This is a genomic window from Micromonospora matsumotoense, from assembly GCF_900091525.1.
GTDB classification, from domain to species: domain Bacteria; phylum Actinomycetota; class Actinomycetes; order Mycobacteriales; family Micromonosporaceae; genus Micromonospora; species Micromonospora matsumotoensis.
On record NZ_FMCU01000012.1, the window covers coordinates 115,343 to 171,502 of the forward strand.

52 protein-coding genes (1 of these 52 running past the window's edge) are annotated in these 56,160 nt (G+C 73.5%); 24 read left to right on the forward strand and 28 right to left on the reverse strand.

What is annotated here, in order from left to right:
• Together GA0070216_RS22410 and GA0070216_RS22415 are read left to right on the forward strand one after the other, a co-directional pair.
• On the forward strand, nt 1–295 hold the 3' portion of the coding sequence (locus tag GA0070216_RS22410) for a sensor histidine kinase (protein WP_091249663.1). Its footprint begins 908 nt before the window's first position; the window shows 295 of its 1,203 coding nt (coding positions 909–1,203); its start codon lies off the left edge, out of view; its stop codon occupies nt 293–295.
• 162 nt (nt 296–457) lie between these two features.
• Nucleotides 458–844 (forward strand): VOC family protein, encoded by a 387-nt coding sequence (locus tag GA0070216_RS22415; RefSeq protein WP_091249667.1) that lies wholly within the window; start codon nt 458–460, stop codon nt 842–844.
• A gap of 80 nt (nt 845–924) precedes the next feature.
• On the opposite strand, the gene GA0070216_RS22420 is transcribed toward GA0070216_RS22415, so the two are convergent.
• The 6 genes from GA0070216_RS22420 to GA0070216_RS22450 all read right to left on the reverse strand — a co-directional run bounded on the left by GA0070216_RS22420 (nt 925) and on the right by GA0070216_RS22450 (nt 8,953).
• Nucleotides 925–1,638: a hypothetical protein gene (locus tag GA0070216_RS22420; protein ID WP_091249671.1), complete on the reverse strand. Its 714-nt coding sequence runs from the start codon at nt 1,636–1,638 to the stop codon at nt 925–927.
• Nucleotides 1,639–1,879: 241 nt separating this feature from the next.
• Nucleotides 1,880–3,142, reverse strand: a complete 1,263-nt coding sequence (locus tag GA0070216_RS34655; RefSeq protein ID WP_176739085.1) for a hypothetical protein — start codon at nt 3,140–3,142, stop codon at nt 1,880–1,882.
• Between the two features lie 166 nt (nt 3,143–3,308).
• Nucleotides 3,309–5,378 carry a 3-hydroxyacyl-CoA dehydrogenase NAD-binding domain-containing protein gene (locus GA0070216_RS22435; RefSeq protein WP_091249677.1) on the reverse strand — a complete coding sequence of 690 codons (2,070 nt, stop codon included), beginning with the start codon at nt 5,376–5,378 and terminating at the stop codon, nt 3,309–3,311.
• Between the two features lie 114 nt (nt 5,379–5,492).
• Entirely contained in the window at nt 5,493–6,686 is a 1,194-nt protein-coding gene (locus tag GA0070216_RS22440; protein WP_091249681.1) for a thiolase family protein, read from the reverse strand.
• A 165-nt stretch (nt 6,687–6,851) separates the two neighbouring features.
• A complete protein-coding gene (locus tag GA0070216_RS22445) occupies nt 6,852–8,168 on the reverse strand; it encodes a ribonuclease D (RefSeq protein ID WP_091249684.1) in 1,317 nt (438 codons plus the stop codon).
• A 212-nt stretch (nt 8,169–8,380) separates the two neighbouring features.
• Nucleotides 8,381–8,953 (reverse strand): DUF3000 domain-containing protein, encoded by a 573-nt coding sequence (locus GA0070216_RS22450; RefSeq protein ID WP_091249687.1) that lies wholly within the window; start codon nt 8,951–8,953, stop codon nt 8,381–8,383.
• Between the two features lie 182 nt (nt 8,954–9,135).
• Between GA0070216_RS22450 and hemE the strand changes: the two genes are divergently transcribed.
• From hemE to hemQ, 3 genes are read left to right on the forward strand one after another with little or no spacing between them, the layout of a single operon-like run.
• Nucleotides 9,136–10,233, forward strand: coding sequence for a uroporphyrinogen decarboxylase (gene hemE / locus GA0070216_RS22455; protein WP_176739086.1), 1,098 nt, complete (start codon nt 9,136–9,138; stop codon nt 10,231–10,233).
• Nucleotides 10,234–10,236: 3 nt separating this feature from the next.
• Nucleotides 10,237–11,649, forward strand: a complete 1,413-nt coding sequence (gene hemG, locus GA0070216_RS22460; protein WP_091249690.1) for a protoporphyrinogen oxidase — start codon at nt 10,237–10,239, stop codon at nt 11,647–11,649.
• Nucleotides 11,646–12,359, forward strand: coding sequence for a hydrogen peroxide-dependent heme synthase (gene hemQ / locus GA0070216_RS22465; protein WP_091249693.1), 714 nt, complete (start codon nt 11,646–11,648; stop codon nt 12,357–12,359). Before hemG ends, hemQ begins: the two co-directional genes overlap by 4 nt.
• 160 nt (nt 12,360–12,519) lie before the next feature.
• Here the strand turns inward: hemQ and GA0070216_RS22470 are convergent, their stop codons facing one another.
• The 4 genes from GA0070216_RS22470 to msrB form a co-directional block, all read right to left on the reverse strand.
• Nucleotides 12,520–13,638 (reverse strand): lytic polysaccharide monooxygenase auxiliary activity family 9 protein, encoded by a 1,119-nt coding sequence (locus GA0070216_RS22470; RefSeq protein ID WP_091249696.1) that lies wholly within the window; start codon nt 13,636–13,638, stop codon nt 12,520–12,522.
• A gap of 227 nt (nt 13,639–13,865) precedes the next feature.
• A complete protein-coding gene (locus GA0070216_RS22475; protein ID WP_091249699.1) occupies nt 13,866–14,366 on the reverse strand; it encodes a GNAT family N-acetyltransferase in 501 nt (166 codons plus the stop codon).
• Nucleotides 14,367–14,582: 216 nt separating this feature from the next.
• Nucleotides 14,583–14,840 carry a Prokaryotic metallothionein gene (locus GA0070216_RS22480; RefSeq protein ID WP_088645482.1) on the reverse strand — a complete coding sequence of 86 codons (258 nt, stop codon included), beginning with the start codon at nt 14,838–14,840 and terminating at the stop codon, nt 14,583–14,585.
• Nucleotides 14,841–14,956: 116 nt separating this feature from the next.
• Nucleotides 14,957–15,403, reverse strand: coding sequence for a peptide-methionine (R)-S-oxide reductase MsrB (gene msrB / locus GA0070216_RS22485; RefSeq protein WP_425413180.1), 447 nt, complete (start codon nt 15,401–15,403; stop codon nt 14,957–14,959).
• Nucleotides 15,404–15,414: 11 nt separating this feature from the next.
• Here msrB and ligD point away from each other — a divergent pair, with 11 nt between their 5' ends.
• Together ligD and GA0070216_RS34660 are read left to right on the forward strand one after the other, a co-directional pair.
• Nucleotides 15,415–16,455: a non-homologous end-joining DNA ligase gene (ligD, locus tag GA0070216_RS22490; RefSeq protein WP_091249704.1), complete on the forward strand. Its 1,041-nt coding sequence runs from the start codon at nt 15,415–15,417 to the stop codon at nt 16,453–16,455.
• Between the two features lie 287 nt (nt 16,456–16,742).
• A complete protein-coding gene (locus GA0070216_RS34660) occupies nt 16,743–16,898 on the forward strand; it encodes a hypothetical protein (protein WP_176739087.1) in 156 nt (51 codons plus the stop codon).
• Nucleotides 16,899–16,987: 89 nt separating this feature from the next.
• Here the strand turns inward: GA0070216_RS34660 and GA0070216_RS36465 are convergent, their stop codons facing one another.
• Nucleotides 16,988–17,278: a hypothetical protein gene (locus GA0070216_RS36465; protein WP_342670781.1), complete on the reverse strand. Its 291-nt coding sequence runs from the start codon at nt 17,276–17,278 to the stop codon at nt 16,988–16,990.
• 228 nt (nt 17,279–17,506) lie between these two features.
• Between GA0070216_RS36465 and GA0070216_RS22500 the strand changes: the two genes are divergently transcribed.
• Nucleotides 17,507–17,695 carry a helix-turn-helix transcriptional regulator gene (locus tag GA0070216_RS22500; RefSeq protein WP_091249708.1) on the forward strand — a complete coding sequence of 63 codons (189 nt, stop codon included), beginning with the start codon at nt 17,507–17,509 and terminating at the stop codon, nt 17,693–17,695.
• 131 nt (nt 17,696–17,826) lie between these two features.
• Here GA0070216_RS22500 and GA0070216_RS34665 read toward each other — a convergent pair whose 3' ends face one another.
• A complete protein-coding gene (locus GA0070216_RS34665; protein ID WP_176739088.1) occupies nt 17,827–17,970 on the reverse strand; it encodes a hypothetical protein in 144 nt (47 codons plus the stop codon).
• A gap of 30 nt (nt 17,971–18,000) precedes the next feature.
• Nucleotides 18,001–18,294 (reverse strand): hypothetical protein, encoded by a 294-nt coding sequence (locus GA0070216_RS22505; protein WP_091249710.1) that lies wholly within the window; start codon nt 18,292–18,294, stop codon nt 18,001–18,003.
• A 184-nt stretch (nt 18,295–18,478) separates the two neighbouring features.
• Here GA0070216_RS22505 and GA0070216_RS22510 point away from each other — a divergent pair, with 184 nt between their 5' ends.
• The 4 genes from GA0070216_RS22510 to GA0070216_RS22525 are packed head-to-tail and all read left to right on the forward strand — an operon-like array spanning nt 18,479 to nt 26,114.
• Nucleotides 18,479–21,664 carry an FtsX-like permease family protein gene (locus GA0070216_RS22510; RefSeq protein WP_091249713.1) on the forward strand — a complete coding sequence of 1,062 codons (3,186 nt, stop codon included), beginning with the start codon at nt 18,479–18,481 and terminating at the stop codon, nt 21,662–21,664.
• Between the two features lie 43 nt (nt 21,665–21,707).
• Entirely contained in the window at nt 21,708–24,398 is a 2,691-nt protein-coding gene (locus tag GA0070216_RS22515; RefSeq protein ID WP_091249716.1) for an FtsX-like permease family protein, read from the forward strand.
• 1 nt (nt 24,399) lies between these two features.
• Nucleotides 24,400–25,398: an ABC transporter ATP-binding protein gene (locus tag GA0070216_RS22520; RefSeq protein ID WP_091249719.1), complete on the forward strand. Its 999-nt coding sequence runs from the start codon at nt 24,400–24,402 to the stop codon at nt 25,396–25,398.
• Entirely contained in the window at nt 25,395–26,114 is a 720-nt protein-coding gene (locus GA0070216_RS22525; RefSeq protein ID WP_091249721.1) for an ABC transporter ATP-binding protein, read from the forward strand. The genes GA0070216_RS22520 and GA0070216_RS22525 overlap by 4 nt, the downstream gene beginning before the upstream one ends.
• A gap of 65 nt (nt 26,115–26,179) precedes the next feature.
• On the opposite strand, the gene GA0070216_RS22530 is transcribed toward GA0070216_RS22525, so the two are convergent.
• Nucleotides 26,180–26,632 carry a GNAT family N-acetyltransferase gene (locus GA0070216_RS22530; protein WP_091249724.1) on the reverse strand — a complete coding sequence of 151 codons (453 nt, stop codon included), beginning with the start codon at nt 26,630–26,632 and terminating at the stop codon, nt 26,180–26,182.
• A 74-nt stretch (nt 26,633–26,706) separates the two neighbouring features.
• Between GA0070216_RS22530 and GA0070216_RS22535 the strand changes: the two genes are divergently transcribed.
• Nucleotides 26,707–27,204 carry a potassium channel family protein gene (locus GA0070216_RS22535; protein ID WP_091249728.1) on the forward strand — a complete coding sequence of 166 codons (498 nt, stop codon included), beginning with the start codon at nt 26,707–26,709 and terminating at the stop codon, nt 27,202–27,204.
• A 93-nt stretch (nt 27,205–27,297) separates the two neighbouring features.
• Here GA0070216_RS22535 and GA0070216_RS22540 read toward each other — a convergent pair whose 3' ends face one another.
• Nucleotides 27,298–28,878 (reverse strand): alpha/beta hydrolase, encoded by a 1,581-nt coding sequence (locus GA0070216_RS22540; RefSeq protein ID WP_425413181.1) that lies wholly within the window; start codon nt 28,876–28,878, stop codon nt 27,298–27,300.
• Nucleotides 28,879–28,910: 32 nt separating this feature from the next.
• The gene (locus tag GA0070216_RS22545; protein ID WP_091249730.1) at nt 28,911–30,026 is read right to left on the reverse strand and encodes an ATP-dependent DNA ligase; all 1,116 of its coding nucleotides are present in this window, start codon (nt 30,024–30,026) and stop codon (nt 28,911–28,913) included.
• Nucleotides 30,027–30,160: 134 nt separating this feature from the next.
• On the opposite strand from GA0070216_RS22545, the gene GA0070216_RS22550 reads away from it, so the two are divergent.
• The 4 genes from GA0070216_RS22550 (at nt 30,161) to GA0070216_RS22565 (ending at nt 32,605) form a co-directional block, all read left to right on the forward strand.
• Nucleotides 30,161–30,370: a hypothetical protein gene (locus GA0070216_RS22550; protein WP_091249732.1), complete on the forward strand. Its 210-nt coding sequence runs from the start codon at nt 30,161–30,163 to the stop codon at nt 30,368–30,370.
• A gap of 133 nt (nt 30,371–30,503) precedes the next feature.
• Nucleotides 30,504–30,926, forward strand: a complete 423-nt coding sequence (locus GA0070216_RS22555; RefSeq protein ID WP_091249735.1) for an SRPBCC family protein — start codon at nt 30,504–30,506, stop codon at nt 30,924–30,926.
• 90 nt (nt 30,927–31,016) lie between these two features.
• Entirely contained in the window at nt 31,017–31,514 is a 498-nt protein-coding gene (locus tag GA0070216_RS22560; RefSeq protein WP_091249738.1) for a DUF1990 domain-containing protein, read from the forward strand.
• A gap of 143 nt (nt 31,515–31,657) precedes the next feature.
• Nucleotides 31,658–32,605 (forward strand): phosphotransferase, encoded by a 948-nt coding sequence (locus GA0070216_RS22565; protein WP_091249741.1) that lies wholly within the window; start codon nt 31,658–31,660, stop codon nt 32,603–32,605.
• Nucleotides 32,606–32,683: 78 nt separating this feature from the next.
• On the opposite strand, the gene GA0070216_RS22570 is transcribed toward GA0070216_RS22565, so the two are convergent.
• The 9 genes from GA0070216_RS22570 to GA0070216_RS22610 all read right to left on the reverse strand — a co-directional run bounded on the left by GA0070216_RS22570 (nt 32,684) and on the right by GA0070216_RS22610 (nt 43,901).
• Nucleotides 32,684–33,604 (reverse strand): DNA-3-methyladenine glycosylase family protein, encoded by a 921-nt coding sequence (locus GA0070216_RS22570; RefSeq protein WP_091249744.1) that lies wholly within the window; start codon nt 33,602–33,604, stop codon nt 32,684–32,686.
• 448 nt (nt 33,605–34,052) lie between these two features.
• Nucleotides 34,053–34,730, reverse strand: coding sequence for a COG4315 family predicted lipoprotein (locus GA0070216_RS22575; protein ID WP_091249747.1), 678 nt, complete (start codon nt 34,728–34,730; stop codon nt 34,053–34,055).
• Nucleotides 34,731–34,934: 204 nt separating this feature from the next.
• Entirely contained in the window at nt 34,935–35,717 is a 783-nt protein-coding gene (locus GA0070216_RS22580; protein ID WP_091249750.1) for an anti-sigma factor family protein, read from the reverse strand.
• On the reverse strand, nt 35,714–36,418 hold the full coding sequence (locus tag GA0070216_RS22585) for a sigma-70 family RNA polymerase sigma factor (protein ID WP_091249752.1): 705 nt from the start codon (nt 36,416–36,418) through the stop codon (nt 35,714–35,716). The genes GA0070216_RS22580 and GA0070216_RS22585 overlap by 4 nt, the downstream gene beginning before the upstream one ends.
• 82 nt (nt 36,419–36,500) lie before the next feature.
• Nucleotides 36,501–37,358: a spermidine synthase gene (locus GA0070216_RS22590; protein ID WP_091249754.1), complete on the reverse strand. Its 858-nt coding sequence runs from the start codon at nt 37,356–37,358 to the stop codon at nt 36,501–36,503.
• Between the two features lie 28 nt (nt 37,359–37,386).
• Complete coding sequence (locus tag GA0070216_RS22595; RefSeq protein ID WP_091249757.1) at nt 37,387–38,352, reverse strand: hypothetical protein; 966 nt, start codon at nt 38,350–38,352, stop codon at nt 37,387–37,389.
• A gap of 152 nt (nt 38,353–38,504) precedes the next feature.
• Nucleotides 38,505–40,979 carry an AAA family ATPase gene (locus tag GA0070216_RS22600; protein ID WP_091249760.1) on the reverse strand — a complete coding sequence of 825 codons (2,475 nt, stop codon included), beginning with the start codon at nt 40,977–40,979 and terminating at the stop codon, nt 38,505–38,507.
• Nucleotides 40,979–42,127, reverse strand: coding sequence for an exonuclease SbcCD subunit D (locus GA0070216_RS22605; protein WP_091249762.1), 1,149 nt, complete (start codon nt 42,125–42,127; stop codon nt 40,979–40,981). The genes GA0070216_RS22600 and GA0070216_RS22605 overlap by 1 nt, the downstream gene beginning before the upstream one ends.
• A gap of 13 nt (nt 42,128–42,140) precedes the next feature.
• On the reverse strand, nt 42,141–43,901 hold the full coding sequence (locus tag GA0070216_RS22610; RefSeq protein ID WP_091249766.1) for an ATP-binding protein: 1,761 nt from the start codon (nt 43,899–43,901) through the stop codon (nt 42,141–42,143).
• Between the two features lie 443 nt (nt 43,902–44,344).
• On the opposite strand from GA0070216_RS22610, the gene GA0070216_RS22615 reads away from it, so the two are divergent.
• Nucleotides 44,345–45,886, forward strand: coding sequence for a M4 family metallopeptidase (locus tag GA0070216_RS22615; RefSeq protein ID WP_091249770.1), 1,542 nt, complete (start codon nt 44,345–44,347; stop codon nt 45,884–45,886).
• A 134-nt stretch (nt 45,887–46,020) separates the two neighbouring features.
• Here GA0070216_RS22615 and GA0070216_RS22620 read toward each other — a convergent pair whose 3' ends face one another.
• A complete protein-coding gene (locus GA0070216_RS22620) occupies nt 46,021–46,806 on the reverse strand; it encodes a pyrimidine reductase family protein (protein ID WP_091249773.1) in 786 nt (261 codons plus the stop codon).
• 150 nt (nt 46,807–46,956) lie between these two features.
• Between GA0070216_RS22620 and GA0070216_RS22625 the strand changes: the two genes are divergently transcribed.
• From GA0070216_RS22625 to GA0070216_RS22650, 6 genes are all read left to right on the forward strand, one after another.
• On the forward strand, nt 46,957–47,502 hold the full coding sequence (locus tag GA0070216_RS22625) for a plasmid pRiA4b ORF-3 family protein (protein WP_091249776.1): 546 nt from the start codon (nt 46,957–46,959) through the stop codon (nt 47,500–47,502).
• A gap of 261 nt (nt 47,503–47,763) precedes the next feature.
• Nucleotides 47,764–49,056 carry an ABC transporter substrate-binding protein gene (locus GA0070216_RS22630; RefSeq protein ID WP_091249779.1) on the forward strand — a complete coding sequence of 431 codons (1,293 nt, stop codon included), beginning with the start codon at nt 47,764–47,766 and terminating at the stop codon, nt 49,054–49,056.
• Nucleotides 49,057–49,171: 115 nt separating this feature from the next.
• Nucleotides 49,172–50,140: a carbohydrate ABC transporter permease gene (locus GA0070216_RS22635; RefSeq protein ID WP_091249782.1), complete on the forward strand. Its 969-nt coding sequence runs from the start codon at nt 49,172–49,174 to the stop codon at nt 50,138–50,140.
• Nucleotides 50,141–50,150: 10 nt separating this feature from the next.
• Nucleotides 50,151–50,993 carry a carbohydrate ABC transporter permease gene (locus tag GA0070216_RS22640; RefSeq protein WP_091249786.1) on the forward strand — a complete coding sequence of 281 codons (843 nt, stop codon included), beginning with the start codon at nt 50,151–50,153 and terminating at the stop codon, nt 50,991–50,993.
• Nucleotides 50,990–52,423 carry a GH1 family beta-glucosidase gene (locus GA0070216_RS22645; protein ID WP_091249789.1) on the forward strand — a complete coding sequence of 478 codons (1,434 nt, stop codon included), beginning with the start codon at nt 50,990–50,992 and terminating at the stop codon, nt 52,421–52,423. Before GA0070216_RS22640 ends, GA0070216_RS22645 begins: the two co-directional genes overlap by 4 nt.
• Before the next feature lie 91 nt (nt 52,424–52,514).
• Complete coding sequence (locus GA0070216_RS22650) at nt 52,515–53,561, forward strand: LacI family DNA-binding transcriptional regulator (protein ID WP_091249793.1); 1,047 nt, start codon at nt 52,515–52,517, stop codon at nt 53,559–53,561.
• Between the two features lie 242 nt (nt 53,562–53,803).
• Here GA0070216_RS22650 and GA0070216_RS22655 read toward each other — a convergent pair whose 3' ends face one another.
• Together GA0070216_RS22655 and GA0070216_RS22660 are read right to left on the reverse strand one after the other, a co-directional pair.
• A complete protein-coding gene (locus tag GA0070216_RS22655) occupies nt 53,804–55,015 on the reverse strand; it encodes an acyl-CoA dehydrogenase family protein (RefSeq protein ID WP_091249796.1) in 1,212 nt (403 codons plus the stop codon).
• On the reverse strand, nt 55,015–56,112 hold the full coding sequence (locus GA0070216_RS22660; protein ID WP_091249800.1) for a phosphotransferase family protein: 1,098 nt from the start codon (nt 56,110–56,112) through the stop codon (nt 55,015–55,017). The genes GA0070216_RS22655 and GA0070216_RS22660 overlap by 1 nt, the downstream gene beginning before the upstream one ends.
• Nucleotides 56,113–56,160: the final 48 nt, after the last annotated feature.

Sequence of the window (56,160 nt, forward strand, 5' to 3'; positions counted from 1 at the left end):
CTCCTCGTGGCTGGTGGTGCGCAACACCGGTTTCGAGGTGGACCAGGCCGACGTGCCGGGGCTGTTCGAGCCGTTCCGCCGGGGTGGGCGGGAACGGACCGGGGCCCGGGGTTCCGGGCTGGGCCTGTCCATCGTCCGGGCGGTCTGCGACGCGCACGGTGGGACCGTGCAGGTCACCGCCCAGAAGGGTGGGGGACTGGAGGTGACCGTCACGCTGCCGTCGGCCGACCAGGTCCCGACCGGTTCCGGCCGGGCCGAGGTGCACCGGCAACACCCCGGTCCTGGTCGGATATAACGGCTTGCCGGCCGATCGGCTGGCTGAAAGGATCATCCGGTCGGCCCGAGTCCGGGAGAGGGGGTGCGGTTGATGTCCACCATGACCTGTCCCGCGCCCCGCACCGCCCACCGCTGACACCGCACGTCGCGGGGCGCGTCCCACTGCTTCGGAGGCAGACCCGTGAGCGTACGAATCCACAACCTGAGCATCGACTGTCGTGACACCTACGCCCTGTCCGGTTTCTGGGCGCAGGTCTTCGAGTGCCCCCGCCAGCCCGACGACCTCCCCGGCGACCCGGAGGCGATGCTCCTGCCCGAGGGTGGGCCGGAGGTGCTCTTCCTGGCCGTGCCGGAGGGCAAGTCGGTGAAGAACCGCCTGCACCTCGACCTGGAGCCGGTCGACCGGACCCGGGACGAGGAGGTCGAGCGGCTGCTGGCCGTGGGTGCCGTCCACGTCGACGACCAGCGGCGGCCGGACGGCACCGGCTGGGTGGTGCTGGCCGACCCGGAGGGCAACGAGTTCTGCGTCCTGCGCAGCGCCGCCGAGCGGGCCGCCACGACCGGCTGACGGGTCGCGTACCCCGCTGTTGACGGCACAGGCCCCGTCCACCCGAGGGTGGACGGGGCCTGTCGGGGCGACCGGTCAGGTCAGCCCTTCTTCTCGATCTGCCCGCGCATCGTGACGAACTCGGCCTTCAGGTCGGCGGCCGACTTGTAGTACTGCACGATCATCCCGACGCTGCCCCGGTCGGCCCAGATGCAGACGCCCAGCGGGACACCCTCGCTCTTGCCGTCGCCGCACTTGGCGTCACCACCGAGCGGACCGGCGTCGACGGCCGCCATGTTGGTGACGTTCAGCTGGGTGGCGATGCCGCTGACGGCGTCGTCCAGCTCCTTCTTCGGGTCGGCCATCACGCCGGACGCGGCGGCGATCATCAGCAGGTCCCGCTTGGCCGGGTCGCCGTAGAAGGCGCCGGCGGTGCTCGTCTCGTTCTGCACGGACTTCTTCATCTCGGTGACCAGCCCGTCGGCGACCGCCTTCAGCGCCGGATCGGTCACCTGCGGGCGTCCGGCCAGGGTGGCCGGGGCGGAGACCGTCGTGTTGACGGCGTCCACCGCCTCCTTGACGTCGTCCTTGAGGGCGAAGGCGGCGATGGCGGCGCCACCGAGGCAGAGCACCAGCAGCACGGCCAGCACGATCAGGACGATCTTGACAGGGGACCGCTTCTTGACCGGCGGCGCGGGCGGGCCGGCGTACGACGGCGCGCCGAAGGCGTCCGGCTGCTGCGGTGGCGGGTAGCCGCCCTGGGGCGTACCGCCGTCCTGCGGGGAAGCGTGCGGACCGGTCGGGGGCTGGGACATGAGGTCGACTCCAGAACTTCGTGGGTAAGGCCGGATGATCTTAGCCAGAGGGACCGACAACCATCGCCCCGCGCCGTCGCCCCGTCGCCCCGTTGCTCCGCCGCTCCGCGCCGACCGGGGGCCGTCGGCGGCAGGTCCGCCTCAAGTCGGGTCGATGCGGCCGACGGTGCGCGGTCGCGGGGTGGACACGGAGGCGGCGGTCACCGGGTCCACGTGGACCCGGTGACCGCCGCCCGACGGATCAGTCCCGCTTCTCGATCTGGCCCCGCAGGGAGGCGAACTCGGACCTCGCCTTGGCCGCCGAGGAGAAGTACATGACGATCATGCCGACGCTGCCGTGGTCGGCCCAGACGCAGACGCCGAGCGCGATGCCGGACGCCTTGCCGTCGCCGCACTTCGCCACCCCACCCAGCGGGCCGGGCTCGATGGTCGACATCTTGGTGACCGCCAGCGAGCTGGCCAGCCCCTTGACCGCGTCCTCCAGCTCCTGCTCGGGGAGGATGACCGGGCCGGACGCGCCGGCCATCATCACCATGTTGCGGCGGGCCGCGCTGCCGTAGAAGGCGCTCACCGCACCGGTCTCGTTGCGGACCTCGGACTTCATGTCGCGGACCATCTGGTCGGCGATCCGGCGCAGCTCCGGGTCGGTGCTCTTGGACCGGCCACCGAGGGTCGTCGGCGTCACCAGCCGGATCGGGCCGGGGTCGTCAACCTCATCGGAGGGGGTTGGGTCGGGGGTCGGGCTCTCCGTCTCGACGGGGGTGGGGCTGGGGGTGGGCGAGGTGGCGGCGGTGGGCGTCGGAGTCGGAGTCGGCGTTGTCGGATCGTCGTCGCTCAGGGCGACCCAGGTGAGACCGCCGCCGCCGAGGCAGAGCACCAGCAGGCCGGCGAGCCCGAGCGTGAGCAGCAGCGGCAGCTTCGACCGCTGCGGGGCGGGGCCGTGCGGCATCCCCGGCGGGGAGCTGTACGGCGCACCGCCGAAGCCGGCGTACTGCTGCGGGGCGGGCTCCGGGTAGCCACCGGGCCGGGGCGCGCCCGGGTAGCCCGGCTGCGGGCCGGGGAAACCGGGCTGCGGGGCTCCCTGGTAGCCGGACTGCGGCGCGCCGGGGTAACCGGCGGGCGGGCTGGACTGCGGCGCGCCGGGGTAGCCGGCGGGCGGGCTGGACTGCGGCATGCCGGGATAGCCGGACGGCGGGGTGCCGGGCGGGCCGGACTGCGGGGCGGCGGGGTAGCCACCCTGCGCCGGGTCGGGCTGCGACCAGCCGCCGTACTGCGGACCGGGATAGGGATCGGCCGGTGGACCGGACTGCGGGTCGGCCGGCCAACCGCCGTGCTGCGGGGTCGGTGCCGCCGGGTACGGCGTGGTGGGCCAGCTACCACCCGGTGGCGGGGTGTGCGGACCATCGGGCGGTGCGGACGGGCCGTCGGACGGAGGCGGGTAGTGACCGGTGGGCGAGCCGTGCTCCGGCTGCCCGGACCAGGGATCGACCGGCGGTGAGGTCATCAGATCAGCTCCAGGCGAGGGTGAGAACGCGTGATCGTAGCCAGACGGAGCCCGGCCGCGCAGCCCCCCGAGTCTGACGAGGGTACGCAAACGGCGATCGCGGTGGCCACGACGCCCCGGGGGAGGACGTCGCCGGCCACCGCGATCGCGGGGGAGCGGGGATGGCTCAGTCGCGCAGGCTGGCGACCCCACGCGGCAGGAAACGCTGCCCGGTGACCCGCTCGGCGGTGCCGGTCCGGTCCAGGTACGGCGTGACCCCGCCCAGGTGGAACGGCCAACCGGCCCCGAGGATCATGCACAGGTCGATGTCCTGCGCCTCGGCGACGACACCCTCGTCGAGCATCAGCCGGATCTCCTGCGCCAGCGCGTCGAGCGCGTTCTGCCGGACCTGCTCGCCGCTGAGCGGCTGGTCGCCGACGACGAGCAGCTTGGCCACCTCGTCGTTGATCCGGTCTTCGACGACGATCGGCTGACCCGATTCGGCGATCCGCCGGAGGTTCTCGCTGACGACGAACCGGTCCGGGTACGCCGCGTGCAGGGTGCCGCCCACGTGGTACGCCACGGCCGGCCCGACCAACTGGAGCAGGGCGAGCGGGCGCATCGGCAGCCCCAGCGGGTCCAGTGCGCTGTTCGCCACGTCCAGCGGGGTGCCCGCGTCGACGGCGGCGAACACGGTGCCCAGGAAGCGGGTGAGCAGCCGGTTGACCACGAACGCCGGGGCGTCGGAGACCAGCACCGACGACTTCTTCAACTGCTTGCCCACGGCGAAGGCGGTGGCCAGGGTGGCGTCGTCGGTCCGCTCGCCCCGGACGATCTCCAGCAGCGGCAGCACGGCGACCGGGTTGAAGAAGTGGAAGCCGACCACCCGCTCCGGGTGCTCCAACTCGGCGGCCATCGCGGTGATCGACAGTGACGAGGTGTTGGTGGCGAGTACCGCCTCCGGCGAGACGATCTTCTCCAGCTCGGCCCAGACCTGCTTCTTGACGTCCAGGTCCTCGAAGACCGCCTCGATGACGAAGTCGGCGTCGGCGAAGACGGACTTGTCGACCGAGCCGGAGACCAGGCCGTACAGCTTGGCGGCGGTGCCCTTGTCCATCCGGCCCTTGCTGACGGCCTTCTCGATCTGGGTGTGCACGTAGCCGACGCCCTTGTCGACCCGCGACTGGTCCAGGTCGGTCAGGACGACCGGCACCTGGAGGCGGCGGGCGAACAGCAGCGCGAGCTGGCTGGCCATCAGGCCGGCGCCGACGATGCCGACCTTGGTGACCGGCCGGGCCAGGCTCTTGTCCGGCGCGCCGGCCGGCCGCTTGGCCCGCCGCTGCACCAGGTCGAAGGCGTACAGGCCGCTGCGCAGCTCCTCGGAGAAGATCAGGTCGGCCAGCGCCTCGTCCTCCGCGGCGGTGCCGGTGGCGAAGTCCGCGTCCTTCGCCGTCTCCAGCAGGTCCAGCGCCCGGTACGCGGCCGGGACCGCGCCGTGCAACCGCTGGTCGAGGGTCTGCCGGGCGAAGTACAGCACGCCCGCCCACATGTCCTTGTCGACCTCGGGCCGGGTAACGGTGACCGCGCCCCGGACCACCCCGGCGGCCCACTCCAGGGACCGCTCCAGGAAGTCGGCCGGCTCCAGCAGCACGTCCGCGATGCCCAACTCGGCGGCCTGCTTCGGCTTGAGCATCTTGTTCTGCATCAGCGGGTTCTGGATGATCACCTGGGTGGCGGCGGGGATGCCGATCAGGTTCGGCAGCAGCTGGGAGCCGCCCCAGCCGGGGACCAGGCCGAGCGAGACCTCGGGCAGGGCCAGCGCCGCCGCGCCACCGGACAGCGTCCGGTAGTGGCAGTGCAGGGCCAGTTCCAGGCCGCCGCCCATCGCCGCGCCGTTGACGAAGGCGAAGGTCGGCACGGTGCTGTCCTTCAGCCGGGCGAAGACCCGGTGGCCGAGCCGGCCGATCTCCAGCGCCTGCGCCCGGTCCGCGAGGGTCGGCAGGCCGACGATGTCCGCGCCGACACAGAAGATGTACGGCTTGCCGGTGACCGCGATGAACGCCGGGTCCGCGGCCAGCGCGGCGCTGATCGCCTCGTCGAGGCTGGCCAGTCCGGCCGGGCCGAAGGTGTTCGGCTTGGTGTGGTCGAGACCGTTGTCCAGGGTGATCAGGGCGGCCGGCCGGTCCAGCCCCGGCACGCTCACCTGACGCAGCAGCGCCCGGGTGACGACCTCGTTCAGTGCGGCCAACGCGCTCACTTGACGCCCTCCGTTCGCGACTGCGGGACTCGCAGACCCGGCTCGTTCCTCGCGCTCACTGGGTCTTCTCCGTTCGCGACTGCGGGACTCGCAAACCCGGCTCGTTCCTCGCGCTCACTTGACGCCCTCCCAGTTCGGGTTCTCCCAGATGACCGTGCCGCCCATGCCGATGCCGATGCACATCGCGGTGACGCCGTAGCGGACCTCGGGGTGCTCGGCGAACTGCCGGGCGAGCTGGGTCATCAGCCGTACGCCGGAGGAGGCGAGCGGGTGACCGATGGCGATCGCGCCGCCCCACGGGTTGACCCGGGGGTCGTCGTCGGCGATCCCGAAGTGGTCGAGGAAGGCGAGCACCTGCACGGCGAACGCCTCGTTCAGCTCGAACAGGCCGATGTCGTCGATGGTCAGCCCGGCGATGCGCAGCGCCTTCTCGGTCGACGGGATCGGGCCGATCCCCATCACCTCGGGTTCGACGCCGACGTAGCCGTACGACACCAGCCGCATGGCGACCGGCAGGCCCAGCTCGCGGGCGGTGGCCTCGTCGGCGAGCAGGCTGGCCGTGGCGCCGTCGTTGAGGCCGGCCGCGTTGCCGGCGGTGACCTTGCCGTGCGGGCGGAACGGGGTCTTCAGGGTGGCCAGCTTCGCAAGCGAGGTCTCCCGGGGCGCCTCGTCGGCGGTGGCCAGGCCCCAGCCGCCCTCGGCGTCGCGGATCGCGACCGGCACCAGGTCGTCCTGGAGCTTGCCGTCGGCGTACGCCTTGGCGGTCTTGAGCTGCGAGGCGAGCGCGAACGCGTCGGTGCGCTCCCTGGTGACGTGCGGGACCCGGTCGTGCAGGTTCTCCGCGGTGGCCCCCATCACCAGGGCGGACGGGTCGACCAGCTTCTCCGCGATGATCCGCGGGTTGGGGTCGACGCCCTCGCCCATCGGATGCCGGCCCATGTGCTCGACGCCACCGGCGATGGCGATGTCGTACGCGCCCATCGCGATGCCACCGGCGACGGCGGTCACGGCGGTCATCGCGCCGGCGCACATCCGGTCGACGGAGAAGCCGGGCACGGTCTTGGGCAGGCCGGACAGCAGGGCGGCGGTGCGGCCGATGGTGAGGCCCTGGTCACCGATCTGGGTGGTGGCGGCGACGGCCACCTCCTCGACCCGCTCCGGGGGCAGCTGGGGGTTGCGGCGCAGCAGCTCACGGATGCAGCGGATCACCAGATCGTCGGCGCGGGTGTTGGCGTACATGCCACCCGCCTTGCCGAACGGGGTACGGACACCGTCGACGAAGACGACATCCCGAACTTCTCGGGGCACTTGGAGCCTCCTCTTCGACCACGACTCGGCTGGCGTGCCGCCGGAGGGCGGCACGCGCCGAACGAGGGTCGGCCGGCACTGGCGTTTGCCCCGAATGCTACTCGCCAGTAACCATGGGCGTCACCACCCCCGGTGTGGCCCACACCACACCCGGCCCGCCGGAGGTCAGGGCCGGGCGACGGGCAGCAGGGCCTCGGCGAGCGCGGGGAGCAGGAGGCCGAGCTGCCACTCTCGGGCGCCGTAACCGCGCAGGGTCTCCGTGACGGTGTCCACGGTGATCTCGTCGGGCGGCTGCCAGGCCAGTCGGCGGACCGAGTCGGGGGTGATCAGGTTCTCCGGGGGGAGCCGGTGCTCACCGGCGACCCGCACCACCACCTCCCGGCATCGGGCCAGCCGGCCGGCGGCCACCGGGTCCCGCTCCGCCCACCGGTGCGGCGGGGGTGGCCCCTCCACCGTCGGGGTGACCGGCAGCGCGTCCTCCGCCAGTTGGCGGGCCTCGTCGAGCGCGACCAGCCAGGTGCGGGCCAACCGGCGCACCGACCGGCCCCCGAACCCGGGCAGGGTCAGCAGGGTCTTCTCGTCCTTCGGGTCCAGCTCGGCGGCGGCGATGATCGCCGAGTCGGGGAGCACCCGACCGGGAGCGGCGTCGCGTCGGACGGCGATCTGGTCCCGGGCGTACCACAGGGCCCGGACCCGGGCCTGCGCCCGCGACCCGCGCACCCGGTGGATGCCGGAGGTCCGCCGCCACGGCTCCGCCCGTACCCGGGGCGGGCGGGTGGCCCAGGTGATCAGCGCGGCGAACTCCTCCGCCGCCCACGGCGACTTGCCCTGCGCGTGCAACTCGGCGTCGAGCGCGTCGCGCAGGTCGACAAGCATCTCGACGTCCAGCGCGGCGTACGTCAGCCAGGACTCGGGCAGCGGCCGGGTGGACCAGTCCGCCGCCGAGTGGTGCTTCTCCAGCGTGTAGCCGAGCAACTGCTCGGTCAGCGCGGCCAGGCCGACCCGCTCGAAGCCGGCGAGCCGGGCGGCCAGTTCGGTGTCGAACAGCCGGCGCGGACGCAACCCCACCTCGGCCAGGCAGGCCAGGTCCTGGCTGGCGGCGTGCAGCACCCACTCGGTGTCGCCGATGGCCTCGTCGAGGGTGGACAGGTCGGGCAGCGGCAACGGGTCGATCAGCGTGGTGCCGGCTCCCGCCCGGCGCAGCTGCACCAGGTAGGCCCGCTGGCTGTAGCGGTAGCCGGAGGCGCGTTCGGCGTCCAGGGCCACCGGGCCGGTGCCGGCCGCGAAGCGGGCCACGACCTCGTCCAGCTCGGCGGGCGTCGCCACCGGCTGAGGGGTGCCGTCACGGGGTGCGGTCAGCGGAACGGGCCCGCCGGTGGGCTGCTCGGTGCCCGCGTCCGCCGGCTCCGCGACGGCCGGGGGCGGAACGTCTGCCGTGCGGCTTTCGGCGGCCCGACGGCGCAGGGGTGGTTCGTCGGTCACCTGACAACCCTAGTGCGCCCGGCGATGTGGTGTGCGCAGCCGGTCCGGTGTGTGTCGTCCAGGTGTCCGGCGGAGGTCCGGACGGTACGGACACCCACCTCGCGCCGGGTACGTTCACGCCCGCCCAGGACGTCCCTGTCGCGTTCAGGACATTCTCGTGTGGCTCGGGCGTGTCGCGCGGTCCGTGCGGGGTGTGGGACGTCGGGCAGCGGTCAGGCCGCGCCGGCCGGCCGGCGCTCGGAGAGCGCGGTGACCCCGGGCGGCGGCAACCCCGCGGTGGAGGCGAGCAGGGCGCACCAGGCCGACAGGTGGGCGGCCAGATCCTCGCCGAGCGGTGTCCAGGACGCCCGGATCTCGACGTCCCCGGCGGCGGGCGGACCGGCCAGGTCGCCGAACCGGGTCGAGACGGTCTGGGTGACCGTGCCCCCGGCCGCCCGGTAGCGCGCCTCGTGCGCCTCCAGGGCATCGGTGAGCCAGGTCCAGCCCACCCCCGGCAGCAGCGGATCGGCGGCCAGGTCTACCTCCAGCTCGGCGGTCACGTAGGTGACCAGCCGCAGGGTGCCCTGCCAGGCGTCGTGCCCGGCCGGGTCGTGCAGCAGGATCAGCCGGCCGTCGGCCACCTCGTCGTCGTCGCGCAGCACGGTGGCGGAGAGGGCGAACGCGTACGGCGCGAGCCGCTGGGGCGCGCCGACCTCCTCCAGGACGATCTCCTCCCGGGGGGTGACCGACCGCAGGCCGGCGACCGCGCGGGCGAACGTCTCCGGGAGCGCGATCGGGGGGGCCATGACCGGCAGCCTATGCCGACGCGCCGTCGCCCGCCCGGATGGCGCGCCGAAGCGTCAGCGCGTCCGTGCCCCGCCGACGTCCGGCCGGGTGCGGGACGTACGGACCACCGGGCCCGGGGTGCCGGTCACACCTGGCGGCGCTGCCCGTCGGTCCCGACCGGGTGCGTGGCACGATGGTCGCGATGACCACCGACACCACGGGCACTGCCGCCCGAGACGGAGAATCCCGCCGCAGCGGGCCGGCCGACTCGCCCTTCGTCCGGGCCTGCCGCCGGGAGTCCGTCCCGCACACCCCGGTCTGGTTCATGCGCCAGGCCGGCCGGTCCCTCCCGGAATACCGGGAGATCCGGGCCAACGTGGGGATGCTCGACTCCTGCCGCCGGCCGGACCTGGTCGCCGAGATCACCCTCCAGCCGGTCCGCCGGCACGGCGTCGACGCGGCGATCCTGTTCAGCGACATCGTCGTCCCGGTCGCCGCGGCCGGCATCGACCTGGACATCGTGGCCGGTACCGGGCCGGTGGTCGCCGAGCCGGTGCGCACCGCCGGGGACGTGGAGCGGATCCGCCGGATCGACCGGGCCGACGTCTCCTACGTGGACGAAGCGGTGCGGCTGCTCGTCGCCGAACTGGGCGACACCCCGCTGATCGGCTTCGCCGGCGCGCCGTTCACGCTGGCCAGCTACCTGGTCGAGGGCGGGCCGTCGCGCACCCACGCCAAGACCAAGGCGATGATGTACGGCCAGCCGGAGCTGTGGCACGCGCTCTGCGCCCGGCTCGCCGAGGTGACCCTGTCGTTCCTGCGGGTGCAGATCGACGCCGGCGTCTCCGCCGTGCAGCTCTTCGACTCCTGGGCCGGCGCGTTGTCGGAGGCGGACTACCGCCGGTTCGTGCTGCCGCACTCGACCGCCGTGCTGTCCGGGCTCGCCGACACGGGGGTGCCCCGGATCCACTTCGGGGTGGGCACCGCCGAGTTGCTCGGCGCGATGGGGGAGGCCGGCGCCGACGTGGTCGGGGTGGACTGGCGTACCCCGCTGGACGTGGCGACCCGCCGGATCGGCCCGGACCGGGCGGTCCAGGGCAACCTCGACCCGACCGTGCTGTTCGCCCCCTGGCCGGTGATCGAGGCCGAGGTGCGGCGGATCGTCGCGCAGGGCCGCGACACCCCCGGACACGTGTTCAACCTCGGTCACGGCGTCCTGCCGGAGACCGACCCCGAGGTGCTGACCCGGGTGGTCGCGCTGGTGCACGAGGTGTCCGCGCGCCGGGCCGAGCAGGGCTGACCCGTGGGCGCGCGGCCATGGCGGGTGGCGGTGGTCGGTGGCGGGATCACCGGCCTGGCCGCCGCGGTCCGGCTGCGCGACCGCGCCCCCGCCGACATCGAGATCACCGTGTACGAGCAGTCCGGCGCGCTCGGTGGCAAGCTGCGCACCGGTGAGCTGGCCGGCCGACCGGTGGAGTTCGGCGCGGAGTCCTTCCTGATGCGGGACCCGGCCGGGGGTGAGTCCGCCGCGGTGGCCCTGGCCCGCCGGCTCGGCCTGACCGGGCAGATCGTGCACCCCACCGTCGGGCAGGCCGCGCTCGTCGTCGACGGTGGGCTGCGCCCGATCCCCGGCGGCACGCTGGTCGGCGTACCCGGGGATCTGGCGGCGGCGGCGACGGTCGCCACGCCGACGGCGGACGCCGACCGCGACGGCGGCCGGCCGTTGCTCGGCGCGGACCGGGACGTCTCGGTCGGGGCCCTGGTCCGGGCCCGGTTCGGCGACCAGGTGGTGCAGCGACTGGTCGACCCGATGCTCGGCGGGGTCTACGCCGGCCGGGCCGACGACCTGTCCCTGGTCACCACCATGCCGGCGCTGGCCCGTGCGGCCCGGGTCGAACACACCCTGGTCGGTGCGGTCCGGGCCGCCCAGGCCGCCGCACCCCGCGCCCCCGGCGCACCGGTCTTCGGCACCCTGGCCGGCGGGCTGAGCACCCTGGTCGAGGCGGCGGCCACCGCCAGCGGGGCGACGATCCGTCGGCAGGCGGCGGTCCGCGAGCTGACCCCGGCCGGGAACGGCTGGCGGCTCACCGTCGGCCCGACCCGGGACCCGGAGCTGGTCGAGGCGGACGCGGTGCTGCTCACCGTGCCGGCCCGGCCCACCGCCCGGCTGCTCGCCGGGTTCGCCGCCGAGGCGGCGACGACCGTCGGCAGGCTGGACTACGCCAGCGTCGCGCTGGTCACCCTGGCCCTGCCCGCCCCGGCGTTGCCCCGGCTCTCCGGCTTCCTGGTGCCCGCCACCGAGGGGCTGCTGATCAAGGCGTCCACCTTCTTCACCACCAAGTGGGGGCACCTGGCCGCGCCGGACGGGCTGGCCCTGGTCCGCGCCTCCGTCGGCCGGTACGGCGAGGAGACCTCGCTCCAGCTCACCGACGACGACCTGCGCGCCACCGTGCACCGGGAGCTGACCCGGGTGCTCGGGGTGGCGTTGCCCGAGCCCGTCGCCGGTCACGTGCAGCGCTGGGGCGGCGCGCTGCCCCAGTACCCGCCCGGCCACACCGACCGGGTGACCGCCGTCCGGGCGGCGCTGCGCGCGTCGCACCCCACGCTGGCGCTGGCCGGCGCGGGTTTCGACGGGGTCGGCATCCCGGTCTGCGTCCGCTCCGGCGAGCGCGCGGCCGGGGAGATCATCGAAGCACTGGGAGGATCGGGGTCATGACCGAGCAGACGACCGAGCAGACCAACGCGGCCCGGCTCAAGGAGCTCAACGCCACCGTCCGGTACACCATGTGGTCGGTCTACCGGGCCACCGGCGGGCTGCCGGCGCTGCGGGAGAACGTCACCGGTGAGGTGGAGTCGCTCTTCGAGGAGCTGGCCGGCAAGGACGTCGTGGTCCGGGGCATGTACGACGTGGCCGGGCTGCGCGCCGACGCGGACGTGATGATCTGGTGGCACTCGTCGTCCAGCGACGCCCTCCAGGACGCCTACCTGCGGCTGCGTCGGACCACCCTGGGCCGGGCGCTGAGCCCGGTGTGGTCCCAGCTGGCGCTGCACCGGCCGGCGGAGTTCAACAAGAGCCACATCCCGGCGTTCCTCGCCGACGAGGCGCCCCGCCCCTACCTGTGCGTCTACCCGTTCGTCCGGTCCTACGAGTGGTACCTGCTGCCGGACGCGGAGCGGCGGGAGCTGCTGGCCGAACACGGCAAGATGGCGCGCGGCTACCCCGACGTACGGGCCAACACGGTCGCCTCGTTCGCCCTCGGCGACTACGAGTGGATGCTCGCGTTCGAGGCCGACGAGCTGCACCGGATCGTCGACCTGATGCGGGATCTGCGCGCCTCCGGCGCGCGCCGGCACGTCCGCGAGGAGGTCCCGTTCTACACCGGCCGGCGTCGCTCGGTCGCCGACATCGTCAACTGCCTGGTCTGACACCCGCCCCGCCGCCCGGGTCGCGCCGCCCGGGTCGCGCCGCCCGGGTCGCGCCGCCCCGACGGGCAAGATCGTGCTCGATCAAGGATGGAGTGGCCTCCGTGCAACGGGAGGCCACTCCATCCTTGTTGTTGCGTCTTCCTTACGGTGTCCCGACCGGTCAGAGGGTCGCGGTGCAGACCGGGGTCGGGCTGGTGCCGCTGCCCGACGCGAGGAAGCCGAAGGTGGTCTTCCCCCCGGCGGCCAACGCGCCGTTGTAGTTGACGTTGCGGGCGGTCACCGTCGATCCGCTGCTGGCCAGCGTGGCGTTCCACGCCTGGCTGACCTGCTGACCCCCGGAGTACGTCCAGTTCACCGTCCAGCCCTTGATCGCCGAGGCGCCGGCGGTCACGTCCACCTCACCCTGGAACCCGCCGTTCCACGTGGTGGTCACCCGGTAGGTGGCGGTGCAGGCACCGGCCGGCGGCGGCGTGGTCGGCGGTGCGGTGGTCGGCGGTGCGGTGGTGGGCGGTGCGGTGGTCGGCGGCGGAGTCGTCGGCGGTGCGGTGGTCGGCGGTGCGGTGGTCGGCGGGGTGGTCGGGCCGCCGCCGAAGTCGACGTCACTGCACAGGTAGTACGACTGGTCCAGGTGGCTGGCCTGCCACACGGTGTAGACGATGTGTCGACCGGTACGGCCCGGCGCGTTCACCGGGATCTGGATCGACACGCCACCGGTGTCCTTGTCCCACTGGGAGGCCGGGGTGTTGCCGATCTGCCCGGCCAGTTCCAGGTCGTTCCAGCCCAGCGGCGTCGTCAGCGCGTTGAAGCCCTGCTTGGTCACGTACACCCGCATGTAGTCGGCCCCGTGGCTGGCCTGGTCGAAGAACTTCAGTCGGAAGCTGTTCGCGACCGACGCGGTCTTCCAGGCGCCGACGGTGTCCAGGGCCTTGTAGCGGCCGTTCTGGGTGCGCCCGCCGCTGCACAGCTGACCGTCCGGGATGGCACCCTGGTGGTTGCCGGCGACACCCTCCCGGAACAGACCGTTCCAGTTCCACATGGCCTGCGGGTCGGCCTGCCAGGCCTGCCAGCACATCGGGTCCTCGGTGGCCATTCTCGGGTTCTGGAACTCGGCGCCCCAGCGCTCCCAGCAGCTGTGGGCGCGGTACCCCGGGTTCACCACCGCGCCGTGCGCGGAAGCCGAGTTGGCCAGGGCGGTGGTGAGCAGCAGCGCGATGATCGCGCCGATGGTGAGCAGCGACCCCGCGAGAGCGGTGGGTCGTCTGCGTAGGACGGTGGACATGGAGCCTCCGAGGTGAAGGGGTCGGTCGAACGACGCCCGGACGGCCGGGAGTTGCCCCTCCCGTGCCTGCTGTGCGGCTCCCACGACGGCTCTACCCGCAGGCTTGCATAGGAAAGCGGTATCCGTCAATGTTTCGGTGGGTTGGTGGGTCGTGTCCCCGCACGTGCTCGTGCCGGGTCCGGCCCCGCTCTCCCGGGCGGTCGGGCCCGGGGCCCCGGGTGGGCCGGTCAGTGCTCCCGGCGCATCGGCAGGTGCGGGATGCCGTCCTCGACGTACTGCGGCCCGGTCGCCGTGAAGCCGTGCCCGGCATAGAAACCCGCCAGGTGGGCCTGCGCCTCCAGCACGCACGGCCGGTCGCCGACCAGCCGCAGCGCCTCGGTCATCAGTCGGCCGGCGAGCCCGCCGCCGCGGGCCGCCGGTGCCACCACCACCCGACCGATCCGCGTCACGCCGCCCGGGTCGGCCAGCAGCCGCAGGTACGCCAGCACGTCGCCGTCGCGGGGCGGAGCACCGTCGTAGGGCAGGGCGTCGTCGTGGGGCAGAGCGCCGCGGGGGGTCAGCCAGAGGTGCCGGGTGCCGGGTTCGACGTCCCGGCCGTCCAGTTCCGGGTACGGGCAGCGCTGCTCCACCACGAACACGTCGATGCGCAACCGCAGCAGGTCGTGGAAGGTGTGCGCGCCCAACTCGGTGAACGTGGCGACGTGGACGTCGATGGTCTGAGGTGCCATCCTGCGATGTTAGGCGGACCCGTCACCGCCTGCTCTGCTGCCTGCCTGCCCGCTCTGCTGCCTGCCTGCCTGCCCGCCTGCTCTGCTGCCTGCCTGCCCGCTCTGCTGCCTGCCTGCCTGCCCGCCTGCTCTGCTGCCTGCCTGCTCTGCTGCCTTTTCTCGCCGCCCGGCGCTGTCGCGGCGTCGTCCTCCGTCGCGATGTCGGGCTGCGGTGGGTCAGGCCGGGCGGGCGCCGACCGCGTCGCGGATCTCGGCTCCCAGGGCCTCCACCGCGCGGGCGCAGTGCGCGCAGCAGAAGAACCGGCCGCCGACCTCCACGCCGTGCCCAATGATCTTCACCTGGCAGTGCTCGCAGATCGGCGCGAGCTTGTGTGCCGCGCACTCGAAGCTGTCGAAGGTGTGCACGTCACCGCTGACCGTGCGCACCTCGAACGCCATCCAGTAGTCGTTGCCGCAGACCTCGCAGGTAGCCACCTGTCATACCTCCCGAATCGGACATCTGCCCCCCAGCCTGCCGCCTAGGGGCGCAAGGGGTGGTAAATGCCCTGAAATAGGTCGGTTCAGACGGCGTTTCCTGCGGCGTGTCGGGTTCAGCCCGGGTTCGGCTCCAGCCGGATCGAGACCGAGTTCACGCAGTGTCGGGTGTCCTTCGGGGTGAAACCCTCGCCGTGAAACACGTGGCCCAGGTGGCTGTCGCAGCGGGCGCAGCGGATCTCGGTACGGGCCATGCCGAGGCTGTGGTCCTGGATCTCCTTGACCCGGCCCGGGATGGCGTCGTCGAAGCTCGGCCAGCCGCAGTGCGAGTCGAACTTGGTGTCGCTGGAGAACAGCTCCAGCCCGCAGGCCCGGCAGTGGTAGACACCTGCGGTCTTGGTGTCGACGTACTCGCCCGTGAAGGGGCGCTCGGTGCCGGCCTCGCGCAGCACCCGGAACTCCTCCGGGGTCAGCCGGACCCGCCACTCGTCCTCGGTGCGGGGCAATGCGTTCTCGTCAGGACTCACCGGCCCACCGTACGCCGGATGTCGGGGGCGTCGCATATGGTCGCGCCATGGCGGGCAGCGCGAAGGCGACGGCGACCGAGGTCGAGGTGGCCGGGCGTACCGTCCGGCTGAGCAGTCCGGATCGGGTGATCTTCCCGGGGCGCGGCTTCACCAAGGCCGACGTCTTCCACTACTACCTCTCGGTGCGCGACGGCATCATGCGCGCCCTGCGGGACCGGCCGACCACCCTGCAACGCTTCCCCGACGGGGTCGAGGGGGAGGCGTTCTATTCCAAGCGGGTGCCCACCCGGGGGGTGCCACCGTGGGTGCAGACCGTCGGGATCACCTTTCCCAGCGGGCGCGGTGCCGACGAGTTGCGCCCGACCGACCTCGCCCACGTCGCCTGGGCCGCGCAGATGGGCACGGTGGTGTTCCACCCCTGGCCGGTCCGGGCCGCCGCCGTCGACCACCCGGACGAGCTGCGGGTGGATCTCGACCCGCAGCCCGGCACCGACTTCGCCGACGCGGCCACCGCCGCCGCCGAGCTGCGCGGCATCCTCGCCGAGCTGGGTGTCACCGGCTGGCCGAAGACCTCCGGCGGCCGGGGGCTGCACGTCTATCTGCGGATCGCTCCGCGCTGGACGTTCACCGAGGTGCGCCGGGCCACCATCGCGCTGGCCCGGGAGCTGGAACGGCGTCGTCCCGAGCTGGTCACCACCGCCTGGTGGAAGGAGGAGCGCGGGCAGCGGGTCTTCGTCGACTACAACCAGATGGCCCGGGACCGCACCATCGCCTGCGCGTACTCGCTGCGCGCCAACGCCCGGGCCACCGTCTCCACCCCGGTGACCTGGGACGAGTTGCCCGACGTCGACCCGGACGACTTCGACCTGCAGACCGTGCCGCTCCGGCTGGCCGAGCGGGGTGATCCGCACGCGGGCATCGACGACGAATCCGCCGACATCACGCCTCTGCTCGACTGGGCGGAGCGGGACGCGGCGCAGGGCCTGGGCGACCTGCCCTATCCGCCGGACCATCCGAAGATGCCCGGGGAGCCGAAACGGGTGCAGCCCAGCCGGGCGAAGCGCCCGGCCGACGAAATCGCCGGCTGAAAAACGGAAATCCCGCCGGCTGTCGTTAGGCCGGCTGCCGCTGTTTGTGCGAATCACTTGCCCGAGGTGCCACTCCCACGCGTGAAAATGGCTTTCCGCCCGACTCTTTCCGGTGCTGATGATTGCGCTCGTGCGGTCGCCACGCCTACGGTCGAATATGAAAGGTGGGATGCGCGGAAGTCGGCTGCACTCGTGTGACCAGGGCCTATGCCCTCGCTGAGGGGTGCGTGCCGGTGGGCGGCTCCGATTCATCCGGCCGGACGCGGGCACCGGACAGGGGATTCACCATGGCGGCCACGACGAGGAAAGCGCAGCGGGTCGGCGGAACGCCGCGCCGGCATTCCGTGATCCTGGAATACCTCAAGATTCTGCCGGCCGTACTCACCGGGGTGGCGGCGGTCCTCGTCGCCCTCACCGGACTGCTGACCCTGCTCGTCAGATAGCTTCCCGCACGTGCTCGTCCGGGCGATCCCCATTCGGGTTCGGCGGGGGCATCCGGGTGATGCGGGCTCCGGCCTCGGTCGGGCTCCCGCTACGAGGTGGGGGTCAGGTCCGGGCCGGCTTGCGGTTCGTATTCCGGCTCCGGCTCCGGGTCCGGGTCCGGGTCCGGGTCCGGGCTCGGGCTCGGGCTGGTGTACGTCGCCGGCACGGGTGCGATCCCGGCTCGGGTGGGTGGTCGGGCCGTCCAGGCCAGGAAGCGGTCGAACAACTCCGCCGGGGACGGGGCCGGGTGTGGATTGAGTCGCACCAGGTCGGCGGTGGCCTCGAACAGTTGGCTGGCCAGGTAGATCGAGAGCGCCACCCGGTCGCGCCGGTACTCCATGGTCAGCAGTAGCCGGGCGGGTTGACACGGCCACGGCGCGGCGCACGTCCGGCACCGCCGCAGCGGACGCATCAGCGGGTGCGCGCCGGCCGGCCGCCGCTGCCGATCAAGAGTAGGCGAGACGTTCGGGTATGGGACATCCCACCACGGTTGCCATCGCTGTTGCTTCTGTCAACAGCCTGCGCAGTTGTTGGAGTCGAGGCAGCTTCATGCTGTCATCGTCAACTCGTGGACCTCGTCGGCGTCTCGGAGATCAGGGCGATGCTCGGTGACGTCTCCCGGCAGCGCGCCTCCGTGATCGCCAATCAGCGGAACTTCCCGGAACCCGTGGCGGTGCTGGCGATGGGCAAGGTGTGGCGGAAGTCCGACGTGGAGGCGTGGATCCGCGAGCACCGGCCGGAGCTGACGAAGGACTGATCCCGTTCGGCGGGCAGTGGTCGGCGCGGCTGGTCGGCGAGTGGCTGTTGGCCTGGGTGATCAACTCAAGTGGGCCGATGTTGCGGTATGGGAGCCACTGTGACGCCGCAATATCGGCCCACCTGAGTTGATCACCCCAGGCGGCGGTGCGGCGGGTGGTGCGGCGGGTGGTGCGGCGGGCAGTGGTCGGCGCGGCTGGTCGGCGAGTGGCTGTCGGCCTGGGTGATCAACTCGACGTCGGTGACGTTGCGGTGTGCGGGCTGCGGGGACCGCACAACATCGGCCCCCTTGAGGGGATCACGGCGTCAGCGTCCGGCGGCGATCGCCTCGACGGCCTCCTTGGCGGTGCGCAGGTCGACGCCGGTCGCCTCCCGGTACGCCTTGATCGCCTTGATCTTGTCGCCCCGGGCCAGGTGGTCCCGTACCCCGGGCAGGGTCGGCCCCCGGTCGACGATGCCGAGGTGATCCATGATCAGCCGCTGTCGACGCTCGATCTCCACCAGCCGGAAGGAGCCGTCTCCCCGGCCGTCGCGGCGGGGGAGCTGCAACAGCAGCGCCAGCACGAGGGCGGTGCTCGACAGGATGAGGGCGATTTCCATGCCGCCGATCCAACCAGATCGACAGCGACCCGGACGACCTCGGCTCCGGCCGGGCGCGGAGTCCGGGCGGCCCCGGTCAGTCGGGCGGCCCGGAGTAACGATCATGTAACGGGTGCGAACCTTTCCTGCCGGGTCACCGCTCTTGGTCTCCGTCGGCCCGACCCCGGGCCCCGGGAGGCAACGGATGAAGTTGGTGTGGAGGCGGGCCCACGAGGCACGCGGGCTGCTGCTCGCGGCGGTGGCTGCCGCGCTGGTGGCGATCGCGCTGGTCACCGGGCTGGCCGACTACAACCGGCGGGCCGTCGACGCCGGACAGCGCGCCCTGATCGCCGCCGCGCCCGTCGAGGAACGCAGCCTGCTGGTCAGCGGCTCCGGCGGACGTGACCACGCCGAGTTCACCAGCCGGGACCGCGCCGTCCGGGACGGCTTCCGCGCCGCCCTCGGGGACACCCCCGTCCGGGTCGCCGGCGCCCGTTACGGCACCGGGCGGGAACTCACCGGCGACCTCGGCCCGGGCATCCGCACCGGGAAGGAACCGGTCTTCGCCACCCTGGCCACCCTGGACGACCTGCCCGGGCACGCCGACCTCGTCGACGGCGCCTGGCCCACCGCCGGGGCCGGCCCGCTCCAGGCCACCCTGCCGGAGAAGGTCGCCGCTGCGCTCGGTCTGCGGACCGGTGACCGGGTCCCGATGCGTGACCGCAGCGCCGACCGGCGTACCGAGGTGCTGCTCTCCGGCACCTGGCGGCCCCGTGACCCGGCCGACCCGTACTGGCGGCTCGCCCCCGGGCTCGGCGTCGACCCGGACACCGACGCCTCGCACGGGCCGTTCGTGCTCGACCCGGCCGACTTCGCGACCACCTTCCCCGGCTCGGTCTCCGCCTCCTGGGTGGTCGCGCCCGACCTGGCCGCCGTCGGGGCCGACCGGCTGCCCGCGCTGCGCCGGGCCGTCGCCACCGCCGCAACCGAGGTGCCCGAGACGGCCGGGCTCGGCTCGTCGGCACAGGCGGTCACCACCCTCGACCGGCTGATCGACCGGATCAGCCGGGCCGACCTGGCCGGTCGCTCCGCGCTGGCCACCCCGCTGCTGCTGATCGTCGTGCTCGGCGGATACGCGTTGGTGCTGATCGCCGCCCTGCTGCACGAGGACCGCCGCGCCCAGACCGCCCTGCTGCGGGCCCGGGGCGCGGCCCGCCGGCAGCTCGCCGGCCTGGCCGCCCGGGAGGCGACCCTGGTGGTCGTCCCGGCCGCCCTGCTCGGCCCGTTGCTCGCGGGTGAAGCGCTGCGCCGGCTCGCCGCCGACGGCCCGGTCGACCTGGGCCGCGCCGTCGGTGGCGGCAGCTGGGTCTGGGCGGCGGCCCTCGCCACCGCCGTCGGCTGCCTCGTCGCCATGGTCGCCCCCACCCTGCGGGGCGCGGGCACCTATGTGGCCGACCTGGCCGCCCGGTCCCGCCCCGATCGGGTCGCCACGGTCAGCCGGGCCGGACTCGACCTGGCCCTGGTCGCCTTCGCCGTGCTGGCCTGGGTGCAGCTGCGCAGCTACTCCTCACCCCTGGCCGGTGCCGGCAACGACCTCGGAATCGACCCGCTGCTGGTGGCCGCGCCGACGCTGGGGGTGCTGGCCGGGGCCGTGGTGGCGTTGCGGCTGCTCCCGCCGGCCACCCGGTTCGCCGAGCGGTTCGTCGACCGACGGCTGTGGACCGCGACCATCTTCGGGATGTGGCAGGCCGGCCGGCGTCCGCACGCCGGGCCGGTGCTGCTGCTCGCCCTCGCCGTCGGCGGCAGCACCCTGGCCTGGTCCCTGGTCGCCACCGGGGAACGGTCCCAGGTCGACCAGGCCGACCACACCGTCGGCGCGGACCTGCGGCTGGTCGAGCGGAGCGGGGTCGCCCCCGTCGACCGGGCCGCCGCGCTCGCCGCCCTGCCCGGGGTCGACCGGGCGCTGCCGGCCTGGCGGGACGACATCCGGGTCGGCCGGGAGGACCGGCAGGCCACCGTGCTGGGCCTGGACACCGCGCACGCCGCCGAGGTGGTCAAGTTCAGCGACCGGCTCGCCGACCGGCCCGCGCGGGAACTGTTCGCGCCGCTGGCCGCCGCCCGGGAACCAGCCGGCGGTGTGCCGCTGCCGGCGGACGCCCGCAGCCTCACCGGCACCATCCGCACCCCCGTCGACCAGGCCGTCGTCCCGCACCGGATCGCCGTGTCGGTGCTGCTCACCCGGGCCGACGGGGTGGCGTACCGGCTGCCGGTGACGGGCACCGGCAGCGACGGGCGGGCCACCGGGTTCCGGGTCACCCTGCCGGCCGTCGACGGGCTGCGACTGGCCGGCTTCGAGGCCGACGGCGGGGACGTGGCCGGCACCACGTACGCGCTGCAGGTACGCGACCTGCGCACCGTCGGCCCGGACGCCCGGTCGACCGCCGTCGCGCTCACCGGCCGGTGGCAGGTGGCCGCCGCCGAGTCCGCCGGGCAGAGCAGCGTCACGGTGGCCGGGGCCGGGTTGACCGCCACCCACCCGGTCGGGTTCCTCGCCGGCGGCCGGTACGCGTACCAGCCGTCGTCCCGCTTCGCGGTGGTGCCGGACGGCCCGGACACCGCCGTGCCGGCGCTGATGACCCCCGCCGTGCGGGCCGCGCTCAACGTCCGGCCCGGGGAGACCGTGGTGCTGGCGCTGTCCGGGGTCTCCCTGCCGGTCCGGCTGGTCGGGGAGGTGACCGCGCTGCCCGCCACCGCCGGCGACGGCGTGCTGTTCGACCTGCCCGCTGCCACCGACTGGCTGATCCGCCACTCCGGCACCGTCCGGCCGGTGCCCGAGTGGTGGTTGCGGGTCGACCCCGCAGCGCACGCCGAGGCGACCCGGGCCGTCGCCGCGCTGCCCGGGACGACCCTGCTGGACCGCCGGCAGGCCGCCGCCGTGGCCGCCGACGACCCGTACTGGCAGGGTGCCCGGACGGGGTTGCTGGCCGCCGCCCTCGGCTCGGTGCTGCTCGCCCTGGTCGGCCTGGTGGTGGACGTCTGGGCCACCGCCCGGCACCGGATCGGTGAGTTCTCGGTGCTGCACACCCTCGGCGCGTCGCCCCGGCTGCTGGCCCGGGCGCTGCTCGCCGAGCAGACCTTCCTGGCCGGGATCGGCGTCGGCGTCGGTCTGCTGCTCGGCGCGGCGGTCGGGGCCACCATGGCACCACTGGTCGTGCTCACCCCGGCCGCCGGGCGACCCGTGCCGGCCCCGGCGTTCGCCCTGGCCTGGACCCCGATCGGATGGACCGTGGCGGGGCTGCTGCTGGCCGCGTTGGCCGGCAGCGCGGCGATGGCCACCGGCCTGCGGCGGCGGGTCGCCGTCGCCCGGCTGCGCAACGGGGGAGACCGGTGAGGACCTCGACGATCGGACCGCTGCACCAGGGGGAGGACCAGCGATGAGCATCGGTGCCGTGATCCGTCGGGTACGGGCCCACAGCGGGCAGTTCCTACTGCTGGCCGCGTTGACGCTGGTGATCGCCCTGCTGGTCGGCGGGGTGCCGAGGGTGGTCAACCGGTTGGCCGACCAGGGGCTGCGGGAACACCTCGCCGCCGAGCCCGCCGCCCGCCGCGACCTGACGTACGCCACCCGTCCCGGCGTCGGCGCCCCGCCGGTGAGCAGCCAGGCGGCCGAGTTGGACGCGCTCCAGCAGCGGATGCCCGCCGACGTGCGGGCCGCCGTGGCGCAACGTTGGTATGCCGCGCAGACCCCCGAGGACCGGGTCACCGGCCCCGACCTGGCCCGGGGCAACTACCTGGTGCACCTCGGCCTGCGCGCCATGCCCGGGGTCGAGGCGGCGGGCACCCTGGTCGAGGGACGCTGGCCGGACGAGGCGGCCGCCGCCGACGCCCCGGTGCAGGTGGCCTTGGCCGCCGACATCGCCGGCCGGTTCGGGCTGCGGGTCGGCAGCCGGCTCCTGCTCGCCCCACCCGACGAGGAACATCCGCCGACCCCGCTGACCGTGGTCGGGTTGTTCCGGCCCGTCGACCCCACCGACGGCAGTTGGGACACCCTGCCCTCGGTGCTGGAGGTGGCCGAGCCGGAGGGGGACGGCCAACCGTTCATCCTGGTCGGGCTGGTCTCCGTCGCCGCGCTGGACCGGCAGGCCGTCGAGGACCGGCCGGTGTCGTTCACCTGGCGGTACCGGCTCGGCGCGGACGGCATCGACGTCCGGCGCATCGACCAGCTCGTCGACGGGGTGCAGCGGCTGGCGCGGGCCAGCACCGGCACCGGCACGGAGCTGACCCAGGGGGTCGACGTCCCGCTGCGCGAGTTCGGTCGGGCGGTCACCTCGGCCCGTACCCTGCTCGCCGTCATCGGGGCCGGGGTGTTGGCGACACTCGCCGGGCTGGTGGTGCTGGCCGCCGCGTTGACCGTGCGCCGACGCCGCACCGAGTTCGTGCTGATCCGCGCCCGGGGCGGCGGGGTCACCACCGGCGTACGGCGCAGCCTCGCCGAGTCGCTGCTGGTCGTCCCGCCCGCCGCCGGGCTGGGCTGGCTGCTCGGCGGCCTGCTGCCCGGTGCGCCCGGCGGCACCGGGCCGCTCGCCGTCGGCGCGACCGCCCTGGTCACCCTGGCCCTGCCGGTGGCGACGCTGGTCGTACCGTCCGGGGTGGTCGGGCGGCGGGACCTGGGCCGGCTGCGGCCGTCCGCGCGGCGGGCCACCACGGAGGCCGCCCTGGTGCTGCTGGCCGGGCTGGCGGTGGTGCTGCTGCGGCGGCGGGGCCTCACCCCCGGGTCGGTGGACCCGCTGCTGGTCTCGGTGCCGGCGCTGGTCGCGGTCGCCGCCTCGGTGCTGGCGCTGCGGCTGTACCCCTGGCCGGTGCGGCTGGCCGGGCGGCTCGCCGCGCGTACCCGGGGAAGTGTGGCCTTTCTGGGCACGGCCCGCGCCGGTCGGGCGGCGGCGGCCACCCCGCTGGTCGTGGTGGTGCTCGCGGTCGCCACCGCCGCGTTCTGCGCCGTGATCGCCACCGGCATCGAGGCCACCCGCGACGACGTCGCGACCCGGGCGGTGCCGGCGGACGCGCTGATCCGGGGCGACCGGCTCGCCCCGGACACCGGCCCGGCGCTGGAGCGGCTGCCCGGGGTGCGGGCGGCCACCGGGCTGGCCGACGAGTCGGCGCAACGCCTGGCGACCGACGCCGACGGCACCGACGCCCGGCTGCGCGACACCAGTGTGCTGCTGGTCGACGGGCCCGGGCTGGCCCGCACTGCGCGGGCCGCCGGCCGGGACGTCCCGGTGCCCGGCCCGCTGCGCGACGCCCGGCCCGGTGCCGGGCCGCTGCCGGCGGTGGTCTCCCCGGCGGTCGCCGCCGACCTGGCCGACGCCGGCCTGCGGTCCGCCTTCATCACCGTGCAGGGCCAGCGGTACGAGTTCACCCCGGTCGACACCGTCGTCGACTTCCCGCTGGCCCGACCGAACACCACCCGGTACGTGGTGCTGCCCTGGCAGGCGCTGCCCCGGCGGGACAGTCCGCCGGTGCCCACCGGATTCCTGGTCGCCGGCGACCGGCTCGACGCCGGGGCACTGCGTCAGGCCGGCGACGAGGGACAGCACCGCTACCAGACCGGGGGAGCGGTGACCGGCCGGGAACGGCCCCGGGGGGTGGCGGTGGAGACCTGGTCGCAGACCCGGCTGCGGCTGGGCGGCGGTGGTGCGAACGGGTTGCTGGCGTTCGGGTTCACCGCCGGTGCGGTGGCCGGCGGGGTGTTGGCCCTGCTCGCGATCGCGTTCACCGTGCTGGCCGGGGCCCGCGCCCGGGGCGAGGTGCTGTCCCGACTGCGCACCCTCGGTCTGTCCCGTCGGCAGTGGCGGGGTTTGCTGCTGGTGGAGCTGGCCCCGCTGGTGGGGGTGTCGGTGTTGACCGGCGCACTGGTCGGGGTGCTGCTGCCGGTGCTGCTCACCCCGCTGCTCGGGCTCGCCGCGTTCACCAGCGGCACGCCCGTGCGGGTGGGCTTCGCACCCGGTCTGGTCGCCGCCACGGTCGGGCTCGGCGCGGTCGCGTTGGGCTTCGCCATGGCGGTGGAGGCCCTGAACAATCGTCGGATGCGCCTCGGCGAGGTGCTCCGGCTCGGAGAGGAGAGCTGAGATGACCACGACCGCGGAGAATCCCGTCGTCCCCGATCTGGCGGACCTGCAACGCCGGGCGGCGCAGCGGGCGGCCGAACGGGCCGGTGGGCAGGACCGGCTGCGGGGGCACATCGTCTGCGACGGCCTGGTCCGGATCTTCAAGACCGAGGGCGTCGAGGTGGTCGCCCTCCAGGGGCTGGACCTGGTGATCGACCGGGGTGAGCTGGTGGCGATCGTCGGGGCGTCCGGCTCGGGCAAGTCGACCCTGCTCAACATTCTCTCCGGATTGGACACGCCGACGGCGGGGATCGCCCGGGTGGCCGACTACGACCTGCTGGCGCTCTCCGCCCGCCGTCGGTTGCGCTACCGGCGGCACACCGTCGGATTCGTCTGGCAACAGACCGGCCGCAACCTGCTGCCCTACCTGACCGCGCGGGAGAACGTGGAACTGCCGATGCGGCTGGCCCGCCGCAGCGGTGGCGGCCGGGCCCGGCGGCGGCGGGCCGACGAGCTGCTGGAGCTGGTCGGGGTGGGCTACTGCGCGGACCGGCGTCCCGGGCAGCTCAGCGGCGGTGAGCAGCAGCGCTGCGCGGTCGCGGTGGCGGTGGCCAACGACCCGGAGGTGCTCTTCGCCGACGAGCCTACCGGTGAGCTGGACGAGGCGACCGGCGCGGAGGTCTTCGCGGCGCTGCGCACCATCAACGCCGAGCTGGGAGTGACCGTGGTGGTGGTCACCCACGACCACGCCGTCGCCGACCAGGTCCGCCGGACGGTCGCGATCCGCGACGGCCGGACCGCCTCCGAGGTACGCCGGACCGCGCGGATCGGCGCCGACGGCAGCACCGAACTGGTCAGCGAGGAGTACGCGGTGCTGGACCGGACCGGCCGGATGCAGCTCCCGGCGCCCTTCGTGGCGGCCCTGGCGCTGCGGGACCGGGTCCGCCTCGATCTCGCACCCGATCACGTGCAGGTCCGCCCCGGCGACCGGACGCCGGACCAGAACGGGAGTGACGCATGAGCGAGCAGGTTTCCGCCGTCCAGGCCGCCGAGGCGGTCACCGACGAGGTGGTGCGGGTCGAGGGGGTGAGCCGGACGTTCGGCCGGGGACGGCACGCCGTGTACGCCGTCCGCGAGGTCTCCTTCACCGCCGGCCGGGGCGAGCTGGTGGCGGTGCGGGGCCGCTCGGGTGCCGGCAAGACCACCCTGCTGAACCTGGTCGGCGGGCTGGACCGGCCGGACGCCGGCCGGGTCCGGGTGGCCGGGCACGACGTCACCGGTGCCGGCGAGGCCGAGCTGCTGCGGCTGCGCCGGGGGACGGTCGGGTTCGTGTTCCAGACCTTCGGGCTGGTGCCGATCCTGTCGGCGGCGGAGAACGTCGGGGTGCCGCTGCGGCTGGCCCGGGTGGCGGCGGCGGAACGTGAGGAGCGGGTGTCGGTGCTGCTGGAGCTGGTCGGTCTGGGCGGCCACGCCGGGCAGCGCCCGTACGAGCTGTCCGGTGGGCAGCAGCAGCGGGTCGCCGTGGCCCGGGCCCTGGCCAACGAACCCGACCTGCTGATCGCCGACGAGCCGACCGGTCAGCTCGACTCCGAGACCGGCCGGGCGATCATGGACCTGCTCCGCGCGGTGGTGCACGCCCGGGGGATGACCGCCCTGGTCGCCACCCACGACCCGGCCCTGATCGAGGTGGCCGACCGGACGCTGACCCTGCGCGACGGCCGACTCGTCGACGACTGACGCCGCGCCACCGGCCCTGGGCGGCCTGGCCCTGGGCGGCCTGGCCCTGGGCGGGCCGGGCCGGTTCAGAGGGTGAGCTTCATGCCCTCGTGGCTGGCCACGAAGCCGAGGCGCTGATAGAAGCGGTGCGCCTCGGTCCGGGACTTGTCGGTGGTGAGCTGCACCAACCCGCAGCCCCGCCGACGGGCCTGGTCGATCGCCCAGCTCATCATCGTCATGCCCAGCCCCTGACCACGCAGGTCGGACCGGATCCGGACCGCCTCGACGAGCGCCCGCTCCGCCCCGTGCCGACCCAGCCCCGGGATGTAGGTGAGCTGGAAACAGCCGACGACCTCCCCGGCGCGTTCGGCCACCACCTGCTGGTTGCGCGGGTCGGCGGTGATGTCGGCGAAGGCCCGCTCGTACGCCTCGTCGACCTCGGCGTGCTCGCGTGCCCGGCCGAGCACGTCGTCGGCGAGCAGGGCGAGGACGGCGGGCAGGTCGGCCCGGACCGCCTCGCGGAGGATCACGTCGGTCATGGCCGGCAGCCTGTCACAGCGACCCCGGTCGATCGGCGGGCGGAGGTGGCGGCCGGGAGGCAGCATGGTGCGGCATGGAGCCGTTGTTGTTGCCGTTCCGGTGGGTCTACCGGGGCCTGGTGTACTTCGCCAACTCGCCCCGGACGCTGATCGCGTCGTACCTGTTGATGATCGTGGTGGCCGGGGTGATCTACGGCCAGGTGGAGCACCGCAGCGCCGCCGACGCCGTGTGGTGGGCGGTGGTCACCGCCTCCACCGTCGGCTACGGCGACATCTCGCCGACCAGTTGGCAGGGGCGTGTCCTGGCCGCGCTGTTGATCTCCACCATGGTGCTGCTGGTCATTCCGCTGATCACCGCGCACTTCGCCAGCCGGCTCATCGTCGACGACGACGCCTTCGAGCACGTCGAGCAGGAGGAGTTGAAGAACGACATGCGCCGGATGCGGGCCCTGCTGGAGGAGTTGGCCGCCCGGCAGGGCATCGTGCTGCCGGAGCTGCCGCCCGCCCCGGCCCCACCGGACCACGCGGCCCTCGTCCGGCAACGACTGCGGGGACGCCGCAACCGCCGTTGACCGCCCGGCGGTGGTCACCGCTCGGCGGTGGTCACCGGCCAGTGGTGGTCACCGGTCGGCGGCGGGCGGGCGGGCGGCCGGTCGTCCTTCCGGTCATCGGGCGGGGCAGCGCAGTCCCTCCCGGGGGACGGTCAGCGAGATCAGGTAGGCGTCCACCGCCTCGGTGATGCAGCTGGTCTGCGGATAGGCGGTGTGCCCCTCGCCCTCCCAGGTGAGCACCCGGCCGACGCCCAGCATCGCGGCCAGCCGGGCGGTCTGCTCGTACGGGGTGGCCGGGTCGCCGGTGGTGCCCACCACCACGATCGGTGGCGCCCCGTCGGCCCGACCGGTCGGGTACGGGTCCCGCCCGCCCGGCCACTCGACGCAGCCGAACATCCCCACCGCCAGGGCCGGCCCGAACAGCGGGTACTTCTGCCGCCACTGGGACTGCAACTGGCGGATCTGGTCGACGCTGGGCTTCTCGGTCTCGTCGGCGCAGTTGACCGCCAGGTTGGCGTCGAACAGGTTGGTGTAGCGCCCGTCCTCGCCCCGCCCGGCGTACGAGTCGGCGAGCTTGAACACGTCGGTCGGGTCGCCGTCGTCGAGCCGGTCGATCGCCCGGGCCAACTCCTCCCAGCCCGACTCGGTGTAGAGCGAGGAGATCACCGCGTAGAAGACCCAACCGGAGGTCGCCTCCCGCCCGCCGGCACCGCGCACCGGGGAGACCTTCGCCTTGTCGATCGCCGAGGTCACCGCGCCCCGGGCGTCCGGTGCGATCGGGCAGCGGCCGGCGTTGGCCGCGCACCAGCGGTCGAAGTTGCCGAACGCCCGCTCGAAGCCCCGGGCCTGGCTCTCCGAACCGGCGATCAGTTGCTGCTGCGGGTCCACCGCGCCGTCGAGCACCAGCGCCCGGACCCGCTGCGGATAGAGCTGGGCGTAGGTCGCGCCGAGCAGGGTGCCGTAGGAGTAGCCGAGGTAGGTGAGCTTGTCGTCGCCGACGGCGGCCCGGACCGCATCCATGTCCCGGGCGGCCTGCTCGGTGCCGTAGAGCGGGAGCTGGTCGCCGTACCGGTCGCCGCACCCCTGGCCGATCCGCCGGTTGAGCGCCTGGTAGCCGTCGAACGACTGCTGGCTGCGCGGGTCGGGGTCGTAGCCGAAGCTGGCATCCAGGTCGGCGTCGGAGATGCACTTGACCGGGCTGGACCGGGACACTCCGCGCGGGTCGAACCCGACGATGTCGAACCGGTCGGTGACCGCCGTGGGCAGCCCCCCGAACGACGGCCCGAACGACAGGTAGACGGCGGTGTCCACGCCGGACCCGCCCGGCCCGCCCGGATTGATCACCAGGGAACCGATCCGGTCCCGTTGCTTCGACGACCGGGCCCGCAGCAGGGCGATCTCGAAGGTCTCGCCGCTGCCCGGCCCGGTCGTGGCCCCCGTCCCGGTGCCCCAGTTGCGGGGCACCGCGATCCGGGCGCACTCGTAGCGCATGCCCGGGGCGCCCCGACCCACCAGCTCGTCGGCCACCTCGGGGCAGGCCCGCCAGGCGGGGGCGTTGCCGGGTGCCGCCGCCGACGAGTCCTCGGTACGCGGGGCGAACGCCGGCATCGTGCACCCGGTGACGAGCAGCGCGCCCGCGACGAGCCCGGCCAGGGTGAGCCGGACCTGGCGGATCCGGTGGGCAGTGCGGATCACCAGCGGGCCTCCATGATCGTGTGCCAGTCAGGCTACGCCGGGGTGCCGGCGTCCGGGGGCAGGGTCACCGCCGGATCACCCCGGAGCACCTGGTCGACGTCGAACCGCACCGGGCGGTCCAGTTGGTCGTAGCGGCAGGAGCGGGGATCACGGTCGGGCCGCCAACGGACGAACCGGGCGGTATGCCGGAACCGGTCGCCCTCCATCGCGTCGTAGCCGACCTCCATCACCAGCGCGGGCCGCAGCGGCACCCAGTCGAGGTTCTTGGTGCCCGTCCAGCGGCTGACCCCGCCGGGAATGCGCTGGCCGCGCTCGTGGTCGCCGTGCACCCACGGGTGCTCCTCCTCGCCCTCCCGGTAGGGGGCCAACTCGTCGAGCAGCCCCTGCCGGCGGGCCATGGTGAACGAGGCGCTCACCCCGATGTGGTGCAGCACCCCGGCCTCGTCATAGAGGCCGAGCAGCAACGAGCCGACCACCGGCCCGGACTTGTGCCAACGGAACCCGGCCACCACCACGTCGGCGGTACGGGCGTGCTTGACCTTGGCCATCAGCCGCTTGCCCGGCTGGTAGGTCAGGTCGGCCGGCTTGACGATCAGCCCGTCCAGCCCGGCGCCCTCGAACACCTCGAACCAGCGCCGGGCGGTCTCCGGGTCGGTGGTGACCTGGGTGACGTGCACCGGTGGCCGGACCCCGGCCAGCGCCCGCACCAGGCGTTCCCGCCGGGTCGGGTAGGGCTGGTCGACCAGCAGCTCGTCGTCGAGGGCAAGTAGGTCGAAGGCGACGAAGTCGGCCGGGGTCGTCTCGGCGAGCAACGCGACCCGGGAGGCGGCCGGATGGATCCGTTGGGCGAGCTGCTCGAAGTCGAGCCGGGGCTGACCGTCCGGACCGTCGCGCCGGATCACGATCAGCTCGCCGTCGACCGCGCACCGCTCGGGCAGCTGCGCCCGGACCTGCGCCACCACCTCGGGGAAGTAGCGGGTCATCGACTTGCCGCCCCGGCTGGCCAGCTCGACCTCGTCGCCGTCGCGGAACACGATGCAGCGGAAACCGTCCCACTTGGGCTCGTAGGTCAGGCCGGGATCGGTGGGTAGGCGGGCCACGCTCTTGGCCAGCATCGGCTCGACCGGGGGGTTGATCGGCAGGTCCACGGCGACCAGTCAACCAGACACCACCGACAGTGGTGAGGCAGATCACCGTCGGTTCCGGTCCGGCGTGTCCCCGTCCGTACCTCCTGTCCTGCGGATGCGGATGCGTTTCCGCAGCTCAGAGCTACCGTCGCGGGGTGGAGTGGCGGTGTGGTTGCTGCGGGCGCTGGCGGGTCAGCGTCGAGCTGGTCCGGGGTCGGCACCGCTACCGCCTGGTGCACCGCTATCCGGCCCGCTTCGGCGGCGGCAAGAACGTGCTCGGCGAGGCGGGCACTGTCGCCGAGCTGGCGGAACTGCTCCACCGGCACACCCCGCTCGACCTGGCCGACCTGCGCGAGGCCGGCTGAGTCCGGCGGCCGGACCGGTGCCGCCGACACCGTCGGGAGGGCGACCGGAGGGTGGCCCGGTCACGATTGCTGCGGCACCCTCGTCTGGATCCGGGCGGCACGCGGGTGCCGCCGGTGGAGCCACGGAGGCGGCATGCGGTTCGAGACGGCGACCGAGATCGACGCGGACATCGACACGGTCTGGGCGGTACAGACCGACATCGATCGGTGGCCCGAGTGGACCGACTCGGTCCGGACCGCCCGCCGGGGTGAGGCCGGGCCGTTGGTCCTCGGCGCCACCGCCTGGCTGGAGCAGCCCCGGCTCCGTCCGACGTACTGGCGGGTCACCGAGATCGACCCGCCCCGCTGCTTCGTCTGGGAGTCCACCACCCCGGGGGTGCGCAGCCGGGGCGAACACCGGATCGTGCCGCTGCCCGACGGTCGGGTCCGGGTGGAGCTGGCCCTGGTGTTCACCGGCCCACTCGCCGGGCCGACCGGCTGGCTCGGCGGCCGGCTGGTGCGCCGCTACCTGCGGCTGGAGGCCGACGGGCTCCGACGGCGCTGCGAGGCCGGCTGAGCGGTGGGGTCCGTCCGTCGGTCCGGGCGGGCGGCCGGGTCGCCGGTCGACGTCATCGGTCCTAGGCTGGGCGGGACCCAGGGAGGCGCGGTGTCCGAGTTGACGTACCCCGAGGTGGGCGCAACCCGACGGGGGCCGCTACCGGCGGGCTACCACCACCTGCGGCACACGTTCCGGATGCCGCCCGGCAGTTTCCTGGTCGCCGCCGAGGCCGTGCTGAGCTGGCGGCTGCACCGGGCGGCCGGGGTGCGGATGCGCACCGACGCGCTGCGGGCCGCGCCCGGCGTGCGGGTCACCCCGGGGCTCGGGCTGGGTCCGCTGCGGGTGTGGGGGCCGTGCGAGGTGGTCTGGGTGGCCGAGGGCGACCGGGAGGCCGGCTTCGGCTACGGCACCCTGCCCGGCCATCCGGAACGCGGGGAGGAGGCGTTCCTGGTCCGCTGCGACGACGACGGCAGGGTCAGCTTCGAGCTCACCGCGTTCAGCCGGCCGGACCGCTGGTTCATGACCGCCGCCGGGCCCGCCGGCCGCGCCGTCCAGCACGGGTACGCGCGCTGGCTGGCCCACACCCTGCGCCGCCTCTGCCGGTAGGGATCGACCTACCAGGGAGGTAGGTCGACCAGGTGCAGCACGACAGCGCCCCACCAGGTGTCGTGGAGCGGGGTACCCAGTCCTGATCCAATGATCGCTCGGAGGAGATCCGGGGTGCCGGCAGCTCGACGAAGGATGAGGACATGAAGAGCTTCATGACTGCGGAGCAGATCGCCCACCGGACCCGGCGCGCGGTCGACGCGGCCGTCCACGCCGGGCGCGCACAGGGGCTCGTCGTGACCGACGCCCGGGTGCTCTACGACGCCTTCTCCGTGGTCGTGCACCTCGCACCGGCTCCGGTCGTGGCCCGGGTGCCCACGGTCCTGCCGCACTATGCGGACCTCGACAGCGTGTCGGGTCGGCAGCGGGCGGAGCTGGCGGTGACGGGGTGGCTCGCGGACCGGGGCATGCCGGTCATCGCGCCCAGTTCCCTCGTGCGCCGGGAACCGGTGCGGCACGACGGCTTCTCGATGACGTTCTGGCAGTTGATCGAGCTGGCCCCGGCCGCAGCACCCGACTACGTGGCGAACTGCGGCCTCATCCCCGCGCTGCACGCCGCCCTGCGCGACTATCCGGGTGAGTTGTCCTTCCTGTCTGCGGCCGAACCGCAGTTCATCGAGGACGGCCTCAGGATGCTCGACGGCCGGCCCGAGCTCATCGACCGGACGGACCTGGACCGTGCCCGCCGGGAATGGCAGGTGCTGGAACCTCCCGTGCGCTCCCGCGAGCTGTTCGAGCGGACGTTTCCGGGGGTCGACCTGCAACCCGTCCACGGAGACTCCCCGGCCGTGAACATCGTCGCCGGGGTGGACGGGCATCGCTACGCCGACTTCGAGATGGTGACGCTGGGGCCCGTCGAGTGGGACGTCGTCGGCGTCGGTCCGGACGGCGAGGCCGCCTACCGGCATGCGGCGCAGCGCCGGAACATGCGGCAGCTCGACGAGGACGTGTTGCGCTTCGTGACGGCGGTGGGGCTGCTGCGCGGCATCGCCTGTCTCGCCCTGGCCCCCCAGTTGCCGATGCTGGCGGACGCCCTCGGCGGCATGCTCGACCAGTGGCGGTCGACGCCGTTCGCCGGTGGGCTCGGCTAGCAGCCGGTTGCGGGGTCCGCCACCCGCGCATGCCCGAGGAGCGGCCGGCGGGCGGGCCGGGGGCCGGTGGGCGGCCGCTCAGAAGCGGGCGAAGGAGCGGACCGGCATCCGAGGGCCGAACCGGGGCGCCTGGATGCCGGCGACGGCCAGCAGCAGGCAGACCCGCCCCCGGTGGCCCCGGAACGGGGCGAGCAGGCCGAGCATCCGGGCGTCGTCACCGCGTGGCTCACCGGCGAGCGCCCAGGCCACCGTGTTCGGCACGTGGTAGTCGCCGACGCTGACCGCGTCCGGGTCGCCGTACCCGATCCGGACCACCTCGGCGGCGGTCCACGGGCCGATGCCGGGGATCGCGGTGAGCCGCCGGGTCGCCTCCGCGCTGTCGACGCAGCGTTCCAGCCGGTCGGCCAGGGCGGCGGCCCGGCGCAGCGTGTCGGCCCGGCGCTGCTCCACCCCGAACGGGTGGAACACCCAGTACGGCGTCGCCGCCACGGTGGCCGCGTCGGGAGGCAGCAGCAGTGGCGGGAACGGCCCGGGCGCGGGCTCGGCGAAGTGTCGGACGGTCGCCGCGTACGCCCGGTACGCCTCCGTGCCGGTGACCTTCTGTTCGAAGACGGCGCGCAGCACCCGGGGGAAGAGTTGACCGGTGGCGGGCATCCGCAGCCCCCGGTGCCGGGCGGCGAGCTCGGCCACCAGCGGATGGGCGGCGGCCAGCTCGGCGAAGCCGGTCAGGTCGTCGCGCAGGCCGGCGATCGCGTCGGCCCGTTCGACCACCCAGTCGGCGCCCGGCCCGTGACCCTCGGCGATCAGCGTGCCGCCCTCGGGGCGCAGGGCCAGGGTGGCGGGACCGGCCGGGGTGCGGGTGGCCCACCAGAAGGTGCCGGCGGCGATCCGTGCGCACGGGTCGTACGGGCTGAAGGTGAGGGCCCGGACGGAGGCGGTGAACCGGTAGTCGGCCGGCGGTCGCAGCACCCGGCGCGCTGCCGGCTCGTCCCAGGTCACCCCGCCACTGTGCCATGCTCCCCGCCGGGAATCAGCCCGGTCCCCGGCCGGCATCCGGGCCACCCGCGGCGGCCCCGGCGGTGGAACCCGGGGGCGGAACCCGGCGGCGGAACCGGGGTGGAAATGGACGACACCGCCGACGTCCTGCACGTCGGCGGTGTCTCCATCCCGAAGCGGACCGGCCGCCCGAGCGGCCGTGGGTGCGGGGTTGGGGGGACCTTCGATGGCGCACGCCCGCTGGCGTGTGGCGCGTCCATCGCCCTCGTCCGCTCCGGGGGTTCGTGGGGAGGGTCCGGCGGGTGATACCGCGACGCCGGCCCGGTTGGGGGCCGGCGTCGCGGCCGGGACCGTACGACGCTGCCGGTACGTCGACGGTCCTCATCCGTGACGGTGGCCGGCCGCGCCCTCCCCGGCTGCGACCGGCCACCGTGTCTCGGCTGAGGCGGGATCAGTAGGTGTAGTCCCCGCCGCTGTTCGAGCCGCCCGAGTCGCCGGCCGCCGGCGGGGCGACCGCCTTCGGGGTGCCGGTCGGCAGGCAGGTCAGGTTCTTCTTGCCGTTCGGGTCGACCACGAACCAGGTGCCGCCGACGCCCTGGCCCTTCCACTGGCCGGCCTTCTTGTCACCGATGTAGCGGTAGACCGGCCAACCACCGATGGTGATCTGGCGGGTGCCGTCCTGGCGGGTGACGGTGCCGACCTTGTCGTCGGAGACGCCCTGGAGCTGCGGGTTGCCGTCGGTCAGCGCGGGCGGCCAGACCTGCGCGCACTTGTCGACGCAGTTCGACGACGGCGGATCGTCGGAGTCCTTGTCGAAGCGGTAGAGGATGAAGCCCTCCTGGTCCACCACCACCTTGCCCATCCGGGCGATCTTCTTGCCGACGAGCTGGTCGGTCAACTGGACGTTGGCCGGGGGCGGCGCCTGGTCGGCGGCGGGGGCGCCAGAGGCACCGGGCGCTCCGGGGGAAGCCGAGGAATCCGGCTCGACCGACGCGGTGGGCTCGGCCGCGGCGACGGCGACCGGCTCGGCGGCGCTGGAGTTCGCTCCGTTGTAACCTGCGGGTGCGCAGGCCGTGAGTGCGACCACCGCGCTCGCGACGATGACGGTCGTCCGCTTGATCTTTGCCACGTGCCCTCCTCATTCTTGGCGGTTCACCGAGTAGTACGGAGCGTCCACTGTCAAGGTTGAACGATCGACAGTGGGCCATTTCACATCCGATTCGTTGAACCGTTCCGGCCGGCCGTACGTGTGCGCCAGCAGAGGCATCCTCCGGGCCGGAAAAGCCGAAACGGCGTCGACCCGGACCGGGTCGACGCCGTTTCGGCGGTTGTCTCAGGGAACGAGGGTCACCAGCGGACTCGCCACCCCGTTGGCGTCCACCGACTGCACCTGCAACTTCGCGATCTCACCGCGCGGCGCCGAGGTGGACGCCTCCAACTGGAGATTCTGCGGGTTGGCGGTGGTGCCGTAACCCGTCCCCGGCACCGCCCAGGTCGAGATCACCTCGGTGGTGTCGTTCTTGCGGATCACCACCAGCCGGCAGGTGCGCGGGCCGGGCAGCCGGGTCAGGTTGAACCCGATCCAGGTGCCGTACTCCTTGCTGGCCAGCCACATGGTGGCCTTCACCCCGGTGCTGCCGTCGGTGGCGTCGAACTGGTCGCCCTCGATCTCGGTGCCACCCACCGACGGCCCCGACCGGGTCGGCTGCGGGCTCGCCGGCCCGTCCACCGGCGTCGAGCGGCTCGGCTCGGCGATCACCGGACCGTCACCGCCGACCGTACCGCCGAAGGTGGCCACCCCGACGCCGCTGAGCGCGCCGACCGCCACCACCGCGGCGGCCATCGAGAGCACCTGCCGGAACCGGGCCTTGCGCCGGTGGGTACGGACCGCGACCAGGGTACGGTCCAGCAGCCGCGGGTCCGTCGCGGTCTGCTCCATCGCCATCATCGTCTCGCCGTCGATGTCGGAGAGCAGCCCCACCACCGGGACCATGGTCTCCAACTCGGCGGCGCAGGCCCAGCAGGTCGCGAGGTGCTCCTCGAACCGTTCGGTGTCCTGCACGTCCAGGACGCCGAGCGCGTAGGCGGCGACATCCATATGGTCTGCCCGGCTCATTCCGTCACCCCCCTCTCCTGTAGGGCTGTGCGCAGGGCGCGCAGCGCGTAGTAGACCCGCGACTTGGCGGTGCCCAGCGGCAGGCCCAACTCCTCGGCCGCCTCCGGCACCGTCCGGCCGCGGAAGTACGTCGCCACCAGGATCTCCCGGTGTGACTGGCTCAACGTGCGCAGCGCGTCCGCCACCGTCATGGTGCGCAGCACCCGGTCGGTGCTGTCCGCCTCGGCGAACGCCGTCAGATCCCGGTCGTACGTCTCGGGCGGGCGGGCCTGCTCACTGCGGTGCTCGTCGATGGCGATCCGCCGGGCCACCGTGACCAGCCAGGGACGCAGCGAACCCTGCCCCTGCACGCCCAGCCGGTGCGCGTTGCGCCAGGCCCGCAGCAGCGTCTCCTGGACGATGTCCTCGGCGCGCTGCCGGTCACCACCGGTCAACCGCATCACGAACATCAACAGCGGGCCGGCGTGCTCGGCATAGAGCAGCCGGACCAACTGGTCGGAGTGGCTCGCCTCCGGGGTCGTCGCCGGGGCCTGGTGCCGCCCAGGTGCCGATCGCGGAGTCACCGGGCCATTCTGGCGATCGGTGGGGCCGGCGTCGACCCCCCGGCTTGACCTCGACGCACGCGACTGCGGCTGGGCCCGGGCGAACATCCACCCTGGCATGGCCAATTCGCCGTGCAAGCCGGCCGCGACCGCACTCATCCAGACCTCCTGCTGTCCACCGACATCAGCGGGCCCACGGGGAGGGCGCCGATCGTTGATACGGAACGGTCTTCCCCGCGGATCAACGGCGGACCGAAAAAATTCCTGGCGGCGGTGGGACGGAGCCCGTGGCGTCGGCGTCGGTGACCACCGCGGCGCCGGCCGCGAACCGGTCCAGCTGGTCGCCGGCCAGCACCCGACCGGGGAACCAGTCCCCGGCCGCGCGTCGGGTCAGCTCCGGCACCGGCGGCTCGACCCGGCCCGCCACCAGCACCAGATTGCCGTGCCGCCGCCCGCGCAGCACGGCCGCGTCGCCGATCAGGGCGGCCCGGGGCAGCACCGAGCGGACCGTGGCCACCTGGGCACGGGCGTGCCGCAACGGGGGACCGTCGGCCAGGTTGGCCAGGTACCAGCCGCCCGGCGTGAGCACCCGGGCCACCTGCCCGGCGTACTCCGCGCTGGTCAGATGGGCGGGGGTACGCGCACCGGCGAAGACGTCGGCGACCACCACGTCGTACCCGGCGTCGCGGCTGGACTCCAGGGTGGCCCGGGCATCGGCGACCCGCACCTTGAGCCGGGGATCGGCCGGCCAGGGCAGTTCCCGCCGGACCAGCTCCACCAGCGCGCCGTCCACCTCGGCGACCCGCTGCGTCGACCCGGGCCGGGTGGCCTGCACGTAGCGGGGCAGGGTCAACGCGCCACCGCCGAGGTGCAGCACCCGCAGCGGCGTGCCGGGCGGGGCGAGCAGGTCCAGCGCCGCACCGAACCGACGGACGTACTCGAACTCCAGGTGCGTCGGGTCGGCCAGGTCGACGTGCGACTGCGGGGCGTCGTCGAGCAGCAGCGTCCACGAGCGGGGCCGGTCCGGGTCCGGCACCAGCTCGGCCCGGCCGGTGTCGACCGGCACGACGATCCGGTCGTCGCCACGGCGGCGGCCCATCAGCGGCACCTCCCACGATCGCGGCCCATCAGCGACGCACCCCACCGCGGGTGGCCATGGTCAGGGCCCGGTGCAGCAACCGCGCGTCGCCCAGCAGCCCGCGCAGCCGCCGCTCCAACCCGGCGATCGGCACCAGGTTCTGCGGGGCCCGGGGGTCCTTGTACGGCGAGGAGGCGAACCGGGGCAGGGTGACCAGCGACAGGTCGGCCAGCGCGATCGCGTCCTGCGGTGCGAGGTCGGGCGAGCACTCCAGCCGGACGATCCCGGCCCAGGGCGCACCCACCGTCACCGGCAGCCGCAGATACCACGACCAGCCGCCCCAGGCGGTGCCGAGCCGGAACACCGGGGACCGCTGGCCGGAGCCCAGCCCGGTGACCACGGCGGTGAGCCGGGCGTCGAGATACTGGCTGTGCTGGGTCTTGATGTAGCCCAGGGTGCGCGGCAGCTGCCGGCGGGCCCGCAGCGGACCGTCCACCACCAGCAGGTCCCCGTCGGCGCGGGCGGCGTCGGAGACGGCCACCTCCAACGCGGTCAGCGGGGCCTGCACCGCCGCCGGCAGCTTGCTCAGCTCACCCGTGCCGCCGACCCGGTGCACCGGGTAGCGCACCTGCCCGCAGGTCACCTCCTGCGCCGACGGGCTGGCCGTGAACAGGCCCCGGCCCACCCGTGCCCCGGCCAACTCCGCCATGCCGCGCTCCAGGTCGCAGCGGACCACCCCGGCCGCGTAGGAGGCGGCGATCCCCGGGTACGACGCACCGTCCTCCTCGGCCGTCCACACGCTGGCGTCGATCCGGCGTACCCCGTCGACGAGCAGCACCACGGCGGGGGCGGCCACCCCCGGGCGTGGCCCGATCGCCCGCCAGTCCACCGCCGGCAGTTCCACGTCGGCGTCGACCTGGGTGCTGCTCGGCGTCACCGGCCCGCCCGGGGTCGCCTCGAACGACGCCCCGTAGGACGGGTCCCAGGCGTCCACGAAGAGCTGCGGCCCGGTCACGTCACCCTCCGCCGCTGCGCTGCGCTCCTCGCGCTCACCGGGCCTGCCTTTCGTTCGCGACTGCGGGGCTCCGCTGCGCTGCGCTCCTCGCGCTCACCGGGCCTGCCTTTCGTTCGCGACTGCGGGGCTCCGCTGCGCTGCGCTCCTCGCGCTCACCGGCCGGTCCGTTCGACGTGGGCGGTGCGGGCGTCCTTGCGGACCTCGAAGCGCACCGGGATGCGCTCGGCCAGCGCCGGCACGTGGGTCACCACGCCGACCATCCGGTCACCCCGGGCGGCGAGACTCTCCAGCGTGGCGGCGACGATGTCCAGGGTGGCCGCGTCGAGGGTGCCGAACCCCTCGTCCAACACGATCGACTCCAGGCTGGCGGCCGTGGTGGACATCCCGGCGAGCTGTTCGGACAGCGCCAGTGCCAGGGCCAGCGACGCCTGGAACGTCTCCCCGCCGGACAGTGTCCGCACCCCCCGGCGCAGCCCCGCGTCGTGATGGTCGACCACAAAGAACTCACCCTTGTCGTGGACCAGGTCGTACTGCCCCTGGGACAGCTCCCGCAGGATCCCGGAGGCCCCGTCGACCAGCAGGTCCAACGCCTCGGCCAGCAGCCAACGCTCGAAGTTGTTGGCCCGCAGGTGCCCGGCCAACGCCCGCGCCGTCCGCGCCTGCCGCTCGTGCTCGGCGCGTTGTTCCCGCAGCTGGAGGGCCTGCGCGCGACGCTCGGTGACCCGCCGCAGGTCGGCCTCGGCCCGCTCGGCGGCCACCGCGACCGCCTGCGCCGGGTCGTCGGCGGGACGCAACCCGGCGGCGTCGAGCAGGCCGCCGATCCGTTCCTCGACCGCCTCGGCGGCCGACTGCGCCGCACCCACCGCGCCGACCAGCCCGTCCCGGTCGGCGCGTCGTCGCCCGGCCTGTGCGCCGGCCCACCCGACCAGGGTCGTCCAGGCGGCGGCCACGTCGTCCCGGTCGGCGGCCGGCGGACCGAACCGGGCCAGGCCGTCCCGGGTGGTGTCGAAGTCCCGCCAGGCGGCCCGCAGCCGTTCCTCGGCGGTGTCGGCCGCCCCCCGGGCCCGCCGGGCGGCGTCCCGGCCGGTCCGCACCGCCGCTGCCGCCTCGTCCAGCGCCTGCCGCAGCCGGGCGTGCTCGGCGAGCTGGTCGCGCAGCGCCGCCGGGGTGGCCGCGCCGGCGAGTTGCCCGGCCAGCTCGGTCAGCCGGCCGCGCAGCTGGTCGTGCTGGGCGCGGAGCCGGACCAGCGCCCGGTCCTGCTCCCGCGCCGCCTTGTCCCGCTCGTCGACCAGCGCCTGGGCGGCTTTGCTGGCCGCCCGGGCCGTCTTGCCGGCGGCGGTCGCCGCGGCGACCGCGGAGCCGGCCGGCATCGCCGGCACCCGGGGCACCGACTGCGCGCAGACCGGGCAGGTCGCACCGTCGACCAGGTGCGCCCGCAAGGCGACCGCCTGGTCGGTGGCCTTGGCCTCCTCGTGGGCCCGGAACGCCGCCTCCAGCTCGGCCTCGGCCCGCGCGGCCGCCTCCCGGGCCGCGCCGAGGGCCGCCACCGCCGTGTCGTGGGTGGCCCGCGCCGCGTCCAGCGCCACCCGGACCGTGTCGGCCTCGGCGGTCAACCGCTCCGCGTCCGCGTGCGCCCGCAGCAGCAGCCGCAGGGCGCTCTCGTCGCCCGCGCCGGCCAACTCGCCGCGCAGCTTCTCCTCCCGCTCCTCGGCCAGCGCCACGGTGCGGGCCGCCCCGTCGACCGCCGCCCGCGCGGTGCTCACCGCGCGGGCCACCTCGGCCACCCCGGCCGGGGCGCGTACCCCCGCCAGTCCGGCGAGATCGGCGTCGAGCGCGGCCAGCGCCGCCGTGGCCTCACGCGCCGCCGCCCACGCCCGCTCCCGCTCCGGTACGGCCGCCGCGACCGCCCCGGACAGCTCACGGACCCGCTCGACCTGCGCGGTCGCGATGGCCAGCGTCTCGTCGTCGACGTCGGTCAACCCGCCGAGCACCCGGGCGACCGCCTCCAGCTTCGCCTCGGCCTGCCCGGCGCGTTCGGTGGCCCGCTTCTGCACGTTCTCGTAGACGCCGAGGCCGAGCAGGTTGACCAGGATCTGCTGCCGGGTGGCCGGCTTGGCGTGCAGGAAGTCGGCGAACTGCCCCTGCGGCAGCACCACGCAGGAGGTGAACTGCTCGTACGGCAGCCCGACCGCGTCCAGCACGGCCTGTTCCATCTCGGCCGGGGTGCCGGCCAACACCTCGCCCAGATCCTCCGGGCTGAGCCCGGTGTCCAGCTTGGTGATGTTGAACCCCGGCGGCATCAGCTGCAACCCGGCGTTGGCGGTCTTGACGGTGCCCCGGCCGTCCCGGCGGACCACCCGGGTCGCCACGTACCGGTCGCCGGCCGACTCGAAGACCAACCGGACCCGGGCCTCCACCGCCGACGGGGCGAGCGCGTTGGCCAACCCCCGGGTGCCACCCCAGCGGGGGACCGCGCCGTAGAGGACGAAGCAGATCGCGTCCAGCACCGTCGACTTGCCCGAGCCGGTCGGCCCGACCAGGGCGAAGAAGTCGGCGTCGGTGAAGTCGACGGTGGTCTCGTCACGGAAGACGGTGAAGCCGGCCAGATCCAGCCGCATCGGTCGCATCAGCGCTCCACCTCCTCCAGCAACTCGTCGAACAGGTCCCGTACCCCGTCGTCGTCGTGTCCCCGGCTGCCCAGGTAGTCGGCGAACAGCTCGCGGGGGGAGCGGCCGGCCCGCTGGGCGACCCGGGTGCCACTGCCCGGGGTGGGCAGCAGCTCCGGGTCGATCCGGATCTCCAACGCGCGGGGGAACAGCTCCTGCACCTCCTCCCGCAGGCCGGCCCGGGGCTGCTCCCGGACGAACACCCGCAGCCAGCCCTCGGGTGGGGTCGCCTCGGTCAACTGGGCGAGGGTGCCGCGCACCGTGCGCAGCGGCACCGCGGCCGCGACCGGGACCTCCCGGATCCGGGCGGCGGAGTGCGCACCCACCTCGACCAGCGTCACCGAGCAGACGTTCTCCTGCTCGCCGAAGTCGACCGCGAGCGGGCTGCCGCTGTAGCGGACCGGGCACGGCCCGATCACCCGCTGCGACCGGTGCAGGTGACCCAGGGCCACGTAGTGCGCGGTGCCGGGGAAGACCGATGCCGGCACCGCGTAGCCGAGCACCGTGTGCGCGTCCCGCTCGCCACCGCCGGTGGTCGCCCCGACCACGGTGAGGTGGGCGGTGACCAGGTGCACCCGGTCCGGCTCGGTGAAGCCCTCGGTCAGCTTGGCCAGCACCCGGCCGAGGTGGTCGGCGTACGTCTGGGTGGCCTCGGCGGCGGTCAGGTCGTACATCTCCACCGCGCGGACCGCGTACCGCTGGGAGAGGAAGGGCAGGGCGGCGAGCTGCCAACGCTCACCGTCGGCGGTGACGCCGTCGATGACGTGCTCGGCCGGGTTCTCGCGTACCCCGCCGCGCAGGGTGATGCCGGCCGCCTCGGCCCAGGGGCGCAGCGCGTCCAGGGCGTGGCCGTTGTCGTGGTTGCCGCCGATCGCCACCACGTCGGCCCCGGTGCGCCGCAGCGCGGTCAACGCCCGGGTGACCAGCCGGGTCGCCTCCGGGCTGGGCGCGGCCGTGTCGTACAGGTCACCGGCGACGATCACCAGGTCGGGGCGTTCGGCGTGGGCGATCTCGATCACCCCGGCCAGCACCTGCTTGTGCTCCTCGGCCCGGGACTGCCCCTTGAGCACCTTGCCGACGTGCCAGTCGGAGGTGTGCAGGATCTTCATGGCTGCCAGCCCCCTAGAACGGGATGTCGTCGTCGGCGCCGCCCGAGCCGACCACGGCGAACGGGTCGATCGAGCCGGTGATCGAGCGCAGCGTCTCCGACGGGGCCCGGCCGGCCTCGGAGACCCGGGTCGCCCAGGCCGGGAAGGGGAACTCCAGGCAGAGCGGGACCGGGATGTCCGGCTGGTTGACGAACATGGTGCCCGGCTTGGCCAGCAGGGCGCGTTGCCGTTGGGCGGGTGGCAGGAAGCCGTACTCCGGGCGGGACGCCTCGGCCGGGTCGAGCCGGCCGACCACCCGGATCGCCGAGTTGGTGACGATCCGGCGCTCCACCTCGCTCGCCGTCTGCTGCGCGCCGACCAGGATCACCCCGAGCGAACGGCCCCGCTCGGCGATGTCGAGCAGCACCTCCTTGATCGGGGAGGAGCCCTCGCGGGGGGCGTACTTGTTCAGCTCGTCGAGGACGACGAAGAGCAGCGGCTTGGCGGTGCCGGCCTTCTCCTTGCGCTCGAACTCGCCGCGCAGCGTCACGCCGACCACGAAGCGCTGCGCGCGGTCCGGCAGGTTGTGCAGGTCGACCACGGTGACCTGGGCGCTCTCGGCGGTGTTGATCGAGTGCGGGCGGCGGGTGGCCAGGTCGCCCCGGATCAGCCGGCCCAGGTCCTTCTTGCTGCCGATCAGCCGGCGGGCGAAGGCGTTGACGGTGCCCAGGCCGACCGCGCTGCCCGCCCAGTCGCCCCGGGTCTCGTCGTCGTTGAGTTGCTCGACGACGTGGTCGACCAGGTCGGCGTAGGAGCCGAGGCGCACCCCGTCGACGCTGACCCCACCGTCGGCGGGCTGGGCGTAGCGGGCCAGGTGGGCGGTGACCGAGTGGACCACCATCGTGTACTGCTGGCGCTCGTCGTCGGCGTCGGCGAAGACGTACGGCAGGAGGCGGTCGGCGCAGAACTCGCTGAGCGTCCAGTAGAAGGCGTCGACGCCGGTGAGCCGGCTGCTCACGTCGGGGGTGCCGGAGGCGTCGCCGACCCGGGGCGGGGCGTACACCCGCACGTCGGGGAAGGCCCCGGCGGCCAGCCCCAGCTTGGCGTACGCGGCCCGGGTGGGATCGTCGAGCCGGGCGTTGGGGTGGTCGAGGAAGAGCAGGTCCTCGCCCTTGACGTTGAAGATCAGCGCCTTGGCGTTGACGGCGTCCCCGCCGAGCACCCCGGAGCGGAAGACCGAGTAGAGCAGGAAGGTGGCGAAGCTGGTCTTGGTGGCCACCCCGGAGATGCCGGAGATCGACACGTGCGCACCCCGACTGCCGTCGAGGAAGTCGGCGTTGAGATAGACGGGGACGCCGTCACGGCCCATCCCCATCGGGATCCGCCGCTCCATCCGGTCGAAGTGCAGCGCGCGGGCCCGGGCGTCGCCCTCGGCCCGGTAGACCGTGGCGCCCGGCGCGGGGGGCACGTACAGCTCGGGGTCGACCCGGGTGGTGGTGATCTCGGCGGCCTCCTGCACCTGGGCGGGGAGGGTGCCGTCGGCGATGGCGAAGACGTCCGACTCGAACTGGGCGCCCTCGTGCCGGGCCCGGACCTGGGTGACCACCCCGGCGATGGTGACCGGCTCCCGGTCGGGCAGGTCGCGGCGGGTGACCACCACGTCGTCGAGCTGCAGGTAGCTGCCCGGCGAGACGGCCGTCCAGAACTGCAACGGGGTGGCGTCGGCGGTGCCGAGCACCCGGCCGACGGGCTCGCCGGGGCTGTCGATCCGGCCGTCGGTCCGGTCGTCGGTCATCCGCGGGCTCCGGTCAGCTGGTCGTCTCGGTCAGGGCGCACGACCTGCATCCTGCCCGAGGAGTGCGACAGGTTGCCACGCGACGCGGCGGAGGCCACCGGCGGGCGGCCGGTCCGGGCCCCGCCCGGGGCGCACCGGCCCCCGATTCGGTGACCCACAGGGATCGGGGCGTCACCGTCGGTCGAGAAGTTGGCCGCAGGTGACGTCGTTTCGGCAGGTGGCGGGGGGTGACGGAAATACCCCGAAAAAAACTCGGGCCAAGGCGTGACAGAAGAGGTCCGGTTGGGCTGAGAATAGCCACAGCCGATATCGAGGATCTTCTGTCCTTCGATGCCGGTCGCCACGTCCGTAACCTGCGGACACCTGGCCGGCCCGCGGTCCCTCACCGTCGGGTCACCGTCAGTCGGCACCCCCCCGACTGTCCCTGTGGAGGCAGAACCCCCATGCGCCGAACCCCCCTGATGAGCGGCCTCGCCACGGCCGCTCTCCTGGCCACCGTCGTCACGGTGCCCACCGCGGCCACCGCCGCGCCCACCGGCTCCGCCGACCCGTTCACCCGCGCGGTCGCCCAGCTCCAGGCCCACTCCGGTGCCGGCCTCGCCGCCGACGGCCAGACGTTCACCCCGCGTACCGTGGTGACCGACGCCGACGGCACCGAGCACGTCCGGCTCAACCGCTACTCCGACGGCCTGCCCGTCCTCGGCGGCGACCTGGTCGTCCACCTCGGCAAGGGCGACTCCTGGCGCGGCGCGACCCACCGCCTCGCCAACGCTCCGCAGCGCGCCCCGAAGGCCAAGCTCAGCGAGGCCGCCGCCGGCAAGATCGCCTACGCCGCGTCGACCGCCACCGGCCGTGCGGTCGCCGGCGCGCAGCTCGTCTTCGACGCCGGCGACACCGCGACCACCCTCGCCTACGAGGTGGTGGTGGGCGGCACGCACGCCGACGGCACCCCGAGCGAGCTGCACGTGCTGGTGGACGCCACCACCGGCGCGGTCCGCGACTCGTGGGAGGGGGTGCAGCGTGAGGGCACCGGCAACACCTACCACTCGGGCACGGTCTCGGTGGGCAGCAACCTCTCCGGCAGCACCTACCAGCTCGCCGACCCGGCCCGGGGCAACCACCGCACCTACGACCTCAACGGCGGCACCAGCGGCACCGGCACCCTGGTCACCAGCACCAACAACGTGTTCGGCAACGGCACCCTGACCAACCGGCAGACCGCCGCCGCCGACGCCGCCTTCGGCGCGCAGAAGACCTGGGACTACTACAAGAGCGTGCACGGCCGCAACGGCATCCGCAACGACGGCGTCGGCGCGTACAGCCGGGTGCACTACAGCAGCAACTACGCCAACGCGTTCTGGCAGGACGCCTGCTTCTGCATGACCTACGGTGACGGCGGCTCCGGGCTGTACCCGCTGACCTCGCTCGACGTTGCCGGGCACGAGATGACCCACGGGGTCACCAGCAACACCGCCGGGCTGCGCTACAGCGGCGAGTCGGGCGGACTCAACGAGGCCACCAGCGACATCTTCGGCACCCTGGTCGAGTTCTACGCGGCCAACGCCAAGGACCCGGGCGACTACCTGATCGGTGAGAAGCTGCGCAGCACCGGCGTGCCGCTGCGCTACATGGACAAGCCCTCCAAGGACGGCAGGTCGGCGGACTGCTGGAGCAGCGCCGTCGCCCGGCTGGACGTGCACTACTCCTCGGGCGTGGCGAACCACTTCTTCTACCTGCTCGCCGTGGGCAGCGGCACCTCGTCGTACGGCACCAGCACGACCTGCAACGGCACCACCGTCGCCGGCATCGGCAACACCAAGGCCGGGGCGATCTGGTACCGGGCGCTGACCCGCTACATGACCACCACCACCAACTACAAGGGCGCCCGCACCGCGACCCTGTCGGCCGCCACCGACCTGTACGGCGCCACCAGCACCGAGTACAAGACGGTCGCCGCCGCCTGGGCGGCCGTGAGCGTCAGCTGATCCCGGTCCGGCGGCGACGGCTCCTTCTCCGTCGCCGCCGGACCGTCGCGTTCGTCGCGGGGGCGTGGGCACACCGACCGGGTGGGTCCACGCCCTTCGCCGTGACCGGACCCCCGCCCGCGCGGGCGGGGGTCTCAGCCGGTGGGCGCGGTCCCGGCGGGCGGCGGATCGGGCGCGTCGCGGGCGTAGCGCAGCATGAGTACGCCGTCCCCGGCGGCCAGCGCGTGCCGTAGCGGCAGCGCCCGGGGCGGGCTGGCCGGGCCGGCCGTGATCCGCCCCGGTGCGGCCCCGGCCAACAGCGGGGCGACGGTCAGGCAGAGTTCGTCGACGAGGTCGGCCGAGGTGAGCGCGCCGAACAGGTGCGGACCGCCCTCGCAGAGCAGCTGACCCAGCCCCCGTCGGCGCAGCGCGGCCAGGCCGGCGACGAGGTCGACGGTGTTCCGGCCCACCCGGACCAGGTCGACGGCGTCGGTGAGGCCGGGCGGCGCGACGGCCGTCTCGGTGGTCAGCACCACCGGGCGCACCGGCGCGTCGGCGAAGGCGGCCTGCGCCGGGTCGAGCCGCAGCGACCCGGAGACGACCGCCAGCGTCGGGTACTCGGCCAGCCCGTGCGCGCGTCGCCAGGCCCGCCGCGGCGCGTTCAGCCGGATCGCCCGGTAGCCCTCGTGCCGCAGCGTGCCGGCGGCCACCAGCAGCCCGTCGCAGAGCATCCGGAGCAGCCCGAACACCCGCTTGTCCGGTGCCCCGGAGAGCCCGGCGGAGTAACCGTCCAGGCTGACCGCGCCGTCGGCGCTGGTGACGAAGTTGACCCGCAACCGGGGGGTGTCGGCGCGGGCGTAGAGCGCGGTCAGTGCGGCGTCGTCCAGCGGACCGGCGGCCGGCGTGGGCCAGATCCGGGAGATCGGAATTCCGACGCTCATTCGCCGGCCGGACCGGTGACCGGCGGGGTGGGTGCGGGGGTACGGTGCTGACAGTCGCACCACTTCCGGCCGGGGCAGTCGTCGTGCCGCCGCTGTCGGCACGCTCGGCAGATCATGCGGGCAGCCTATGCGGTGGGTGGAGGGGTCAGCATGCCACGTCAGATCTTCCAGCTGAAGGTGTCCCTCACCGGCGTCCGGCCGTCGATCTGGCGGCGGGTGCTGGTCCCCGGCGGCTACACCCTCGACCGGCTGCACCGGGTGGTACAGCACGCCATCGGCTGGCGGGACTGTCACCTGCACTCGTTCGAGATCGACGGCGTGCCGTACGGCGAACCCGACCCGCACGCCGAGCCGGCGGTCCGCGACGAGCTGGACACCCGGCTGGACGCGGTGGCCGGCAAGGGCAGCCGGTTCGGTTACCTCTACGACTTCGGCGACTGGTGGGAGCACGAACTGGTGGTGGAGGACGTTCTCGCCGCCGACCCGGACGAGCGTTATCCGTGCTGCCCGGAGGGGGCGCGGGCGGGCCCACCGGAGGGGGTCGGCGGCCCCGCCGGGCAGATGCTGCTGCTGGCCGCGCTGGCCGATCCGGCTCACCCGGAGCAGACCACGATGCGGGATTGGGTCGGCCCGTGGTATGACCCGTCGGTCTTCGACCCAGGTCGGACGACCACCCTGCTGCGCCGCTTCTGCTGATCTCTGCCGGCCCGTCGGCGTGCGCCGGTCATCAGGTCGAGTGAGACAAACGCCATAGCTGGTAACGATCTGGGAACGCTCCCAACGGTCTATTGACACCCCCGACACCTCCCGGCAATCTCATGGGAGCGTTCCCAAGGGCGTGGTGCGGATCACCCGTGGCCACCTCCGACCGACCGGCGGCAGACGTCGGACCGGCCCGGGACATGCGGCAGCACCCCCACCACACCCACCCAGCCTCACCATCGAAAAGGGGTCAGGATGAGCGTCACCACGCGGCGTACCCGCTTCGCGGTCGCCGCCCTGGCTGCGGTCACCGCCATCGGCGGTCTCGCGGCCTGCGGCAAGGACGACGACGCCAAGGAGTCCGGCGGCAAGCCCAGCAAGCTGGTCGTCGACACCTTCGGCGAGTTCGGATACGACGAGATCATCAAGCAGTACGAGAAGGACACCGGCATCAAGGTGGAGCTGCGCAAGACCGCGCAGCTCAACGAGTACCGGCCGAAGGTGGTCCGGGCGCTCGCCACCGGCAAGGGCGCGGCGGACGTGACCGCGCTCGAAGAGGGCATCCTCAACGAGTTCAAGACCAACCCGGCCAACTGGGCCGACCTGGCCCCGCTGGTGGCCGACCACAGCAAGGAATACCTGCCGTGGAAGTGGGAGCTGGGCAAGGCGGCCGACGGTCGGCTGATCGGCCTGCCCACCGACGTCGGCAGCCTTGGGGTCTGCTACCGCAAGGACCTGTTCGCCGCGGCCGGCCTGCCGACCGAGCGGGACCAGGTGGCGGCGCTCTGGCCGGACTGGAACGCCTTCATCGAGACCGGCAAGAAGTACCGGCAGGCCACCAACAAGGGCCTGATCGACTCGGCCACCACCGCGGCCAGCGCGGTCATGGTGCAGCAGGGCGGTGACCTGTTCTACGACAAGGAGGACAACGTCATCGCCGACAAGAGCGCCGCGGTGAAGACCGCGTGGGACACCGCGGTCGCGATGTCGGACGCGAAGATCTCCGCGAAGAGCGCCACCTGGTCGCCCGAGTGGTCGGCCGGCTTCAAGCAGGGCACCTTCGCGGCCACCTTCTGCCCGTCGTGGATGCTCGGTATCGTCGCCGACAACTCCGGCCCGGAGAACAAGGGCAAGTGGGACCTGGCGCCGGTTCCCGGCGGCGCGGGCAACTGGGGCGGCTCCTGGCTGGCCGTGCCGGCCCAGAGCAAGTTCCCCAAGGAGGCGGCGAAGCTCGCCGAGTACCTGACCAACGCGAAGAGCCAGGTCGAGGCGTTCAAGCTCAAGGGCCCGCTGCCGACCAACCTCGAGGCGCTGAAGAACCCGGACTTCACCGGCTACACCAACGAGTACTTCAGCGGTGCCCCGACCGGCAAGATCTTCGGTGAGAGCGTCGAGAAGATCCAGCCGCTGCACCTCGGCCCGAAGCACCAGGCGATCAAGGAGAACGCGTTCGAGCCGGCGCTGCGCTCGTACGAGAACGGGCAGTCCCCCAAGGACAAGGCCTGGGAGCAGTTCCTCAAGGACGCCAAGACCCAGGGCGCCTTCTGATCACTGCACCACCACCGGCGGTGGCGTCCGGGCATGTCCCGGGCGCCACCAATGGCGTCCCGTTCCACGTACCGCCCGCCTCACCGGCCCCGCCGGAGCCGGGAAAGGACCCCGCATGAGCCTCTCGGCCACGACGGCGCCGCCGTCGCCCAGCGCACCACCCCCCACACCTCCCCGGCGACGCAGCCGGGCGATCACGTTGAACCGCCTCGACCTGAAGCTCTCGCCCTACCTCTACATCGCCCCGTTCTTCGTGATCTTCGGCATCTTCGGGTTCTACCCGATGCTGCGCACCGCGTGGATGTCGCTGCACGACTGGAACCTCATCGGTGACCACAGCTTCATCGGGTTCGACAACTACACCCGGCTGTTCGGCGACGAGTACTTCTGGAACGCCACGATCAACACGTTCGGCATCTTCATCCTGTCGACGATCCCGCAGCTGCTCCTGGCGCTCTTCCTGGCCACCATGCTCAACCGCACCTTCCTGCGGGCCCGGACGCTGTTCCGGATGGCCATCTTCATGCCCAACGTGGTCTCCGTCGCCGCCGTGGCGATCGTCTTCGGCATGCTCTTCCAGCGTGACTTCGGCCTGATCAACTGGGTCCTCAGCCTGGTCGGGATCGACGCTGTCGACTGGGACGCCCAGAAGTGGAGCTCCTGGACGGCCATCGCCTCCATGGTCAACTGGCGGTGGACCGGCTACAACACCCTGATCCTGCTGGCCGGCATGCAGGCCATCCCGAAGGACCTCTACGAGGCCGCCGCGATCGACGGCGCCAACCAGTGGAAGCAGTTCTGGCGGATCACCCTGCCGATGCTGACCCCGACCTTCGTCTTCGTGGTCACCCTCTCCACGATCGGTGGGCTCCAGCTCTTCACCGAGCCGCTGGTCTTCGGCAACGGCAACATCATCGGTGGCGACCAGCGCGAGTTCCAGACCCTGGCGATGTACATGTACGAACTCGGTATCGAGAACCTCAGCACCGCCGGCTACGGCGCTGCGGTGGCCTGGGCCATGTTCGTCATGATCGCCCTGGTCTCGCTGGTGAACTTCCTGCTCGTCCGCCGTTCGGTGAAGTGAGGACCGCGCCGTGAACAAGGCATCCCAGCGCCTCTGGCGCACCAGTCCGCTGCTCTACATCGCGCTCGTCGTCGCGGTGCTCTTCTCGGTCTACCCCTTCTACTACATGGTGGTCATCGCCACCCGTAGCCTCGACCAGATCAACGACGTGCCGCCGCCGTTCACCCCGGCCGGCGAGTTCGGCGCGAACTTCGGCCGGGTGCTCGACAACGACGCGGCGAACTTCCTCACCGGCCTGCTCAACTCCGTGATCGTCTCCGCCGTGGTCACGGTCTCGGTGGTGATCACCGGCTCGCTGGCCGGGTTCGCCTTCGCCAAGCTGCGGTTCCGGGGCCGCAACGCCCTGCTGCTGACGATCATCGTGACCATGATGATCCCGACCCAGCTCGGCCTGATCCCGCTCTGGGGCATGATCCAGGACCTCGGTTGGTACGACACCCTCCTCGCGGTGACCGTGCCCTTCCTGGTCAGCGCCTTCGGCGTGTTCATGATGCGGCAGTACGCCATCCAGGCCATCTCCGACGAGCTGATCGAGGCCGGCCGGGTCGACGGCGCCAGCACCTTCCGGATCTTCTGGAACATCGTGCTGCCGGCGCTGCGCCCCGCCGCCGCCGTGCTCGGCCTGCTCACCTTCATGGAGACCTGGAACTCCTACCTGTGGCCGTACGCCGTACTCACCCCCGAGAACCCGACCCTGCAGGTGTCGCTGGCGTTCCTGTCCTACGCCTACTACACCGACTACTCGCAGGTGTTCGCCGCGACCGCCATCGGCACCGTGCCGTTGGTGATCGTGTTCATCGTGTTCGGCCGCCAGATCATCGGCGGCATCATGGAAGGCGCCGTCAAGTCGTGAGCAACCCGACCCACCCGCCCGCTGTCGGCGTACTCGACCAGGGGCCGGAACTGACCTTCCCGCCCGGCTTCCTGTGGGGCGCGGCGACCGCCGCGTACCAGATCGAGGGGGCGGCCGCCGAGGGTGGCCGGACCCCGTCGATCTGGGACACGTTCAGTCACACCGAGGGGCGGGTGGTTTCCGGGCACACCGGCGACGTGGCCTGCGACCACTACCACCGGATGCCCGACGACGTCCGGATGATGGCCGAGCTGGGCCTCAAGTCGTACCGGTTCTCGGTCTCCTGGCCCCGGGTGCAGCCCGGCGGCTCCGGGGCCGGCAACCAGCAGGGCCTGGACTTCTACCGGCGGCTCGTCGACGAACTGCTGGCCAACGGCATCGAACCGTGGCTCACCCTCTACCACTGGGACCTGCCCCAGCCGTTGGAGGACGCCGGCGGTTGGCCGGCCCGGGACACCGCCGGTCGGTTCGCCGACTACGCGTCCCTGGTCGCGGACGCCGTCGGTGACCGGGTGAAGTACTGGACCACGCTCAACGAGCCGTGGTGCTCGGCCTTCCTCGGCTACGGCTCCGGGGTGCACGCCCCCGGCCGTTCCGACGGGGCCGACTCGGTCCGGGCCGGGCACCACCTCATGCTCGGCCACGGCCTCGCCGTGCAGGCCCTGCGGGCGAAGCTGCCGCAGGCCCAGCTCGGTGTCACGGTCAACCTCTACCCGGTCACCCCGGCCAGCGACGCGCCCGCCGACGTCGACGCCGCCCGCCGGATCGACGGACTGGCCAACCGGTTCTTCCTCGACCCGCTGCTGCGCGGGTCGTACCCGGCGGACCTGACCGCCGACCTGAGCGAGATCACCGACTTCGGCCACGTCCGCGACGGTGACCTGGAGATCATCTCCAGCCCGCTGGACCTGGTCGGCGTCAACTACTACAGCCGGCACGTGGTGGCCGCGCCGGTGCCCGGCGAGGAGCCGGACAAGTACTGGCGGGCCCCGTCCTGCTGGCCGGGCAGCGAGGACGTCCGGTTCGTCACCCGGGGCGTCCCGGTCACCGACATGGACTGGGAGATCGACGCCCCGGGCCTGGTGGAGACGCTGCGCCGGGTGCACGAGGAGTACACCGATCTGCCGATCTACGTCACCGAGAACGGCTCGGCGTTCGTCGACACGGTGCAGGACGGTCGGGTCGACGACGTCGACCGGTTGGCGTACTTTGACGCCCACCTGCGGGCCTCACACGAGGCGATCGGTGCGGGTGTGCCCCTGCGGGGCTACTTCGCCTGGTCGCTGATGGATAATTTCGAGTGGGCCTGGGGTTACACCAAGCGCTTCGGGATGGTCTGGATCGACTACGACACCCAGGCCCGTATCCCCAAGTCCAGTGCCAGGTGGTACGCCGAGGTGATCCGACGCAACGGTCTGGCCGCACAATAGGCAGAGGCCAGCCAGCATTCCGGACGGCCCCGCCGCGCTGCCCGCCCCCGGGGGCGGACGGCGGGGACCGTCCGACGTCGGAGGAGAGACGATGACAACGCAACGCACCCGGTCACTCGGGCGCCCGACCCTCGACGCGGTCGCCGCCCGCGCGGGTGTCGGGCGGGGCACGGTCTCCCGGGTGGTCAACGGTTCGCCCCAGGTCAGTCCGGAGGCGCGGGCCGCCGTCCAGCAGGCCATCGCCGAACTGGGCTACGTCCCGAACCGGGCGGCGCGGGCACTGGTCACCCAGCGGACCGACTCGGTGGCCCTGGTGGTCTCCGAGTCGGGGGAGCGGGTCTTCACCGAGCCGTTCTTCGCCGGCATCGTCCGGGGCGTCAGCTCCGGCCTGCTGGAGACGCCACTGCAACTCTGGCTCGCCATGGTGCAGTCCCCGATCGAACGGGAACGGGTCGAGAACCACCTGACCAACCAGCACGTCGACGGGGTCCTGCTGCTGTCGCTGCACGACTCCGACCCGCTGCCCACCCTGCTGGAGGAGCGCGACCTGCCCACCGTGCTGGGCGGTCGGCCGGCCCGGATGCTGCGTCCCGGCGCCCGGCCGTCCTGGTTCGTCGACGCCGACAACGTCGGTGGTGCCCGCAAGGCCGTCGAGCATCTGGCCCGGCGGGGCCGGCGGCGGATCGCCACCATCGCCGGCACCCAGGACATGGGCGTCGGTCTGGCCCGGCTGGTGGGCTACCGGGAGGCGGTGGAGTCCACCGTCGGCATGCTCGACCCCCGCATGATCGCCTACGGTGACTTCAGCGAGGGCAGCGGCGCGGCCTGCATGCGGCGGCTGCTGGACGCCTGCCCCGACCTGGACGCGGTCTTCGTCGCCTCCGACCTGATGGCCTTCGGCGCGCTGCGCACGCTGCGCGAGGCAGGCCGTCGGGTGCCCGAGGACGTCGCGATCATCGGGTTCGACGACTCGCCGGTCGCCCAGCAGGCCGATCCGCCGCTGACCACGGTCTTCCAGCCGGTGGAGGAGATGGGCCGGCAGATGGCCCGACTGCTGGTGGCCCGGATCCGCGGCGACGAGATTCCCACCCCGCACGTCCTGCTGGACACCGAGCTCATTCAGCGTGCCTCCACCTGAAGCGCTTCGACAGTTCGGGCCTCCACCGGAGGCCGTCGCCGCCCGGCCGGCGGCGCGTCCGGGTCGACAGTTGCGCAGTGCCGGCCCCGCCGCGGCGGACCGTCGCCCGGTCGGCGGTGCGTCCGGTCGGTGACTCCGCCCGTCACCGCCGGGTGGTGCGGCACGCGGCCCGGCGTCCCGCCTACACCCGGGCCGGTGCTGCGTCCCGCCCACACCCGGGCCGGCGACCCGGCGGCCGGTGGTCAGGACCAGCGGCGCAGTTCCCGCTTGGCCAGGGACGACCGGTGCACCTCGTCGGGGCCGTCGGCGAGGCGCAGGGTGCGCGCCTGGGCCCAGAGCCCGGCCAGCGGGGTGTCCTGACTGACCCCGGCGCCGCCGTACCCCTGGATCGCCTTGTCGATCACCCACTCGGCCATCGCCGGCGTGGCGATCTTGATGGCCTGGATCTCGGTGTGCGCGCCCTTGTTGCCGACCGTGTCCATCAGCCAGGCGGTCTTGAGCACCAGGAGCCGGGCCTGCTCGATCCGCACCCGGGACTCGGCGATCCACTCCCGGACCACGCCCTGCTCGGCCAACGGCCGGCCGAACGCGATCCGCTGGTTGGCCCGCCGGCAGAGCAGCTCCAGGGCCCGTTCGGCCATCCCGACCAGGCGCATGCAGTGGTGGATCCGGCCCGGTCCGAGCCGGGCCTGGGCGATGGCGAACCCGGCCCCCTCGACGCCGATCAGGTTCTCGGCCGGCACCCGTACGTCGGTGAAGTCGATCTCGGCGTGCCCGCCGTGCGGGGCGTCGGTGTAGCCGAAGACGGTCATGCCCCGCCGGACGTGCACCCCCGGGGTGTCCCGGGGCACCAGCACCATGCTCTGCTGGCGGTGCCTGTCGGCGCCCGGGTCGGTCTTGCCCATCACGATGAAGATCTCGCAGCGCGGGTCCATCGCCCCCGACGACCACCACTTGCGTCCGTTGATCACGTACTCGTCGCCGTCGCGGACGATCCGGGTGGCGATGTTGGTGGCGTCGGAGGAGGCCACCTCCGGCTCGGTCATGCAGAACGCCGAGCGGATCTCCCCGGCCAGCAGGGGGGTGAGCCACCGTTCGCGCTGCGCCTCGGCACCGAACTCGGCCAGCAGTTCCATGTTGCCGGTGTCCGGCGCGGCGCAGTTGACCGCCTCGGGGGCCAGGTGCGGGCTGCGGCCGGTCAGCTCGGCGAGCGGGGCGTACTGGAGGTTGGTCAGCCCGGCGCCGTAGCGCGGATCGGGCAGGAAGAGGTTCCACAGGCCGCGTCGGCGTGCCTCGACCTTCAGCTCGTCGAGCACCGGGGACCGCGCCCACGGGTCACCCGCCGCCGCGACCTGCGCGGCGTGCACCGGCTCGGCCGGCAGGACGTACTCGTCCAGGAACGCGCCGAGCCGCTCGCGCAGCTCGACGGTGCGGTCGTCGTATCCGAAGTCCATCAGTTCTCCCCGACCGCGCGCAGACCGTGCTCGACCAGCGGCGTCACCATCTCGCCGATCCGGTCGAACCCACCGCCGAGGGTCTGCCCCAGGGTGTGCCGGTAGTGGATGCCCTCGCAGATCACCGCGAGCTTGAAACAACCGAGGGCCAGGTGCCAGTGCAGCGGCCCCACGTCGACGTCGCTGCGCCCGGCGTACCGGTCGATCAGCTCGGTGCCGGTGGGGAAGCCCGCGCGCGGCCCGAGTCCGTCGGCGACCGGGTTGCCCTCGGCCAGGTCACTGTCACCGAGCACGTCCCAGTAGGTCAGCAGCAGCCCGAGGTCGGCCAGCGGGTCGCCCAGGGTGGCCATCTCCCAGTCCAGCACCGCCCGCACCGACACCGGGTCGACCGTGGTGAGCAGGTTGTCCAGCCGGTAGTCGCCGTGCACGATCCGGCCGGCGTTGACCCCCTCGGGCACCGAGTCGGCCAGCGCGTCCCGCAGCTCGTCCACCCCGGGCAGCTCCCGGCTGCGGGACCGGTCGAGCTGACCGGCCCAGCGCCGCACCTGCCGGCCCAGGTAGCCCTCGGGGCGACCGAAGTCGGCCAGCCCCACCTCGCCGGGGTCGACGGTGTGCAGCGCGGCGAGGGTGTCCATCATCGCCCAGGCCAGGTCACGGCGCTGCCCGTCGGTGAGCGGATCGGTCTGTGCCCGGGTGCGCAGCACCTCGCCCGGCACCCGCTGCATCAGATAGAACGGTGCGCCGATCACCGCCGGATCGGCGCAGAGCAGCAGCGCCTCGGGCACCGGCACGGCGGTCGGTGCGAGCGCGGCGATCACCCGGTGCTCGCGGGCCATGTCGTGCGCGGTGGCCAGCACGTGCCCCAGCGGTGGGCGACGCAGTACCACCTCGCGCCCACCGCAGTGCAGCAGGTAGGTCAGGTTGGACTTGCCGCCGGTGATCAGGGTGGCCCGCAGCGGCCCGTCGGCCAGCTCCGGCCGGTGGGTGGCCAACCAACCGGCCAACCGGTCGAGATCCAGCCCGCGCGGAGCGTCGTGCGGCGTCCGGCCGGCGGGGGACCCGCCGCCCTGGGACGCGTCGACGGCCGGCTCGGTCATCCGGATAGTTGATGGCAGGTCAGCCAGGTTGTCAAGGTCAGCAATTTT

What these genes read in the sequence shown, in the direction of transcription:
- msrB (WP_425413180.1), bottom strand. Translation starts at nt 15,403, where the DNA reads ATGCGACGCCCCCGACATCCGGCGTACGGTGGGCCGGTGAGTCCTGAC.
- GA0070216_RS22630 (WP_091249779.1), top strand. Translation starts at nt 47,764, where the DNA reads ATGAGCGTCACCACGCGGCGTACCCGCTTCGCGGTCGCCGCCCTGGCT.
- GA0070216_RS22600 (WP_091249760.1), bottom strand. Translation starts at nt 40,979, where the DNA reads ATGCGACCGATGCGGCTGGATCTGGCCGGCTTCACCGTCTTCCGTGAC.
- GA0070216_RS22655 (WP_091249796.1), bottom strand. Translation starts at nt 55,015, where the DNA reads ATGGACTTCGGATACGACGACCGCACCGTCGAGCTGCGCGAGCGGCTC.
- GA0070216_RS22515 (WP_091249716.1), top strand. Translation starts at nt 21,708, where the DNA reads ATGAGCATCGGTGCCGTGATCCGTCGGGTACGGGCCCACAGCGGGCAG.
- GA0070216_RS22620 (WP_091249773.1), bottom strand. Translation starts at nt 46,806, where the DNA reads ATGAGCGTCGGAATTCCGATCTCCCGGATCTGGCCCACGCCGGCCGCC.
- GA0070216_RS34660 (WP_176739087.1), top strand. Translation starts at nt 16,743, where the DNA reads ATGGCGGCCACGACGAGGAAAGCGCAGCGGGTCGGCGGAACGCCGCGC.
- GA0070216_RS22470 (WP_091249696.1), bottom strand. Translation starts at nt 13,638, where the DNA reads ATGTCCACCGTCCTACGCAGACGACCCACCGCTCTCGCGGGGTCGCTG.
- GA0070216_RS22660 (WP_091249800.1), bottom strand. Translation starts at nt 56,112, where the DNA reads ATGACCGAGCCGGCCGTCGACGCGTCCCAGGGCGGCGGGTCCCCCGCC.
- GA0070216_RS22605 (WP_091249762.1), bottom strand. Translation starts at nt 42,127, where the DNA reads ATGAAGATCCTGCACACCTCCGACTGGCACGTCGGCAAGGTGCTCAAG.
- GA0070216_RS22625 (WP_091249776.1), top strand. Translation starts at nt 46,957, where the DNA reads ATGCCACGTCAGATCTTCCAGCTGAAGGTGTCCCTCACCGGCGTCCGG.
- GA0070216_RS22565 (WP_091249741.1), top strand. Translation starts at nt 31,658, where the DNA reads ATGAAGAGCTTCATGACTGCGGAGCAGATCGCCCACCGGACCCGGCGC.
- GA0070216_RS36465 (WP_342670781.1), bottom strand. Translation starts at nt 17,278, where the DNA reads ATGGAGTACCGGCGCGACCGGGTGGCGCTCTCGATCTACCTGGCCAGC.
- GA0070216_RS22520 (WP_091249719.1), top strand. Translation starts at nt 24,400, where the DNA reads ATGACCACGACCGCGGAGAATCCCGTCGTCCCCGATCTGGCGGACCTG.
- GA0070216_RS22590 (WP_091249754.1), bottom strand. Translation starts at nt 37,358, where the DNA reads ATGGGCCGCCGCCGTGGCGACGACCGGATCGTCGTGCCGGTCGACACC.
- hemE (WP_176739086.1), top strand. Translation starts at nt 9,136, where the DNA reads ATGACCACCGACACCACGGGCACTGCCGCCCGAGACGGAGAATCCCGC.
- GA0070216_RS22635 (WP_091249782.1), top strand. Translation starts at nt 49,172, where the DNA reads ATGAGCCTCTCGGCCACGACGGCGCCGCCGTCGCCCAGCGCACCACCC.
- GA0070216_RS22650 (WP_091249793.1), top strand. Translation starts at nt 52,515, where the DNA reads ATGACAACGCAACGCACCCGGTCACTCGGGCGCCCGACCCTCGACGCG.
- GA0070216_RS22450 (WP_091249687.1), bottom strand. Translation starts at nt 8,953, where the DNA reads ATGGCCCCCCCGATCGCGCTCCCGGAGACGTTCGCCCGCGCGGTCGCC.
- GA0070216_RS22525 (WP_091249721.1), top strand. Translation starts at nt 25,395, where the DNA reads ATGAGCGAGCAGGTTTCCGCCGTCCAGGCCGCCGAGGCGGTCACCGAC.
- hemQ (WP_091249693.1), top strand. Translation starts at nt 11,646, where the DNA reads ATGACCGAGCAGACGACCGAGCAGACCAACGCGGCCCGGCTCAAGGAG.
- GA0070216_RS22555 (WP_091249735.1), top strand. Translation starts at nt 30,504, where the DNA reads ATGCGGTTCGAGACGGCGACCGAGATCGACGCGGACATCGACACGGTC.
- GA0070216_RS22615 (WP_091249770.1), top strand. Translation starts at nt 44,345, where the DNA reads ATGCGCCGAACCCCCCTGATGAGCGGCCTCGCCACGGCCGCTCTCCTG.
- GA0070216_RS22610 (WP_091249766.1), bottom strand. Translation starts at nt 43,901, where the DNA reads ATGACCGACGACCGGACCGACGGCCGGATCGACAGCCCCGGCGAGCCC.
- ligD (WP_091249704.1), top strand. Translation starts at nt 15,415, where the DNA reads ATGGCGGGCAGCGCGAAGGCGACGGCGACCGAGGTCGAGGTGGCCGGG.
- GA0070216_RS22420 (WP_091249671.1), bottom strand. Translation starts at nt 1,638, where the DNA reads ATGTCCCAGCCCCCGACCGGTCCGCACGCTTCCCCGCAGGACGGCGGT.
- GA0070216_RS22475 (WP_091249699.1), bottom strand. Translation starts at nt 14,366, where the DNA reads ATGGCACCTCAGACCATCGACGTCCACGTCGCCACGTTCACCGAGTTG.
- GA0070216_RS22510 (WP_091249713.1), top strand. Translation starts at nt 18,479, where the DNA reads ATGAAGTTGGTGTGGAGGCGGGCCCACGAGGCACGCGGGCTGCTGCTC.
- GA0070216_RS22585 (WP_091249752.1), bottom strand. Translation starts at nt 36,418, where the DNA reads ATGAGTGCGGTCGCGGCCGGCTTGCACGGCGAATTGGCCATGCCAGGG.
- GA0070216_RS34655 (WP_176739085.1), bottom strand. Translation starts at nt 3,142, where the DNA reads ATGACCTCACCGCCGGTCGATCCCTGGTCCGGGCAGCCGGAGCACGGC.
- GA0070216_RS22505 (WP_091249710.1), bottom strand. Translation starts at nt 18,294, where the DNA reads ATGGAAATCGCCCTCATCCTGTCGAGCACCGCCCTCGTGCTGGCGCTG.
- GA0070216_RS22535 (WP_091249728.1), top strand. Translation starts at nt 26,707, where the DNA reads ATGGAGCCGTTGTTGTTGCCGTTCCGGTGGGTCTACCGGGGCCTGGTG.
- GA0070216_RS22530 (WP_091249724.1), bottom strand. Translation starts at nt 26,632, where the DNA reads ATGACCGACGTGATCCTCCGCGAGGCGGTCCGGGCCGACCTGCCCGCC.
- GA0070216_RS22580 (WP_091249750.1), bottom strand. Translation starts at nt 35,717, where the DNA reads ATGAGCCGGGCAGACCATATGGATGTCGCCGCCTACGCGCTCGGCGTC.